This is a genomic window from Streptomyces odontomachi (genome assembly GCF_024435355.1).
Classification (GTDB): domain Bacteria; phylum Actinomycetota; class Actinomycetes; order Streptomycetales; family Streptomycetaceae; genus Streptomyces; species Streptomyces odontomachi.
Genome location: NZ_JAMJWG010000023.1, coordinates 56,168 through 110,718 on the forward strand (window position 1 = coordinate 56,168; position 54,551 = coordinate 110,718).

60 protein-coding genes and 1 pseudogene (1 of these 61 cut by a window edge) are annotated in these 54,551 nt (G+C 71.8%); 38 read left to right on the top strand and 23 right to left on the bottom strand.

Features of this window, described 5'->3' with window-relative positions:
- The 8 genes from NQO67_RS34890 to NQO67_RS34920 all read left to right on the top strand — a co-directional run.
- Positions 1-456, top strand: the 3' portion of a protein-coding gene (locus NQO67_RS34890; RefSeq protein WP_255954540.1) for an alpha/beta hydrolase. It extends 525 nt beyond the left edge of the window; the window shows 456 of its 981 coding nt (coding positions 526-981); its start codon lies beyond the left edge, outside the window; the stop codon is at positions 454-456.
- A 308-nt stretch (positions 457-764) separates the two neighbouring features.
- A complete protein-coding gene (locus tag NQO67_RS34895) occupies positions 765-1,019 on the top strand; it encodes a MoaD/ThiS family protein (RefSeq protein ID WP_255954442.1) in 255 nt (84 codons plus the stop codon).
- A 9-nt stretch (positions 1,020-1,028) separates the two neighbouring features.
- Entirely contained in the window at positions 1,029-1,952 is a 924-nt protein-coding gene (locus NQO67_RS34900) for a hypothetical protein (RefSeq protein ID WP_308295725.1), read from the top strand.
- A 169-nt stretch (positions 1,953-2,121) separates the two neighbouring features.
- Positions 2,122-2,886, top strand: a complete 765-nt coding sequence (locus tag NQO67_RS34905; protein WP_255954443.1) for an LmeA family phospholipid-binding protein — start codon at positions 2,122-2,124, stop codon at positions 2,884-2,886.
- A 295-nt stretch (positions 2,887-3,181) separates the two neighbouring features.
- Positions 3,182-3,289, top strand: a complete 108-nt coding sequence (locus NQO67_RS44675) for a putative leader peptide (protein ID WP_374119236.1) — start codon at positions 3,182-3,184, stop codon at positions 3,287-3,289.
- Between the two features lie 375 nt (positions 3,290-3,664).
- The gene (locus tag NQO67_RS34910) at positions 3,665-4,510 is read left to right on the top strand and encodes a sulfurtransferase (RefSeq protein ID WP_255954444.1); all 846 of its coding nucleotides are present in this window, start codon (positions 3,665-3,667) and stop codon (positions 4,508-4,510) included.
- Positions 4,511-4,588: 78 nt separating this feature from the next.
- Positions 4,589-4,876, top strand: a complete 288-nt coding sequence (locus tag NQO67_RS34915) for a DUF1416 domain-containing protein (protein WP_255954445.1) — start codon at positions 4,589-4,591, stop codon at positions 4,874-4,876.
- A 185-nt stretch (positions 4,877-5,061) separates the two neighbouring features.
- Complete coding sequence (locus NQO67_RS34920) at positions 5,062-5,364, top strand: DUF3099 domain-containing protein (protein WP_255954446.1); 303 nt, start codon at positions 5,062-5,064, stop codon at positions 5,362-5,364.
- Between the two features lie 34 nt (positions 5,365-5,398).
- On the opposite strand, the gene NQO67_RS34925 is transcribed toward NQO67_RS34920, so the two are convergent.
- Positions 5,399-5,761, bottom strand: a complete 363-nt coding sequence (locus NQO67_RS34925; RefSeq protein ID WP_255954447.1) for a DsrE family protein — start codon at positions 5,759-5,761, stop codon at positions 5,399-5,401.
- Between the two features lie 319 nt (positions 5,762-6,080).
- Between NQO67_RS34925 and NQO67_RS34930 the strand changes: the two genes are divergently transcribed.
- From NQO67_RS34930 to ygfZ, 3 genes are all read left to right on the top strand, one after another.
- Positions 6,081-6,653 (top strand): heme-binding beta-barrel domain-containing protein, encoded by a 573-nt coding sequence (locus NQO67_RS34930; RefSeq protein ID WP_255954448.1) that lies wholly within the window; start codon positions 6,081-6,083, stop codon positions 6,651-6,653.
- Between the two features lie 116 nt (positions 6,654-6,769).
- The gene (locus NQO67_RS34935; RefSeq protein WP_255954449.1) at positions 6,770-7,237 is read left to right on the top strand and encodes a Fur family transcriptional regulator; all 468 of its coding nucleotides are present in this window, start codon (positions 6,770-6,772) and stop codon (positions 7,235-7,237) included.
- 76 nt (positions 7,238-7,313) lie between these two features.
- Positions 7,314-8,279 (top strand): CAF17-like 4Fe-4S cluster assembly/insertion protein YgfZ, encoded by a 966-nt coding sequence (gene ygfZ / locus NQO67_RS34940; RefSeq protein ID WP_255954450.1) that lies wholly within the window; start codon positions 7,314-7,316, stop codon positions 8,277-8,279.
- 39 nt (positions 8,280-8,318) lie between these two features.
- Here ygfZ and dtd read toward each other — a convergent pair whose 3' ends face one another.
- On the bottom strand, positions 8,319-8,759 hold the full coding sequence (gene dtd, locus NQO67_RS34945) for a D-aminoacyl-tRNA deacylase (protein WP_255954451.1): 441 nt from the start codon (positions 8,757-8,759) through the stop codon (positions 8,319-8,321).
- Positions 8,760-9,098: 339 nt separating this feature from the next.
- Here dtd and NQO67_RS34950 point away from each other — a divergent pair, with 339 nt between their 5' ends.
- From NQO67_RS34950 to NQO67_RS34960, 3 genes are all read left to right on the top strand, one after another.
- A complete protein-coding gene (locus NQO67_RS34950) occupies positions 9,099-9,707 on the top strand; it encodes an RsiG family protein (RefSeq protein WP_255954452.1) in 609 nt (202 codons plus the stop codon).
- Positions 9,708-9,794: 87 nt separating this feature from the next.
- The gene (locus NQO67_RS34955) at positions 9,795-10,811 is read left to right on the top strand and encodes an asparaginase (protein ID WP_255954453.1); all 1,017 of its coding nucleotides are present in this window, start codon (positions 9,795-9,797) and stop codon (positions 10,809-10,811) included.
- Between the two features lie 94 nt (positions 10,812-10,905).
- Positions 10,906-12,216: a GNAT family N-acetyltransferase gene (locus NQO67_RS34960; RefSeq protein WP_255954454.1), complete on the top strand. Its 1,311-nt coding sequence runs from the start codon at positions 10,906-10,908 to the stop codon at positions 12,214-12,216.
- Positions 12,217-12,282: 66 nt separating this feature from the next.
- On the opposite strand, the gene NQO67_RS34965 is transcribed toward NQO67_RS34960, so the two are convergent.
- The gene (locus tag NQO67_RS34965; RefSeq protein WP_255954455.1) at positions 12,283-12,498 is read right to left on the bottom strand and encodes a hypothetical protein; all 216 of its coding nucleotides are present in this window, start codon (positions 12,496-12,498) and stop codon (positions 12,283-12,285) included.
- A gap of 186 nt (positions 12,499-12,684) precedes the next feature.
- A complete protein-coding gene (locus tag NQO67_RS34970; RefSeq protein WP_255954456.1) occupies positions 12,685-12,873 on the bottom strand; it encodes a hypothetical protein in 189 nt (62 codons plus the stop codon).
- A gap of 153 nt (positions 12,874-13,026) precedes the next feature.
- Here NQO67_RS34970 and NQO67_RS34975 point away from each other — a divergent pair, with 153 nt between their 5' ends.
- From NQO67_RS34975 to NQO67_RS34985, 3 genes are all read left to right on the top strand, one after another.
- A complete protein-coding gene (locus NQO67_RS34975; protein WP_255954457.1) occupies positions 13,027-13,878 on the top strand; it encodes a winged helix-turn-helix domain-containing protein in 852 nt (283 codons plus the stop codon).
- Positions 13,879-14,132: 254 nt separating this feature from the next.
- Positions 14,133-14,843 (top strand): HAD family hydrolase, encoded by a 711-nt coding sequence (locus NQO67_RS34980; protein ID WP_255954541.1) that lies wholly within the window; start codon positions 14,133-14,135, stop codon positions 14,841-14,843.
- 177 nt (positions 14,844-15,020) lie between these two features.
- Positions 15,021-16,457: a phosphotransferase family protein gene (locus NQO67_RS34985; RefSeq protein ID WP_255954458.1), complete on the top strand. Its 1,437-nt coding sequence runs from the start codon at positions 15,021-15,023 to the stop codon at positions 16,455-16,457.
- 82 nt (positions 16,458-16,539) lie between these two features.
- On the opposite strand, the gene NQO67_RS34990 is transcribed toward NQO67_RS34985, so the two are convergent.
- Both NQO67_RS34990 and NQO67_RS34995 read right to left on the bottom strand, forming a co-directional pair.
- Positions 16,540-17,430: a sigma-70 family RNA polymerase sigma factor gene (locus tag NQO67_RS34990; protein WP_255954459.1), complete on the bottom strand. Its 891-nt coding sequence runs from the start codon at positions 17,428-17,430 to the stop codon at positions 16,540-16,542.
- Between the two features lie 72 nt (positions 17,431-17,502).
- Positions 17,503-18,270: a TetR/AcrR family transcriptional regulator gene (locus NQO67_RS34995; RefSeq protein WP_255954460.1), complete on the bottom strand. Its 768-nt coding sequence runs from the start codon at positions 18,268-18,270 to the stop codon at positions 17,503-17,505.
- Positions 18,271-18,401: 131 nt separating this feature from the next.
- Between NQO67_RS34995 and NQO67_RS35000 the strand changes: the two genes are divergently transcribed.
- Positions 18,402-19,379 carry a quinone oxidoreductase family protein gene (locus NQO67_RS35000; RefSeq protein ID WP_255954461.1) on the top strand — a complete coding sequence of 326 codons (978 nt, stop codon included), beginning with the start codon at positions 18,402-18,404 and terminating at the stop codon, positions 19,377-19,379.
- A gap of 70 nt (positions 19,380-19,449) precedes the next feature.
- On the top strand, positions 19,450-20,154 hold the full coding sequence (locus NQO67_RS35005) for a nucleotidyltransferase domain-containing protein (protein WP_255954462.1): 705 nt from the start codon (positions 19,450-19,452) through the stop codon (positions 20,152-20,154).
- A gap of 46 nt (positions 20,155-20,200) precedes the next feature.
- On the opposite strand, the gene NQO67_RS35010 is transcribed toward NQO67_RS35005, so the two are convergent.
- Positions 20,201-20,848: a class I SAM-dependent methyltransferase gene (locus NQO67_RS35010; protein WP_255954542.1), complete on the bottom strand. Its 648-nt coding sequence runs from the start codon at positions 20,846-20,848 to the stop codon at positions 20,201-20,203.
- Positions 20,849-21,132: 284 nt separating this feature from the next.
- Between NQO67_RS35010 and arsM the strand changes: the two genes are divergently transcribed.
- On the top strand, positions 21,133-21,972 hold the full coding sequence (arsM, locus tag NQO67_RS35015; protein WP_255954463.1) for an arsenite methyltransferase: 840 nt from the start codon (positions 21,133-21,135) through the stop codon (positions 21,970-21,972).
- 9 nt (positions 21,973-21,981) lie between these two features.
- Here arsM and NQO67_RS35020 read toward each other — a convergent pair whose 3' ends face one another.
- Positions 21,982-22,506, bottom strand: a complete 525-nt coding sequence (locus tag NQO67_RS35020) for a GNAT family N-acetyltransferase (RefSeq protein ID WP_255954464.1) — start codon at positions 22,504-22,506, stop codon at positions 21,982-21,984.
- A gap of 71 nt (positions 22,507-22,577) precedes the next feature.
- Between NQO67_RS35020 and NQO67_RS35025 the strand changes: the two genes are divergently transcribed.
- The gene (locus tag NQO67_RS35025; RefSeq protein WP_255954465.1) at positions 22,578-23,162 is read left to right on the top strand and encodes a helix-turn-helix domain-containing protein; all 585 of its coding nucleotides are present in this window, start codon (positions 22,578-22,580) and stop codon (positions 23,160-23,162) included.
- Positions 23,163-23,176: 14 nt separating this feature from the next.
- On the opposite strand, the gene NQO67_RS35030 is transcribed toward NQO67_RS35025, so the two are convergent.
- Both NQO67_RS35030 and NQO67_RS35035 read right to left on the bottom strand, forming a co-directional pair.
- On the bottom strand, positions 23,177-24,325 hold the full coding sequence (locus tag NQO67_RS35030; RefSeq protein ID WP_255954466.1) for a serine hydrolase domain-containing protein: 1,149 nt from the start codon (positions 24,323-24,325) through the stop codon (positions 23,177-23,179).
- A 211-nt stretch (positions 24,326-24,536) separates the two neighbouring features.
- A complete protein-coding gene (locus tag NQO67_RS35035; protein WP_255954467.1) occupies positions 24,537-25,157 on the bottom strand; it encodes a TetR/AcrR family transcriptional regulator in 621 nt (206 codons plus the stop codon).
- A 377-nt stretch (positions 25,158-25,534) separates the two neighbouring features.
- On the opposite strand from NQO67_RS35035, the gene NQO67_RS35040 reads away from it, so the two are divergent.
- A complete protein-coding gene (locus NQO67_RS35040) occupies positions 25,535-27,151 on the top strand; it encodes an MDR family MFS transporter (RefSeq protein WP_255954468.1) in 1,617 nt (538 codons plus the stop codon).
- Here the strand turns inward: NQO67_RS35040 and NQO67_RS35045 are convergent.
- Both NQO67_RS35045 and NQO67_RS35050 read right to left on the bottom strand, forming a co-directional pair.
- Positions 27,125-27,589, bottom strand: a complete 465-nt coding sequence (locus NQO67_RS35045; protein ID WP_255954469.1) for a hypothetical protein — start codon at positions 27,587-27,589, stop codon at positions 27,125-27,127. The two genes, NQO67_RS35040 and NQO67_RS35045, sit on opposite strands and share 27 nt — an antisense overlap.
- Before the next feature lie 8 nt (positions 27,590-27,597).
- Positions 27,598-28,053, bottom strand: a complete 456-nt coding sequence (locus tag NQO67_RS35050) for a DUF6228 family protein (RefSeq protein WP_255954470.1) — start codon at positions 28,051-28,053, stop codon at positions 27,598-27,600.
- Positions 28,054-28,279: 226 nt separating this feature from the next.
- Here NQO67_RS35050 and NQO67_RS35055 point away from each other — a divergent pair, with 226 nt between their 5' ends.
- The 5 genes from NQO67_RS35055 to NQO67_RS35075 all read left to right on the top strand — a co-directional run bounded on the left by NQO67_RS35055 (position 28,280) and on the right by NQO67_RS35075 (position 32,661).
- On the top strand, positions 28,280-29,074 hold the full coding sequence (locus NQO67_RS35055; RefSeq protein ID WP_255954471.1) for a class I SAM-dependent methyltransferase: 795 nt from the start codon (positions 28,280-28,282) through the stop codon (positions 29,072-29,074).
- Between the two features lie 160 nt (positions 29,075-29,234).
- On the top strand, positions 29,235-30,485 hold the full coding sequence (locus tag NQO67_RS35060; protein ID WP_255954472.1) for a PP2C family protein-serine/threonine phosphatase: 1,251 nt from the start codon (positions 29,235-29,237) through the stop codon (positions 30,483-30,485).
- A gap of 90 nt (positions 30,486-30,575) precedes the next feature.
- Positions 30,576-31,028, top strand: coding sequence for a helix-turn-helix domain-containing protein (locus tag NQO67_RS35065; protein WP_255954473.1), 453 nt, complete (start codon positions 30,576-30,578; stop codon positions 31,026-31,028).
- Positions 31,029-31,237: 209 nt separating this feature from the next.
- A complete protein-coding gene (locus tag NQO67_RS35070) occupies positions 31,238-32,017 on the top strand; it encodes a hypothetical protein (protein ID WP_255954474.1) in 780 nt (259 codons plus the stop codon).
- A 314-nt stretch (positions 32,018-32,331) separates the two neighbouring features.
- Entirely contained in the window at positions 32,332-32,661 is a 330-nt protein-coding gene (locus tag NQO67_RS35075; protein WP_255954543.1) for a DUF2516 family protein, read from the top strand.
- Positions 32,662-33,065: 404 nt separating this feature from the next.
- Here the strand turns inward: NQO67_RS35075 and NQO67_RS35080 are convergent, their stop codons facing one another.
- Together NQO67_RS35080 and NQO67_RS35085 are read right to left on the bottom strand one after the other, a co-directional pair.
- Positions 33,066-34,733, bottom strand: coding sequence for a SpoIIE family protein phosphatase (locus NQO67_RS35080; RefSeq protein WP_255954475.1), 1,668 nt, complete (start codon positions 34,731-34,733; stop codon positions 33,066-33,068).
- Positions 34,734-35,161: 428 nt separating this feature from the next.
- Complete coding sequence (locus NQO67_RS35085) at positions 35,162-35,998, bottom strand: class I SAM-dependent methyltransferase (RefSeq protein ID WP_255954476.1); 837 nt, start codon at positions 35,996-35,998, stop codon at positions 35,162-35,164.
- Between the two features lie 441 nt (positions 35,999-36,439).
- Here NQO67_RS35085 and mshA point away from each other — a divergent pair, with 441 nt between their 5' ends.
- The 6 genes from mshA to NQO67_RS35115 all read left to right on the top strand — a co-directional run bounded on the left by mshA (position 36,440) and on the right by NQO67_RS35115 (position 43,180).
- Positions 36,440-37,792 (top strand): D-inositol-3-phosphate glycosyltransferase, encoded by a 1,353-nt coding sequence (gene mshA / locus NQO67_RS35090; protein WP_255954477.1) that lies wholly within the window; start codon positions 36,440-36,442, stop codon positions 37,790-37,792.
- A gap of 56 nt (positions 37,793-37,848) precedes the next feature.
- Entirely contained in the window at positions 37,849-38,358 is a 510-nt protein-coding gene (locus NQO67_RS35095) for a type III secretion system chaperone family protein (RefSeq protein ID WP_374119239.1), read from the top strand.
- A gap of 264 nt (positions 38,359-38,622) precedes the next feature.
- A complete protein-coding gene (locus NQO67_RS35100) occupies positions 38,623-40,413 on the top strand; it encodes a glycosyl hydrolase family 28-related protein (protein ID WP_255954479.1) in 1,791 nt (596 codons plus the stop codon).
- A 273-nt stretch (positions 40,414-40,686) separates the two neighbouring features.
- The gene (locus NQO67_RS35105; RefSeq protein ID WP_255954480.1) at positions 40,687-41,490 is read left to right on the top strand and encodes an SAM-dependent methyltransferase; all 804 of its coding nucleotides are present in this window, start codon (positions 40,687-40,689) and stop codon (positions 41,488-41,490) included.
- Between the two features lie 321 nt (positions 41,491-41,811).
- Positions 41,812-42,573 (top strand): phosphoglyceromutase, encoded by a 762-nt coding sequence (locus NQO67_RS35110; protein WP_255954481.1) that lies wholly within the window; start codon positions 41,812-41,814, stop codon positions 42,571-42,573.
- A gap of 193 nt (positions 42,574-42,766) precedes the next feature.
- Positions 42,767-43,180 (top strand): Imm10 family immunity protein, encoded by a 414-nt coding sequence (locus NQO67_RS35115; RefSeq protein ID WP_255954482.1) that lies wholly within the window; start codon positions 42,767-42,769, stop codon positions 43,178-43,180.
- Positions 43,181-43,264: 84 nt separating this feature from the next.
- On the opposite strand, the gene NQO67_RS35120 is transcribed toward NQO67_RS35115, so the two are convergent.
- The 7 genes and pseudogenes from NQO67_RS35120 to NQO67_RS35150 all read right to left on the bottom strand — a co-directional run.
- Positions 43,265-43,858 carry a hypothetical protein gene (locus tag NQO67_RS35120; RefSeq protein ID WP_255954483.1) on the bottom strand — a complete coding sequence of 198 codons (594 nt, stop codon included), beginning with the start codon at positions 43,856-43,858 and terminating at the stop codon, positions 43,265-43,267.
- A 74-nt stretch (positions 43,859-43,932) separates the two neighbouring features.
- Positions 43,933-44,829, bottom strand: a complete 897-nt coding sequence (locus NQO67_RS35125) for a hypothetical protein (protein ID WP_255954484.1) — start codon at positions 44,827-44,829, stop codon at positions 43,933-43,935.
- A complete protein-coding gene (locus NQO67_RS35130) occupies positions 44,826-45,146 on the bottom strand; it encodes a PadR family transcriptional regulator (protein ID WP_255954485.1) in 321 nt (106 codons plus the stop codon). Before NQO67_RS35130 ends, NQO67_RS35125 begins: the two co-directional genes overlap by 4 nt.
- A 158-nt stretch (positions 45,147-45,304) precedes the next feature.
- Positions 45,305-45,934 carry a DUF3887 domain-containing protein gene (locus tag NQO67_RS35135; protein ID WP_255954486.1) on the bottom strand — a complete coding sequence of 210 codons (630 nt, stop codon included), beginning with the start codon at positions 45,932-45,934 and terminating at the stop codon, positions 45,305-45,307.
- 187 nt (positions 45,935-46,121) lie between these two features.
- Positions 46,122-46,454, bottom strand: a complete 333-nt coding sequence (locus NQO67_RS35140) for a VOC family protein (RefSeq protein ID WP_255954487.1) — start codon at positions 46,452-46,454, stop codon at positions 46,122-46,124.
- Positions 46,451-46,918, bottom strand: a complete 468-nt coding sequence (locus tag NQO67_RS35145) for a DinB family protein (RefSeq protein WP_255954544.1) — start codon at positions 46,916-46,918, stop codon at positions 46,451-46,453. Before NQO67_RS35145 ends, NQO67_RS35140 begins: the two co-directional genes overlap by 4 nt.
- A gap of 186 nt (positions 46,919-47,104) precedes the next feature.
- Positions 47,105-47,710, bottom strand: a pseudogene (locus NQO67_RS35150) (GNAT family N-acetyltransferase); the annotation flags it as partial.
- A gap of 160 nt (positions 47,711-47,870) precedes the next feature.
- Here NQO67_RS35150 and NQO67_RS35155 point away from each other — a divergent pair.
- The 3 genes from NQO67_RS35155 to NQO67_RS35165 all read left to right on the top strand — a co-directional run bounded on the left by NQO67_RS35155 (position 47,871) and on the right by NQO67_RS35165 (position 50,459).
- Positions 47,871-48,389, top strand: coding sequence for a MarR family winged helix-turn-helix transcriptional regulator (locus NQO67_RS35155; RefSeq protein ID WP_255954488.1), 519 nt, complete (start codon positions 47,871-47,873; stop codon positions 48,387-48,389).
- Positions 48,390-48,496: 107 nt separating this feature from the next.
- Positions 48,497-49,261, top strand: coding sequence for a class I SAM-dependent methyltransferase (locus NQO67_RS35160; RefSeq protein WP_255954489.1), 765 nt, complete (start codon positions 48,497-48,499; stop codon positions 49,259-49,261).
- Between the two features lie 721 nt (positions 49,262-49,982).
- Entirely contained in the window at positions 49,983-50,459 is a 477-nt protein-coding gene (locus NQO67_RS35165) for a nuclear transport factor 2 family protein (protein WP_255954490.1), read from the top strand.
- Between the two features lie 11 nt (positions 50,460-50,470).
- Here the strand turns inward: NQO67_RS35165 and phoU are convergent, their stop codons facing one another.
- Positions 50,471-51,172, bottom strand: a complete 702-nt coding sequence (gene phoU, locus NQO67_RS35170) for a phosphate signaling complex protein PhoU (RefSeq protein ID WP_255954491.1) — start codon at positions 51,170-51,172, stop codon at positions 50,471-50,473.
- A gap of 341 nt (positions 51,173-51,513) precedes the next feature.
- On the opposite strand from phoU, the gene phoR reads away from it, so the two are divergent.
- Both phoR and phoP read left to right on the top strand, forming a co-directional pair.
- The gene (gene phoR / locus NQO67_RS35175; RefSeq protein WP_255954492.1) at positions 51,514-52,836 is read left to right on the top strand and encodes a two-component system sensor histidine kinase PhoR; all 1,323 of its coding nucleotides are present in this window, start codon (positions 51,514-51,516) and stop codon (positions 52,834-52,836) included.
- On the top strand, positions 52,833-53,513 hold the full coding sequence (gene phoP, locus NQO67_RS35180) for a two-component system response regulator PhoP (RefSeq protein ID WP_255954493.1): 681 nt from the start codon (positions 52,833-52,835) through the stop codon (positions 53,511-53,513). The genes phoR and phoP overlap by 4 nt, the downstream gene beginning before the upstream one ends.
- Positions 53,514-53,650: 137 nt before the next feature.
- Here the strand turns inward: phoP and NQO67_RS35185 are convergent, their stop codons facing one another.
- Complete coding sequence (locus NQO67_RS35185; protein ID WP_255954494.1) at positions 53,651-54,361, bottom strand: copper chaperone PCu(A)C domain-containing protein; 711 nt, start codon at positions 54,359-54,361, stop codon at positions 53,651-53,653.
- Between the last annotated feature and the right edge of the window lie 190 nt (positions 54,362-54,551).

The window sequence follows — 54,551 nt, forward strand, 5'->3', positions numbered from 1 at the left end:
CCTGCGCCGACGGAACCCGGGGCGGTGGAGCGCGGGGGGCGCACGGTTGCGGACGTGAGCGCCGCCACGGATGCCGTTATCTCCGTGAGCGCGCCCGCACGTTGGTACTACCGCGGCACCGCCCCCATGCGCCGGCTGCACTGGCTGGTCACGCGCCCGGAGGGCCGCGTGCTCGGCCGCTATGGCTTCCGGACCCGGATCCACCACCGCGACTGGGACCCCGTGCCGCTCTCCCCGGTCGAGGCGGTCCCGCTGATCGCCCCCACCCCGCTACTGATCGTGCACGGCGACCGCGACCCGTACTTCCCGCTCGACCACCCCCGCATGCTGGCGGCCGCCTCCGCCGGCGCCGCCGACCTCTGGCTGGAGCCGGGCATGGGCCACGCGGAGCACGCGACCGACGCGGCGTTGCTGTCCCGGATCGCCGACTGGGCGACCGCTGCGCTGCCGCGCTGAGGGCCCCGGGCGATCGGTACACCGCAGGGCCGTGCTGCCCCGGGCGTCGGGTCCAGGACGGCATGATGGGCCGGCACAGGCCACATGGGGGGCACGCGACCGGCGTCGCCGTACTGCCCCGGATCGCCGACCGCCCGCCCGCCGCGCTCCCGTAGTGAGGGCGTCCCGGTGTCGCCGGTGCGCCGCAGGGGTGTGCCGCCCCGGGGGTCCCGCACGGCATGATGGGCCGGCACGGGCCCGCGGCCTGAGGGACCGGCGCAGGTTTCTCAGGCCCGTCCCAGAAGCCGCCGCGCGAGAGGAGCGCACCGATGGCGACGGGCACGATCCGTTACTGGGCCGCGGCCAAGTCCGCTGCCGGCATCGCCGAGGAGCCGTACGACGCCGTGAACCTGGCGCAGGCGCTGGATGCCGTCCGGCTGCGGCATCCCGGCGAACTCGTCAGGGTGCTGCAACGCTGCTCGTTCCTGGTCGACGGCGCCCCCGTCGGCACCCGCGGGCATGAGACGGTACGACTTGCCGAGGGCGGCACCGTCGAGGTGCTGCCGCCGTTCGCAGGAGGATGACGCACCGAGATGACCGATCAGTCGTACGGCCCCGGAGAGTTCGCGGGACCCCTGCCCACGGCGACCGGCCCGGCACCGGCAGCCGGAACGCCCCTTTCGACGTCGCCCTCCACCGCGCCCGCCGACGAGACCGCCCACGCCGCCGGATCCGCTGCGCCCGGCCGGCACCGGCCGCTCACCGCGGCGCAGCAGGCCCGTGCCGAGGGGCGCTCGCCCATCATCGAGCCAGGTCCGGTGCCCGCGGCGCTGACCGCCGTGCTGGGTCTGCTGCTGGCCGGGGCCGCGGCCGTCGACACCTACGCGCTGCTGGTGCCGCTCGTCGTGCTCCAGGCGGTGACCGCGGCGGGCTGGTTCCGGCTGAACGGCATGTGGCCGGCGCGGCAGGGCATCGCCCTGGCCTTCCTGGGCGCCCTCGTCGCGGACGGCGCGCTGCTGGCCGTCGACGACTCGCACGCCCCCGTCGCACTGCTGGCCGTCCTCGGCGTCTGGCTGCTGCTCGCGCTCGCCCTCCAGCTGCGCAGCCGGGCCCCGGCCGACGAGCGGATCACCGGTCTGATGGCCACGATCGTCTCGGCCGCCCTGGCCATCGCGGCGGCCGGCCATCTCGCGGCCGACCGGGACGCCGTCACGGCCTGCGGTATCGCCGTGGCCGCCGCGATCCTGCTCCGGGCGGTCCCGCTGCCGACCGTGCTCTCCGCGCTGCTGGCGCTCGCCGCGGCGGCGGCCGCCGGATATGCAGCGGCGCAGGTCACCGACTACGGCACGCGTGACGCGGCGCTGCTCGGCCTCTGCGCCGGCGTGTGCGCCCTGATCGGGCACCGGGTGGCCAGCTACGACTACCCGTCCCGTTTCGTGCACATGACCGCCGGCGTGGCGCTTCCTCTGACGGCCGCCGCCCCCGTCGTCTACCTCCTGGGCCGGGCCCTCGGGTGACCGCAGGGCCGAGACGCCGGAACCGGGCCACGAGAGTACGGGAGGACCGTCACACCGCCGCCACCGCTCGGCCGCGGGTGGCGCGCGTTAGGCTCCGTCAGGTCCGACCGGGAGGTGCCCGGGCGGAAGACGCGGCGGGAGACCGCCGGGGCGGGGAGAGGCTTCGAGCATGCGCGCACTGCGAATAACCCTGATCGTCGTCGTGGTCCTGGCCGGCATCTTCGTGGCGGCCGACCGCATCGCGGTCAGCTTCGCCCAGGACAAGGCCGCCGACGAGCTGCGCAGCAGCGAGAACCTCCCCGAGAAGCCGGACGTGTCGATCAACGGTTTCCCGTTCCTCACCCAGATCGCCGGCGGCGAGCTGGACGACGTGCGGGTCGGTATCGACGACTACACGGCGAGCACCGAGGGGGCGGGCGGTGACGGTGCGGCCGCGAAGGGTTCCACCACGATCCACATCACGGACCTGAACGCCCAGATGAAGGGCGTCACGTTCTCCAACAGCTTCAGCACGGCCACCGCCGACTCGGCCACCGGCAGCGCCCGTATCTCCTACGCGGAGCTGCTGAAGGCCGCCCAGGTCCAGTCCGTGGAGGTCGCCCCGGGGGTGACCGCCAAGGTCACCCGCCTCTCCGACGGTGGCAACGGCAAGATCAAGGTCACCGTGGCCGGCACCGTGCTGGGCAAGCAGCTGAAGGAGCCGATCACCGTCCTGAGCACGCTGCGCGTCGAGGGCGACGTGGTGAAGGCGCACGCGGACGCCGCGCCCAAGATCGGCGGCGTGCCGACCCCGGAGTCCAAGGTCCGGCAGATCACCGACTTCCAGCAGACGATCACCGGGCTGCCGGCCGGCATCCACATCGACCAGGTCTCGGCGGCGCCGGACGGCGTACACGTCACCGTGGCGGGTTCGCACGTGCATCTGGCCGGATAACACCGCACTGCGCTGGGTAAGACATCACCTCGTCAGGCGGTGACGAGCCGCCGGGAACCGGGTCTGTGAGAACAGCTGTCCGTACTGCGAGATCGAGTTGTCCGCAGAGCAGACCGCAGAGGACGCCCGGGGCGAGGTGAGGACGCAACCCTTGGTTGCCGGGTGAGGCGGGTGCCTGCGATGAGGTGCGTTCCGCATACACCATGTACATGCCATTTTCATCAGCCGGACAATATCGTCTCACTTGCTGAGAAACCGGTGACAGCCGCGCCCACCGATCCCTACGATCGCAGACATGCGGTGCTATGTGAGCGGCCTTCGTGCACGAGGGCAGGCGGATCTGACGAAGCGGCGGGCAGTGGACCTGTGCCGCGTTGCCGCCATGCTCTGTCGCCCGCTCTAGGCGGCCACCGCACGCGCGGCAGGCGGCACGGTGAGCCGGCGCCGCCCGCGCGCAGGCACCGTCGCACACCGCGCCGGATGCCGCAGGTGCCCGTGGGCGCGCGACCGGGTGCACACCCGCCCGCGCCCGCTCCGATCGACCGGCCATCAGGCACCAGCCGGTACCCGATGCCCGGCCCGCGCGCCCGCCGCGCCGCCGCGCACCACCCCCCGAATACGGTCCGGCACCGGACCCGCCGCCACAGCGCAGTGGCATTCCGTACCGAAACCGGCGCATCACGTATCCGATGTACGACACCGGGTGGGCCAGCAAGACCACCCGGTCGCACCCGCACAGCAGCACAGTCCCGCCGCTACTGCCCCGGAGGAGAGAAGCATGAGCCGCAGCGACGTCCTGGTAGACGCCGGCTGGGTCGAGGAGAACCTCGACAACCCGAAGGTCGTCCTCGTCGAGGTCGACGAGGACACTGCCGCGTACGACAAGAACCACATCAAGAACGCCGTGAAGATCGACTGGAAGTCGGACCTCCAGGACCCGGTCCGTCGTGACTTCATCGACCAGGCCGGCTTCGAGAAGCTGCTCTCCGAGCGGGGCATCGCCAACGACGACACGGTGATCCTCTACGGCGGCAACAACAACTGGTTCGCCTCGTACGCCTACTGGTACTTCAAGCTCTATGGCCACGACAGCGTCAAGCTGCTCGACGGCGGCCGCAAGAAGTGGGAGCTGGACTCCCGTGACCTGGTCGACGGCTCCGAGGTGCCGTCCCGCCCGGCCACCGAGTACAAGGCCAAGGCCCCGAACAACGCGATCCGCGCGTTCCGCGACGACGTGGTGAAGGCGATCGGCAGCCAGAACCTGGTCGACGTCCGTTCGCCCGACGAGTTCTCCGGCAAGCTGCTCGCGCCGGCCCACCTGCCGCAGGAGCAGTCCCAGCGCCCCGGCCACGTGCCGAGCGCCCGCAACATCCCGTGGTCCAAGAACGCCAACGACGACGGCACCTTCAAGTCGGACGACGAGCTCAAGGAGCTCTACGCCGAGGAGGAGGTGGACCTCGCCAAGGACACCATCGCCTACTGCCGCATCGGTGAGCGTTCCGCGCTGACCTGGTTCGTGCTGCACGAGCTGCTCGGCGTGACGAACGTCAAGAACTACGACGGTTCCTGGACCGAGTACGGCTCCCTGGTGGGCGTGCCGATCGAGCTCGGCGCCGGCAAGTGACCGGACCGGTCAACCCGAACCGTGTCCACAGGACACGGACACCACCACACCACCACCCTCGACCCTAAGGATTGACGTATGTGTGGAGCCAAGGTCGGCGGCCCCGACGCCTCGACGATCAAGCCCGGTGAGACCACCATCCAGGGCCAGGTGACCCGGAACGGCGAGCCCGTCACCGGTTACGTGCGCCTGCTGGACTCGACCGGCGAGTTCACCGCCGAGGTGCCCACCTCGGCCACCGGCCAGTTCCGCTTCTACGCGGCCGAGGGCACGTGGACCGTCCGCGCACTGGTGCCGGGCGCCACCGCGGACCGCACGGTCGTCGCCCAGACGGGCGGCCTCGCCGAGGTCGCGATCGCCGTCTGACGACGCAGCGCACGAAAAACGGCCAGGGGCCGCATCCCGGAAGCGGGGTGCGGCCCCTGGCCGTGCCGTACGGCCCCGGGGGCGCGGCCCGGCCGTCCGGCCCTGTGCCCCTGGGCGCTTCGGCGTCCGGCGACAGGGCGCTTCGGCCGACTGCGCCGGACGGGTGGCTCGCCTACGCTGAAGGTATGTATGCGCGACGGCGCCACCGCTACTTCCTCATGATGGGGATCTGCATCGGCCTGTTCGTCCTGGCCTGGGGCGTGGTGCGCATCTGGTCGGTGCCCGCCGCCGTGGGCATGTGCGTCGTCGCCATGGTGATCCCGCCGTGCGCGGCGATCGTCGCGAACCGTCGAGGTCCCGAGGACCGCTGGTGGGACGACCCCACCGGAGACCCCAAGTCCGACGAGTGGTGGGACGAGCTGGACGGCAGGACGGACGGCCGGAACGGCAGGAAGGACGGCCGGAAGGACGGCCGGAAACACGAGTGACCGGGGCGCGGCGGTCAGGTCGGTAACGGTCAGGTCAGTACACGAGCGCCTGGGTGTCGTCCGCCAGTGCCTCCTGCACGAAGACCTGCGCGCCCGCGATGCGCACCCCCTTGATGACGTCCTGTTCGGTGATGCCACGCCGGGCCGCGCACTGGGTGCACAGCGTGATGCGGCCGCCCGCCTGGATCCCCTCGATCAGCTCCGGCAAGGGCGCCGCGTGCGGTAGCTCGAACTCCGCCGCCCGGCCCGGCAGCGCGAACCACGCGGACTCCCCGGTCAGCCAGAGCGAGACGTCCGCACCGCTGGCCGCCGCGACGGCCGCGACCGTGAACGCCTGCGAGCAGCGCTCGGGGGCGTCGGCCCCCGCCGTCACCTTGATCACGAGCTTCTTCGCCATGGCGGCATCGTATGCGCCCGACAGGAGAGGGCGATCGGGCGGATCCGTCCCGGCCGCCACGACGCCCGGCCCGGGGGCCCACTAAGCTGGGCCCCGGCCCCCGCGCCGCGGGCAGCGTTCGCCCCGCCCGCCCGAGGACACCGAGGAGTACCCGTGCTTGAGGCATTCTTCGAGACCCTGCTGGCCCTGATCTGCGTCGCCGTGCTGGCGTTCGCCTGGCTGGTCGTGAGCAAGCTCTACGAGGGGCAGCGCTGAGGCCCGTACGGTCACGACGCCGGACGCACCCCACACCCCAACGACAGAGACGTAGCCGAGCCCGATGATCGAAATCCCGTCCGACCTGCACAAGGACCTCGTTCCCCTGGCCTTCCTCCTCGGCGACTGGGCCGGGGCAGGCGTCTTCGACTTCCCCGGCGCCGAGAAGTGCAACTTCGGTCAGGAAGTCACGTTCACCCATGACGGGCGGGACTTCCTGGAGTACCACTCGCACGCCTGGGTGCTGGACTCCGAGGGCAACAAGGTCAGGCCGCTGGAGTCGGAGTCCGGCTTCTGGAGAGTTGACGCCGACCGCAAGATCGAGGTCGTCATGGTCCGTGACGACGGGGTCGTGGAGGTCTGGTACGGGGACCTGGCCGACCGCAAGCCGCGTATCGACCTGGCCACCGACGCCGTCGCCCGCACTGCGGCCTCCGGCCCGTACAGCGGCGGCAAGCGGCTGTACGGCTATGTGAACGGTGACCTGATGTGGGTCGGCGAGAAGCAGACCCCCGAGGTGCCGCTGCGGCCCTACATGTCGGCCCAGCTGAAGAAGGCCGTCAGCCCCGAGCAGGTCGCCGCCTGGGCCAAGGACCTCGGAGACCTCCCGGACGACGGCATCGCCTTCTTCAAGTGAGCCGTTCCAGGTGAGCCGTGCGTCCTGAGTGAGCCGTGTTGCCGACGTGAGCCGCTTTCCTTGAGTCAGTCGCGTTCTTCGAGTGAGGCGTCCGCCGGCTGCCTACACTGGGGAACGTGGTGAGCACCGACTGGAAGAGCGATCTACGGCAGCGCGGCTACCGTCTGACCCCGCAGCGGCAGCTGGTGCTCGAAGCCGTGGACACGCTGGAGCACGCCACCCCCGACGACATCCTCGTCGAGGTGCGCAAGACCGCCTCCGGGGTGAACATCTCCACCGTCTACCGCACCCTCGAGCTGCTCGAGGAGTTGGGCCTGGTCAGCCACGCCCACCTCGGGCACGGCGCGCCCACCTACCACCTCGCGGACCGCCACCACCACATGCACCTGGTCTGCCAGGACTGCGGGGACGTCATCGAGGCCGATGTCGAGCTGGCGGCCGAGTTCACCGCGAAGCTGCGGGAGACCTTCGGCTTCGACACCGACATGAAGCACTTCGCCATCTTCGGCCGCTGCGCCAAGTGCAACGCGGCGGCCGACGGCGCACCACACGGCGTCGGCGCACCGAAGACGGCACCCGAGTGACGGCCCGCACCCCGCGGAAAAGAAAGCCGGACGCGGCAACCAGGCACGTAAGCACACAGTCGTAGGCTGTGTGGATATGAAGAGCCCTCTGCTGACCCTGCCAGGCGCCGTCCCCGCCGAGGGCGTGGACGAAGGCGTCGCCGCGCACTACGGCGATCTGTTCCGCGAGCAGCGCGCCCTCGCCGACGGAACCGGTCTCGTCGACCTGTCGCACCGCGGTGTGATCACCGTGACCGGTGAGGACCGGCTGAGCTGGCTTCACCTGCTGCTCACCCAGCACGTCAGCAACCTTCCCGCAGGTCAGGCCACCGAGGCACTGATCCTCTCGCCGCACGGCCACATCGAGCACGCCCTGTACCTCGTCGACGACGGCAGCACGGTGTGGATGCATGTCGAGCCGGGCACGCAGGAAGCGCTCATCGGCTACCTGGAGTCGATGAAGTTCTTCTACCGGGTCGAGGTGGCCGACCGCACCGCCGACACCGCCGTCGTGCACCTCCCGGCCGGCTCGATCACCGAGGTGCCCGAGGCGGTCGCGGTGCGCGAGACCGCGTACGGGCGCGATCTGTTCCTGCCGCGCGCCGAGCTGACGGCCTTCGCGCAGCGCGGCGGCCCGGCGATCGGCATCCTCGCCTACGAGGCGCTGCGCGTGGAGGCACACCGGCCACGCCTCGGCTTCGAGACCGACCACCGCACCATCCCGCACGAGGTCGGCTGGATCGGCGAGGCCGTGCACCTGGACAAGGGCTGCTACCGCGGCCAGGAGACGGTCGCCCGGGTGCACAACCTGGGCAAGCCACCGCGCCGTCTGGTCTTCCTGCACCTGGACGGCAGCGAGGTGCACCTGCCGCCGCACGGCGCCGCCATCCGGCTCGCCCAGGACGGCGCGGAGGGCCGCAAGCTGGGCTTCGTCACCACCTCCGCCCGCCACCACGAGCTCGGCCCCATCGCCCTCGCGCTGGTCAAGCGGAACGTACCGCCGGAGGCGCAGCTGCTCGCTGACACCACGGCGGCGGCACAGGAGCTGGTGGTGCTGCCGTAGCGGGTGGGGCCCGGCGCCGTCGCGGCGCGGGGCGCGGTGTCAGATCTCCAGCAGCACGGTGAACGGCCCGTCGTTGGTCAGCGACACCCGCATCCGCGCGCCGAACCGTCCCGTCGCCACGGTGGCGCCCAGCGCCCGCAGCTGCGCGACCACCTCGTCCACCAGCGGTTCGGCGACGTCCGAGGGCGCCGCAGCGTTCCAGGTGGGCCGGCGGCCCTTGCGGGCGTCGCCGTAGAGCGTGAACTGGCTGATGACGAGGAGCGGTGCGGCGAGGTCCGAGCAGGACTTCTCGTCGTGCAGCATCCGGACCGACCAGAGCTTGCGGGCCAGCTGTGCGGCCTTCTCCTTGGTGTCCTCGTGGGTGACGCCCACCAGCACGCACAGGCCCTCGCCGGTGATCTCCCCGACGGTCCGCGTCTCGCCGTCGTCGTCCGTCACGACGACGCTCGCGCCGTCCACTCGCTGTACCACCGCACGCATGCGGACCATGATGCCGTGTGCCGGCCCCGACCTGGCAAGGAGGTCCCGGCGGCACCCGGCAGGGAGCTTCCGGCGGCATCCGGCAGGGAAGTTCCGGCACCGCCCGGCAGGGAGGTCGCGGGCGCTGCCTCCCGATCCGTTCGTCCGTCCGGCGCCCGTGCATCCGTGGCCCTCCGTCTGGCCCTTCGTGGTGCCCACGGACCCCCCGTCCGGGCCATCAGGGCGCCTGCTGACCCCCCATCCGGGGATGATCGCGGGCAGTCAGGCATACACCGCCCGGGTGTGGTGCAGGATGGCCACGCGGTCAGACCCGGGCGAGGCGAAGTGGAGCAATGCCGGATGTGCACACCGACGACCGGGGCCGGACGGCTCCCCGGGGCCCTGTCCACCACCGCCCCCCAGGCGTCCGGACCACGGGCCCCCGAGCTCCCGGCGCCGGACCTCCCCCGGCTGCGGCTGGCCGAGCTGCGGGTGCTGCGGCGGGACGCGCTGCGTACCGAGGCCGATCTGAGCTACGTGCGCCGCCTGGTGCAGGGCCGTATCGACATCCTGCGGGCCGAGCTGGAGCTCCGGCTCGCCGACCGCCCCTCGGATGCGCCCCCGACCTCCGATGCGCCCCCCACCGCGCCGCTGGTCGCCCGGCTCACCAGGATCCTGGCCGACCGGCCCGCGGGGCAGCGTTCCTCCGCCCGGCATGTGACGCTCGGCACTCCGCACAGCGAGGAGTACGGGCAGCTCGCGGCCGCGATGCTCGCCGAGGTCGAGCTGTCCGACCTGGACGCCCGCACCGACGACGAGCTGCGGGCCGCGATGGGCCGGCTCGTCACGTACGAGCAGCAGGTGTCCCGGCGCCGCCAGCAGCTCCAGCACATCGCGGACGGGTGCGGCGCCGAGATCGCCCGCAGGTACCGTGAGGGCGAAGCCCAAGTAGACGACCTGCTCGCCTGACGCGGCGGCACCCGGCGGCCCCGGCTCCGCACGGCCCCATCCCGGTGCTCGCGTCGCGCGCGGGTCCCGTTCGGAAGGTCACCGCCGATGTCCGCCGACCGCCCCGCCCACGCACCGGGCACTCCCTCCGCCACCGGGTCCGCCGACGGTGCCGCGCCACGTGCCGAACAGGCCGTACTCGCCGAGATCGTGCGCTCCGGGTTCGTGGAGGGGCAGCACCGCGGCAGCCTGGTGCTGCTGGCCCCCGACGGCAGCGTGGAGCTGGCCCTCGGCGAGGTGACGGCGCCGATCTTCCCGCGCTCCACCACCAAGCCGATGCAGGCCGTCGCCGTACTGCGGGCCGGTGTCGAACTCGTCGGCGAGCGACTCGCGTTGGCCGCGGGCAGCCACTCCGGCGAGGACTTCCACCGCGACCTGGTACGGCAGCTGCTGGCCGAGCACGAGCTGACCCCCGACGATCTGGCCTGCCCGCCGGACCTCCCCCTCGACCAGGTCGCACGCGAGGCGCACCTGGCCGCCGGCGGCGGCCGGGAGCGGGTCGCGATGAACTGCTCGGGCAAGCACGCGGCGATGCTCGCGGCGTGCCGGCGCGCCGGCTGGCCCACCGAGTCGTACCTGGCGCCCGAGCACCCGTTGCAGGTGCAGGTGCGCAACGTGGTCGAGGAGGTGCTGGGCGAGCCGGTGACGGTGACGGGCACGGACGGCTGCGGGGCGCCCGTGATGGGCATCGGGCTCACCGATCTGGCCCGGGTCTTCCGGCACTTCGTGCTCGCCGCCCCCGGCACCCTCGAACGCCGCGTCGCCGACGCCATGCGGGCGCACCCCGAGTACGTCGCCGGCACCCGGCGCGCCGACACCTGGGTGATGCAGGCGGTGCCGGGGGCGCTCGTCAAGAGCGGTGCGGAGGCCGTGCAGGCGGTGGGGCTCGCGGACGGCCGCGCCCTGGCCTTCAAGATCGACGACGGTGCGGCGCGCGCCCTGGGCCCGGTACTCGCGCGCGCCCTGAGCCGCGCCGGCGTGCAGGACGACGTGCTGTCCCGCATCGGCCACGAGCCGCTGATGGGCGGCGACCAGGAGGTCGGCTCGATCCGCGCGGTGTTCTGAGCCGGGACGTTCGGGACGGCAGCGGTGCGGAACGGGGCACGGGGCGCGGGAAACCGGCACGACACCCGGCCCCGCTCCCCCCTACGGTGGCCCCATGCCTGCTGCCACGCCTGAAGTACGCACGATCGACGAGTCCGAGGTGGCGGACTGGAGTCGCGCGCTGAACACCGGTTTTCTCCGCCCGCCGAAGCCCCACCCGGAGGCCGTCGCGGAACGTGCCGCGCGGTTCGACCTCACCAGGACCCGCGGGGCCTTCGACGAGGGCCGCTGCGTGGCCACGTTCCGTTCCGTCCCGCAGTTGCTCACCGCCGTCGGCGGCGCCCCCGTACGGGCCGACGCCGTCACGAACGTGACCGTCTCGCCCACCCACCGCCGCCGCGGCCTGCTCAGCCGGATGATGGCCGCCGACCTGGCCGAGGCGCGCGAGCGCGGCGACGTGGTGGCCACCCTGATCGCGTCGGAGTACCCGATCTACGGCCGGTACGGCTTCGGTCCGGCCGCCGCGCTGGCCGACTGGGAGGTCGACGTGGCGCGCGCCGGGCTCGACCCCCGCTGGCGTGGCCCCGCGTGCGGCGGCAGGATCGACCTGGTGGACGGCCCGGACGTGCTCAAGCTCGGGCCCGAGCTGCACGACAGGTTCCGCGCCCGGCAGCACGGCGCCATCGACCGCGACGAGCGCTGGTGGCGGCTGGCCACCGGCCAGGAGACCGTCCCCGGAGAGCCCTGGACCGAGCCGTTCCACGCGGTCTACCGTTCGGCCGCCGGAGAGGTGGAGGGGCTGCTCACCTACCGTGCCGACGACGTCTGGGGCGACGCGAAGCAGCCGCTGAACACGGCCACCGTGGACGACCTGATCGCCGTCACCCCGGCCGCCGAGCGCGCGCTGTGGCACTACGTCTGCTCGATCGACTGGATCACCAGGATCCGCACCGGCCACCGCGCCACGGACGACCTCCTGCCGCTGCTCCTGCCGAACCCGCGCGCCGCACGCGCCGTCACCCGTTCCGACTGGCTGTGGGTGCGGATCCTGGACGTCGTACGGGCCCTCGAAGCGCGTACCTACGCGACGGCCGGCACCCTGGTGCTGGAGATCGTCGACGCGGCCGGGCGCGCGGACGCGGCAGCGGTGGGGGTACCTCCCAGCCCCTCAGGGCACTGGGGGAGGGCCGGCGGCAGCCGGTACCGCCTGGAGGCGGGCCCGGACGGCGCGTCCTGCACCCCGACCACCGAGGCCCCCGCCCTCACCCTGGGCGCCGGCGAGCTCGCCGCGCTCTGGCTCGGCGAGGAGTCCCCGGTACGCCTCGCGGCCCTCGACCGCCTGGTCGAACACCGCCCCGGCGCCGCCACCACGGCGGACCTCCTCTTCCGCACGGCACGCCGACCCTGGTGCCCGGACCTGTTCTGACCGCCGCGGGCCGGCGGGCTGTTCCTGACGGTTGCGGGCCGGCCGCTGACCGGGCGGGGGTGTGCGTCATCCCCGCCCGGTCAGCAGCATTACGATGATCACGCTTCCGATGCAGGTCAGGGCAGAGCTGCGGGTCTTGACGCCGAGGGAGAGCAGCAGGAAGGCGATGATGCCCATCGGCCCGTACTTCCACTGGACCAGCTGCTCGAACCCGATGGCCAGGGCGGCCACGGCGATGGTGATGACGGTGGTGGTTCCTCCGGTCCCTCCCCGGTGTGTCATGACATTCCCTCCCCGGCGTGCACGGTTCGTCCGCGGGGTCGCGTGAGCGTGCACGGTCGTTCGCGTGGGTGACTGCGCCGGCGCGAAGCTGTGGCTTGTCGCGCGGTGCGGTGGCTCGTGCGCGGGTGGTTGTGGGCCGCGCGCGGGTCTGCTTGCGATCAGCGTTTGTGCGGCAGCGCCTGCGGGTCAGCGGCTCGGGGCGGCGATCACCAGGGCGAGGATGACGGCGCCCGCCGAACTGAACGCGGTCTTGCCGGTCTTGAGGCCGATGGCCAGCAACAGGAGCCCGGCGAGACCGGCCGGACCGTACGGCCACCGCAGGAACTGCTTGACGGTGACGGCGAGCACCTCGCTCGCGAGGGTGAGGACGGTCATCTGGATCCCCCCGTTCGCCAAGTTGGCAACCAACTATGCTTAAGTTGTTCCCACTTGGTCGTAAGTAGTAAACAACTTTCAAGTGACTGTGCTTAGGTGGTCGCTGGTTGTACGGTTTGGTTGTTGGTGGTAGTGATCCAGGAGGCAGGTGCCGTGGACGACCGTCACAGACGCTCCGCCGAAGAGATCGCCGACGTACTGCGCGAGCGCATCCACACCGGAACCCTCAAGGCAGGTGCCCGACTGCCGACGCAGGCGGAGCTGGCCGCCGAGTTCGACGTGGAGCGCGGCACGGTGCGCCAGGCCCTGCGGACCCTCCAGACCGAGGGACTGCTGGCGAACGTCAGCAAGGGCAGCCCCCCGCGCGTCGCGACGCCCGCGCCCGCGCGCGAGGCGCCGCAGCCGTCGATGGTGGCCCTGGCGCCCCGCCTGGACGCGGCGTTCGCGGCATCCGAGGTGCGGATAGACGCGGTCTGCCTCACCGCGGAGACCTTGATGCTGGCGATGAGCGAGCCGGTCCGGCTGATCCACCAGGGGCGGCTGCGCCCGTCCTCCGTGGACGTGCGCATCCTGCTGCCCAGCCGCGACATCTCGCTGGCCTTCCCGGCCTCCGCCGAGGGGCGCGAGGGGGACGCACGGGTGCACCACCGCTGGCTCAACCAGCGCAACGCCCAGGGCCAGGTGCTCCGTCACAACCTGCTGGCCCTGCGCACCTCGCACGACATCGACGTACGCGTCACCTTCCGCGCCCTGCCCTTCACCCCGCCCATCAAGCTCTACCTGCTCAACGGCGAGGAGGCGTTGTTCGCGTACTACACGGTCACCCGGCGCGCCGAGGAGTACGAGGCGGACCGGTTGGACATGTACGACGCCTTGGGTGGCCGCTCGCTGTTGTTCTCCTTCGAGAAGGGGGCCGGCCAGCGTGAGGCGGCGTTCGTGGCCGAGTCGCAGAACTGGTTCGACGCGCTCTGGGAAACCATCGCCAGGGACCTGACACTCTCCTAGTGAGCTCTGATACGAAACGGACTGAACCGGCGTCAGAACAGACCGGATTGGTAGCAGGTGAGACCGAATCCCCGATGGAACGTGACCGTGATCGCGACCGGTTGGTGAAGGGACCGTCCAGATCGGGACGGGACGGCCCGGTGGCAGGACGGGACGGCCCGGCGCCCGGTCCCGGCGGTCCGGTGGGCGAGTCGCCGCCGGGCGGTCCGGACCAGCCGGACAAGGGCGAGCCTGCCGTCGAGCGGACGCACGGGCTGGACGACCTGGTCGCCGCCGCCCGACTCGTCCTGTTCGACTTCGACGGGCCGATCTGCCGGCTCTTCGCCCACCACAAGGCCGAGCGGGTCGCCACCGAGCTGGTGGAGTGGGTGGCCGAGTGCGGTCTGCGGGACCTGCTCTCACCGCGGGAGCGCGAGAGCCTCGACCCGCACAAGGTGTTGCAGGCCGTGGACCGCAGACGACCCGGCAGCGATCTCGTCACCGAGCTGGAGGAGCGCCTGACGAAGGAGGAGCTGCGTGCCGCGGCCTCCGCCTGGCCCACCGCGTTCGCCGACCCGCTGATCCGCACCTGGCACGCCGTGGGCGTCCGGCTCGCCATCACCACCAACAACTCCCCGCAGGTGGCACGCGCCTACCTCGTCGGCCGCGGTCTCGCGGGCTGCTTCGAACCGCACATCTACGGTCGCACCGACGACCTGGCGCTGCTCAAACCCGACCCGCACTGCCTGCGCCGCGCACTGAACGCGACGGGCACCGCCCCCGCCGCCGGGCTCATGATCGGCGACAACAGCTCGGACTTCGCCGCCGCCCGCCGGGCAGGCGTGGCCTTCCTCGGCTACGCGTCGAACGAGCACAAGGCGAAGCTGCTGCGCGACGCGGGGGTGGACCACATCGTCACCTCGTTGGACCAGGTCCTCGAGGTGGTGATCCGCACCCGTGGCCGGCTGTCGAGTGCGGATTCCTAGACCCGATCGGGTCGGAGGAAGGGACGGGGTCGCCGCCGTGTGCCCGTACGGGCCAGTGGGGTGTGGCGTACGAGGCCCCTGAGGGGTGAGGGACGTACGTGGTGACTAAGGTGTGCTGCACTTCGACGCGAGTGCCCGAGTTCTCAGGAGTGGCTGTTGCGTGGATCTCCCGCTCGGGTGACCGCTGCCCCGTGGGCCGGCCCGGCCGCCGACGCGTCGGGTACGTCGCCGGACGACACGTCGACCGAGGAGTCCCGGAAACCGTCGGACGACGCCTGGACGTGGTCGCCCGACGCCCCGCTGCCGGACCCCGGCGCCCTGGAGCCGGACCCCGGCATCCCGGCGTCGGACCCCGGCTCCTGGACCACGGCCGCTGCCGCTCCCGCCCCCACGGCGCTCCTCACGCCCGCGTCCGCGCCCTCCCGCGTGCCCGTTCGCGCGGACCTGCCCGCCTGCGTCCTCAGGCCCGCCCCCGTACCCGTACCCGTACGGGCGCCTTACTGGACCCCGGACGAACGCGTCCCCGAACGCCCCGACTTCCCCCGCAGCGCCGTGCGGGAGGCGCTGGCCGCGGAGCGCGTGGCGCCCCCGGGATGCGTCATCCGGGGCACCACGCACCGGAACTCGATCGTGTACGTGCCGAGCCGTGGCGTGCGGGTCGTGGTGCGGCGCCTGGTGCCGGACAGGGCGCGCCTGGAGCGCTGTTTCCTCAGCGAGCACGCCGTACTCGCCGCCATCGAGCGCTCCGGAGTACCGGTGCGCGCCCCCCGGGTGCTGGCGCTGGGCACGGATCACGCCGGTGGAGTCGCCGCTTCCAGGGTCCTCGGGACCTCGGGGGAGGACGAGGACGCCTTCGCGATCCACTCCTACGAGGGTCTGTCGGGTCTGTCCTGCGAGGGCCCGTCGACGGCCGGTACCGGACCGCGGCACCCGGTGCAGGGGCTGCTGCCCAGGGAGGCGGACGACGTCGTCGCCCAGCTCGAGGCGCTGACCCGGGTCGACCACCGCCTGCTCGACCCGGCCGCTGAGCGCGTCGACTTCTATGCCTGGCTGTGCGAGGAACTGGCGGCCCTGGTGGGCCGGCTGCCCGCCACGTCATGGCGTCTCGCCCGGGAGTTCGGGCTGCCGGACGGGCCACGGCTGCGCGAGATCCTCGGGCGTCACCGGGTGCGGCAGCGTGACGTGGCCCTGCTGCACGGCGACCTCAACCCCTGGAACCTGGTCCGCGGCGCGGGCCCCGACGCCGGACTCGTGCTGATCGACTGGGAGATGGCGATGGTCGGCGACCCGCTCTACGACCTCGCCCGCCATCTGCACCTGACCCCCACGCTTCCCGACATCCGCACCCGCATGCTCACCGCCTGGCACCGCCGGCTGCCGGAGCGCTTCACCCGCGGTTGGGAGGCGGACCTGCGTCTCTACCGCGCCATCGAGGTCGTGCGCTCCGCCTACGTCGACCTCCACCGGCTGGTCACGCACGCGGGCCTGGACGCGCCGAACGTGCGGCGCGCGGTCGACGCGTACGCGATGACGCTGCACGCGGCCACCGCGTTCCTGGGGCTCCGGCAGCGGGAACCGGCCACGGAGTTCCTGACGGCGGCGAGCCGTTCGTGAGGTCGTGAGCCGTAAGCCGTAAGGCCGTTGTGAGGTCGGGAGGCGTTCCTGATGGCCGCGCGTCGTGCCCGAGGGCTCCGGATCATCCCCTGATCCCCAGCCGGGCCAGCCGTTCCGGATCGGCGATGAGATGGATTCCGGTGATCTTTCCTGCGCTGCCGACCGTCAGGCTCATCACCGATATCGGGGCGTCGTCGACCACCGCGAGCAGCCCCGGAGCGCCGTTGACCAGGACGGACCGGGCGTGGACCGCCAGTCGGCGGTAGCTGAAGGCATTGCCGGCCACGTCCGCCGCGCCCCGCACCAGTTGCGAACCGGCCGCGCCGGTGTCCACGCGCAGCGTGACCTCGGGGTCGAGCAGGGCGAGCAGCGCGTCGAAGTCGCCGTCCCGTGCGGCGGTGAGGAAGGCGTCGACGGCGTCGTGGCGGCGTGCCGGGTCGGTGTCGGGCACGGGTGCGGCCTGTTCGATACGGCGCCGGGCGCGGCTGGCGAGCTGCCGGGTGGCGGTCGGGGTGCGGCCTGCGATGGGCGCGATGGCGTCGAACGGGACGGCGAAGAGGTCGTGCAGCACGTAGGCGAGGCGTTCCGCCGGGCCGAGCGTGTCCAGCACGACGAGCAGGGCGAGTCCGACCGAGTCGGCGGTCAGTGCCTGGAACTCCGGGTCGCCCTCGTCGTCCGGCACCGTGACGACCGGGTCGGGCAGCCGAACATCCAGCGGCTCCTCCCGGCGCGACTGGCGCGCCCGCAGCATGTCCAGGCAGATCCGGCCGACCACGGTGGTGAGCCAGCCGGTCAGGTTCCGGATGTCGTCGGCGCCGCTGCGGCCGAGCCGGATCCACGCCTCCTGGACGGCGTCGTCGGCCTCGCTCAACGATCCGAGCATGCGGTAGGCCACCGCCCGCAGGTGCACCCGGTTCGCCTCGAATCGCGCAGCCAGGGCCTCGCGCCCGGCACCGTCCCCGTTGTCGCCCATGGCGGCATTGTTCCGTGCGGGGTTCGGTGCCGGTGTGCCGAGGTGGGGCACGCACCTGCGGGTGGCGGCGGGTCATCCGGAAGGCGGCGTCTCCTCAGGAGTCTCCGGCGCGTCCAGCATCGCGCCCGCGGTCGTCCTGAGCGCCCTCGCGACCCGCGCGCCCTCGCCACGCTCGAGCGCGGCGTGGATGTGCGTGCTGTACAGGGGGCTGAGCAGCAGGTGGGCGAGGAGTTCGGCGTCCGCGTCGGGGCGTTCCGCCGTGATGAGCGCGCTGATGTGGGCGTGCCAGAAGTCGTAGACCGGGTGGTCATGGGGGTGGCCATGCCGGTCCGGGGCGTCCGAGGTGTCGTCCGGCTCCTGCGCTGCCCGGCCCCGCGGAACCGCGCACACCTGCTCGGGTTCCTGCCCCTGATCCGCTTCCTCGGCCGCCGTGCCGGTTCTGTCCTGCCTCCCGGTCTTTCTGGCCGGTGGCCGGTGGGCCGTCGACGCGGCATGGCCGAGCGCGGCGACCAGGCCCTTGTTGCGGCTCACCACGTCGACGATGCCGTCCAGGAAGGCGTACAGGCGCTCGCGCGGCGGGGCGCCCGGGCCGAGCGGCGGCGGTCCCGACTCGACCGAGGTGTGCAACGCGACCGCGCGCTCCTCCATCAGGGCGCGCATCAGGCCCATGCGGCTGCCGAACCGGTGGAACAGCGTGCCCTTGCCGACGCCGGCCGCAGCGGCGACCCGTTCCATCGAGATCTCCTCCGGCCGGTGCCGGGTCAGCAGATCCTCGGTCGCGAGCAGGATGGCGCGCCGGTTGCGTGCCGCGTCGGCGCGTTCACGACGGCCCTGGGTCATGACGTACGTCCGTTCTCTCGGCAGAGCAGGGTCGCTGCATGGACAACTGGACCGACGGTCCAGTACGCTCCCGGGACAGTAACTGGACCAGCGGTCCACTTAATGCCCGAGCGTCCGTGGAGGACACCATCATGCGACGAGTGCGGTATCACGCCTATGGCGGCCCGGAGGTCCTGACGGTCGAGGAGGCGGAGGTTCCGTCCCCAGGCCCTGGGCAGGTGCTGCTGCGTACCGAGGTGATCGGGGCCAACTTCGTGGACACCCTGATCCGGAGCGGTCGCCCCGAAGGCTCGCCCTACCACCGTCCGCTCCCCGGCACCCTCACCGGCGATGTGCTGGGCACCGTCGAGTCGGTCGGCGAGGGTGCCGACCCCGCACTGGCCGGTCGGCGGGTCGCCGCGCTGGTCGCCGTGGACGCCTTCGCGGACTACGCGGTCGCCGACGCCGACTGGCTGTCCCCGGTGCCGGACGGGCTGGACGCCGCCGCGGCCACCAGCCTGCCGTTGATCGGACCCGTGGCGCTGGGGGCGCTGCGGATGGGGCGGCCGGAACCCGGCGCGACGGTGCTGGTGCACGCCGCGGCGGGGGCGATCGGGCACCTCGCGGTGCAGCTGGCGAAGCTCCGCGGTGCCGGGAAGGTCATCGCCACCGCCGGCTCGCCTGCCAAGCTCGACTTCGCTCGCGCGCACGGCGCGGACGTCGCCGTCGACTACACCGATCCCGACTGGCCCGCGCAGGTGCGCAAGGCCGCCCCGGACGGCGTGGACATCGTGCTGGACGGGGTCGGCGGCGACACGACCCGGCAGAGCCTGGACCTGCTTGCCCCGTTCGGTCGGGCGGTCGTGTTCGGCTCCGCGAAGGGGGAGATGTTCGACGTCCCCATCTGGGGCGTTCTCGGCCTGCGGTCCGTGGCCGGCTTCGGACTGCTGGCCTTCCGCACCGCCCGCCCCGACCTGGCCCGCCAGGACGTGCAGGACGTCACCGAGTATGCCGTCTCCGGCCGGCTGCGCACCGCCGTGCACGCCCGCGTCCCGCTCGCCGAGGCCGCCACGGCGCACCGCATGTTCGAGGACCGTACGCAGGCGGGGCGCATCCTGCTGGTGCCCTGAGCATCCCGCCCGCCGGCGTGGCGGCCGAGGCAGAATCGATCCGTGGCGATGGCGGAGCGGGGAGGTCGGCGTGGCACGTGACGAGGGCGGGACCGGTGCGGGATCGGGGCCGGGCGCGGCCGCGGCTGAGCGGGGCGCGCTGGCGGTGGCGGTGTGTGCCGCGTTGGAGGCGAGCGTCGCGGGGTCGCACGCCGCGTTGCTCGGGTCGCTGGCCCGGGGCGTGGCCGACGCGTACAGCGACATCGACGTCTTGTGGGTGGTGCCCGACGCGGGGTTCGGGGCGGCCGTCACGCCGGATCGGGTCCGCGCGGTGCTCGGCCGCCTCCGACCGGTGGACGATCTGCGGATCGATCCGGACCACCGTCACTCGGACCGCCGTCGCCTGCTGTTCGTACGGTTCGCGGGGGTGCCGTTGTTCTGGCGCCTCGACCTGTCCGTACGGGCCGCTTCGGTCGCGCACGATGCGACGTACGACGACGGCAACCCGGACGCGCGGGCCGGCGAGGACGAGTGGTCGCGCCCGGCCAGCGCGCTGGCCAACGCGACCGGCGCCGTCAAGGCGGTGGCCCGGCGCCGCCTCGACGACGCCCGGGGCCTGCTCGACCGCGGCTTCGCCCGGATCGGCGAACCCGACCGCGCCACCGGCGACTGGCACGCGGACATCTCCCGCCTGGCCCGCGCGGCGGCCGAGCGGGACCCGTCGCTGGCGGCACTCGCCGACCAGGTGGTGGCGCTGGCCGCCGTGGAACTCGCACCACGCGGGCAGGTGGATTAGCGGGGCCACCCCGCCTCGTCGCCTGTCAGCCGTCAGCCGTCAGCCGTCAGCCGTCAGTTGCGGGTCGGTGGGCCAGCAGGTACGCCTGGGGCCCCTGGCTCGTCCGCTCTCCCTCGTGGGGCTCGCGCACCAGCCGCGCGTCGACGGCCAGGCCCGCGTCGCCCAGCAGTTCGGCCACCCGGTCGGGGGAGAGCCAGTGGACGTCCAGCGACAGATCGTGACCGTAGGCGTGGTCCAGGTGCCGGAGCAGGTCACCCGCCTTGAAGGCGATCAGCAGCTGGCCGCCGGGTGCCAGCACCCGGTGGAACTCCTGGAAGACCTTCGGCAGGAGCGCCGGCGGGGTGTGGACGGTCGAGTACCAGGCGACGACCCCGGCAAGCGTTCCGTCCGCCATGTCGAGCGCGGTCATCGAGCCCTGTTCGAAGCGTAGTTCCGGATACGTCCGGCGGGCCTCGGCGACCATCCCGTCCGACAGGTCGACGCCGAACGCGTCCACCCCGAGGCCGTGCAGATACGCCGTCACCCGCCCCGGCCCGCACCCCAGGTCGCCGACCGGGCCGCCGCCCCCGGCCCGCACCAGCTCGGCGAACGCCCCCAGCATGGCCCGGTCCAGCGGCTTGGCGTCGAGCTCGTCGCGCAGCAGCCGGGCGTAGTCGGTGGCGACGGTGTCGTAGGACGTGCGCGTCGTCCGCAGGTAGGCACGGCTTCGGAGTCGTCGGTCGTGTGCAGCAGGTCGGTCATGGGCGGCACGGTATCCAGGGGGACTGACACGGGCCGCCGCCGATCACCTCGTAGCCGCCCTCCGCTGAATTTCTGATCGGCCTCTGATTCGATAATCGTCTATCTTGACGTTCATCGATACAGGTGCCAGCCTTGCCCGTGTGGCGCGATATAGACAACCGTCGATAAAGGCGGTGGGCGCTGGCATGCTGCACAGCCGGGGCGGCCGGGGACGGTCAGGGTGCAAAGGAGTGGCCGATGAACGACAGCAGGCATCAGCAGCCGGATGACCGGCCCGAGGTACCGCTCGCGGACCGGCCCGACGACCTGAGGGAGGCCGTCCGCAGGCGTTACGCGGCGGCTGCCGTCCGGGTGACCGGCGGAGACGCCGGATGCTGTGGTCCGCAGTGCGATCCGGGGTCCGTCGAGGTGGACGCGGACTACGGGGCGGCCCTGTACGCGGCCGACGAGCGTGACGCGCTGCCCGCCGAGGCCGTCGCCGCCTCGCTCGGCTGCGGCAACCCGGTCGCCGTCGCCGGGCTGAGTGCCGGCGAGCGGGTCCTGGACCTGGGTTCGGGCGGCGGCATCGACGTACTGCTCTCGGCTCGCCGCGTGGGCCCTTCCGGGATGGCGTACGGCCTGGACATGACCGACGAGATGCTGGCGCTCGCGCGGGCCAACGCCGAGCGGGCGGGCGTCGCCAACGCGGAGTTCCTGAAGGGGACGATCGAGGCGGTGCCCCTGCCCGCCGAGGCGGTCGACGTCGTCATCTCCAACTGCGTGATCAACCTCTCCACCGACAAGCCGGCGGTGTTCGCCGAGGCCTTCCGCGTGCTGGCCCCCGGCGGCCGGCTCGGTGTCTACGACGTGGTCGCCGACGACGAGCTCACGCCACGCCAGCGTGCCGAGCGCGGCGACCACGTGGGCTGCATCGCCGGGGCGCTGTCCTTCGCCGAGTACCACCAGGGCCTGGCCGCCGCCGGGTTCACCGACATCGAGATCACGCCGACCCACGAGGTCGCCGACGGCATGCACTCGGCCGTCGTGCGCGCGACCAAGGTGGCCAAGGCGACCAAGGCGACCAGCGCGGGCCGGTGATCGGCCGGCTCAGGCCGCCTTCGACGCAGGCAGTGCCCGTTGCATCAGGAGGGTGTCGATCCAGCGGCCGTGCTTGTGGCCGACGGCGGTCAGCAGGCCCACGTCGGTGAAGCCGAACCGCCGGTGCAGCGCGGCCGATGCGTCGCTGCCGCTGTCCGCGATCACCGCGATCATGCGGCGCTTGCCGGCCTCGGCGGTCGCGGTGATCAGCTGGCCGAGCAGGGCCGAGCCCAGCCCCCGCCCGGTGGCGTCCGGGGCGACGTAGACGGTGTCCTCCACCGTGCCGAGGTAGGCCGGCCTGGGTCGCCAGGGTGCGGCGTACGCGAATCCGGTGACCGTGCCGGACTCGTCGGCGACCAGGAAGGGCAGGCCGAGGGCGGTGAGGTCGTCGAGCCGCTGCTCCCAGCCGGCGACCGGGCGTGGCGTCTCGTCGAAGGTGGTCACGGTGTGGCGCACGTAGTGCGCGTAGATGTCGGCCACGGCCTTGAGGTCGGCGTGCACCGCCGGCCGGATGGTGGCCTCGGAGCGAGCCATCGCAGGCGTCTTCCCCTTTCGCTCGCTGTTCGGCTATTCCGCTATAGAGAAATCTATTCTATTATAGCGGAATGCTGGATCTCGTGCGGCTGGGTGGCCGTATCCAGGGGCTGCGGCGCGACCGGGGCCTGACCCTTCAGGGGCTCGCCGACGCGGCCGATGTGAGCGTGAGCATGCTGTCCTCGGTCGAACGCGGCCAGAAGGCGCCGACGGTCGTCGTCCTGGCCCGTATCGCCGACGGACTACGCGTACCGCTCGCCGACCTCGTGGCCCAGCCCGAGGACGACCGGATCGTGGTGCGCAGGGCGGCCGACCAGGAGACCGTCGACGAACCCGGGGGCTGGCGGCGGACCATCCTCACGCCGGTGATACCCGGCGTGAACTTCGAATGGATCCGCACCACCCTGCCGCCCCGTTGCAACGCCGGCCGCTACCCCGCGTACGCCCCGGGCTCCCACGAGTTCGTCGTCGTGGAGTCCGGAACGCTACGGCTGGCGCTGGCGGCCCGGACGGTGACCCTGGAGGCGGGGGACTCGGCGTACTTCGCCGCCGACGTGTCCCACGGCTACGCCAACCCCCTGGACGTGCCGTGCGTCTACTACGTCGCCGCGCTCATCATGCGCCCCCGGGCGGCGCGATCGCCCGCGCAGCCCTGAACACCCCGGCGCGCTCACCGCTCGCCCAGGCACTCCCGTACCGCGGCGACGAGCCGGTTGGCGCGGGCGTCGCCGTGGCCGATCATGCGGTTGGCGGTGTAGGCGAAGCCGACGCCGAACTCGTCGTCACCGAAGGCGAACTGGCCGCCGGCGCCGTCGTTGCCGAAGCTCCGCGGGCCGAGCGTGGGACGGAACCGTGGCGCGTCCAGCAGGAAGCCCGACCCCCACCGGGCGCCCAGGTCGGGGAAGCCCGACCAGGAGGCCCCGCCGGACAGCTCCCGCACCGCGTCCGTGACGGTGTCCGGTGCGAGCAGGCGTGGCGCGCCGTCGACCCCGGTGGCCGCCGCCGCGTACAGGGTCGCCAGGCCGCGTGCCGAGGAGACCGCCCCGGCGCCCGGGATCTCGGCGCACAGCAGCGCCGGGTCGTTCCAGCCGCGCGGCTCGTCGACGCCGGGGAAGACGAACGCGCCGTTCATCGTCACCAGGCGCGCCACCAGCGATGCGGGGTCCGGCGCCGGCGGTCGCCCGGCGGTCTCGACGAGCCGGGCGAGCCGCCCGGTCTCGCTCTGGGGCAGTCCGATCCAGGTGCTCAGCCCCAGCTCGTCCGCGACCGCCTTGCGGAAGTAGCTGCCCGGGGTGAGCCCGGTGATGCGCCGGATCACCTCGCCGAGCAGGAAGCCGAAGACGTGCCCGTGGTACTCGAACGCCGTGCCCGGCTCCCACAGGGGTGGCTGTTCCTCGATGGCGTGCACCACCGGGGTCCACTCGGTGATCTCCGTAAAGCTCAGGACGCGGTCCAGCACCGGGAGTCCGGCCCGGTGCCCGAGCACCATGCGCGGCGTGATCGCCGCCTTGCCGTCGCGCGCGAACTCCGGCCAGTACCGGGCCACCGGCGCGTCGAGATCCAGCCGCCCCTCCTGGGCGAGCAGGTGCACGCAGATGCTGATGACACCCTTGGCGCAGGAGAAGACCGGTACGACGGTGTCCTCCCGCCACGGCCGCTCGCTGCGCTCGTCGGCGATCCCGCCCCACAGGTCCACGACCTTGCGTCCGCCGGCGTAGACGGTGACGGCGGCGCCGAGTTCGTCGAAGTCCTCGAAGTTCCGTGCGAAGACGTCCGCGACCGCCCCGAACCGTTCGTCGGCCCATCCGCTGTGCCTCACTGTCCTGCCCCGTCCCGTCGCCCGTTCGGTCCTCGGTCGCTGGCCGGCCGGACGGCCGCCGACCGGACACGGTAGGCCGCTCGTGCGGCACTTACCAGCGGATTTCCCCGGTCCGGAGCGGGCGGGGCGGCCGGCTGACATGTGCCGTGCGCCGGCGGGTGCGGCGCCGGCAGGGGCGTCGGGCGGGGTGCCGGCAGGGGCGTCGGCGTCGTCAGGGCCCTCGCCGGTCGGAGGCGGCCGGAGCGGCCTCGGCGGGCGTCGTGTCGAGCGGCGGGATGAGCTGGTGCGCGATGTCCCGGGCGACGGTGGCGATCTCTTCGTCGGACGCTTTCAGACCCCGTGCCGCGAGGAGCACGAGGTTGACGCTGAGCAGTGCGGCGCGCAGCCGCAGCTCGTCCTCCACCGAGGCGTCGGGGCCGGTCAGGATCGCGAAGAGTTCGGTCAGCCGCTCGTACGCGCTCTCCCTGCCGGGGTGCAGGTCGCGCACGACACGCTGGTTGGCCAGCGCGAACCGCATGGTGGACAGGCCGTCGACGGTGAACAGGTCGACCATGCGGTCCACGGCGCGGGTGTGCAGGTCAGGGCCGCCGGGCTGCTCACGGGCCCAGGCGACCATGGCGTCGAGGGCGTCCAGGTGCTCGGTGAAGAGCGAGCGGACGATGTCCTCCTTGCTGCTGAAGTGGTAGTAGAGGGCCGCTTTGGTGATGTCGAGGCGTTGGGCGATCTCCCGTAGGGAGGTCGCCTCGTAACCCTGCTCGGTGAACAGCTCGATGGCCACCGTGCGGATCTCGGCCTTCGTGTCGCTGCCCCGTCGCTGCCCTGCCCCTGCCATCGCCATTCGTTCCTTTCGCGTGGGGGCGTCCTGGCTCTCGAAGTGCCCGGCTCGACCGTCGTCGGGCGGCCCTCGCTTGCTAACTTACCGGACGGCAAGTAATCTACCAACCGGCCGGTAAGTGAGATGGTGATGTGCGCGCGGATTACCCGCGACCGGTCCACCTCGTTCGTGTTACTCGGGTTCCCACGCGAGGTCCGCGCCGCTCACCCGGCTGGCCTGCTTGTCCGGCTGGGGGTCCGGGGTTCATCCGCGGGAAAATGCAGTATCCGTACGAGTCGTCGTACGAGTCGTACCTACGAGTCGTTCGTTCGAGGCTTTGCGTGCCCGAACACTCCCGTTCCTCTTCGCTACATTTCGCTGAAAGGCACTGAGCCGTGACGCAGAGAGCACCGGCCCCGGCCGACGCCGAGATAGCGCCGCCGCGCTTCACCCACCGAGAGATCATGGTGACGATGAGCGGCCTGGTCATCGCCATGCTGCTGGCCATGCTGGACAACATGATCGTGGCGCCGGCGCTGCCCACGATCGTGGGCGATCTCGGCGGCCTCGACCACCTCGCCTGGGTGACCACCGGGTACATCCTCGCCACCACCGCCGCCACCCCGATCTGGGGCAAGCTCGGTGACCTGCTCGGCCGTCGGATCACCTTCCTCTCCTCCATCGCGCTCTTCCTGATCGGCTCCGCACTGTGCGGCATGTCGCAGAACATGGGCGAGCTGGTCGGGTTCCGGGCGCTCCAGGGCCTGGGCGCCGGCGGTCTGATGGTGGGCGTCATGGCGGTCCTGGCCGATCTCGTGCCGCCGCGGGACCGCAGCAAGTACCAGGGCGTGATGATGGCCGTCATGCCGGCCGCCATGATCGGCGGCCCGCTGGCCGGCGGCTTCATCACCGACAACCTGAGTTGGCGCTGGGCCTTCTACGTCAACCTGCCGCTGGGCGTCGTCGCCCTGCTGGTCTGCTGGTTCGTCCTGGCCAAGCTGCCCCGCAACACCTCCGGACGGGTGCGCATCGACTGGACCGGGTCCGCACTGCTGACCGTCTGGATCACCGCCCTGGTCCTGATCACCAGCTGGGGCGGCACCGAGTACGCCTGGGGCTCCGCAGTGATCATCGGCCTCGCCGTGGTCACCGTGCTGGCCTTCGCCGCGTTCGTCCTGGTCGAACGCCGCGCCGTCGAGCCGATCATGCCGCTGTCCGTCTTCGCCAACCGCAACTTCAGCCTCGCGGGCGCCCTCAGCTTCGTCGTGGGCTTCGCCATGTTCGGCGGAGTGACGTTCCTGCCGAACTTCCAGCAGTTCGTCCAGGGCTCCTCCGCCACCAACAGCGGCCTGCTGCTCATGCCGATGATGATCGCCGCCATGGTGGTCTCCCTCGGCGCCGGCGCCCTGATCACCCGCACCGGCCGCTACCGCGCCCTGCCGATCGCGGGCAGCATCCTGATGACGATCGGGCTCGCCCTGTTCGCCACCATGGACACCGGCACCTCGCGCACCACCACCTCGGTCTACATGGTGGTCCTCGGCGCCGGCATGGGCTGCCTGATGCAGACCACCATGCTCATCGCCCAGAACAGCGCGCCGCTGCGCGACATGGGCGCCGCCACCGGCGCCGCCACCTTCATGCGCAGCATGGGCGGCTCCCTCGGGGTCTCCGTGCTCGGCGCCATCTTCACCAACACCCTCACGGACTCCTTCGCCTCGGCCGGCACCTCCGCCGGTGCGGCGAAGGCCGGCGGCACGGTGGCGCAGATGACGCCCGAGGCGTTGCACCGCCTGCCTGCGGACATGCAGCACGCCTTTGCCCAGGCCGTCAGCGACGGCATCGTCGCCGCCTTCGGCTGGGGCGCGGGTGCGGCCGTCATCGGCATCGCGATCGCCCTGTTCATCCGCCACGTCCCGCTGCGCGGCGTGACCGCCGGGCCGGGCACGGACAAGGCAGCGGGGCCCGTGGACAAGGTCCCGGCGTCAGACTCGGTCACCCCTGCCGGGTAGCGCACGCCAGAGCCGCCTGAGGGACTCGAGTTCGGTCCGGGGGAAGTGCTCGCCCCACTTGCCCCGGTAGCCGCTCTCGCCGTAGGTACGAGCCACCTCGTCGAAGCAGCGGACCACCGCGCGGGCCAGGGCGTCGACGGGGAGCCGGCTCGACCAGATCTCGGCTCCCCGGGCGTCGTGGAGGCCGCCGTGGCGCAGTTCCAGCAGGCGGATCGAGACGGTGTCGGCCTGGCGGTGGAAGATCCACCGGTAGGCGGTCGGCTCCGCCTCGAACTGCGCCCGGGTCTGAGTCTCGCCCGCGACGAGCCGGGCCACCGCGGTCAGGAGCTCCTCCGGAGCCGCGGTGATGTAGGACGCGGTGACCTCGGCCTCCGCCTGACGGTCCGCCACGGTGCAGTCGGCCCAGCCGGAACCGCTGAGCGTCCAGGTCATGCGCATGCCCGCCGTCACCGCTGCGCCCCCGCGAGGAAGTGCCGGACATCGCCGGCGAGGCGGGCCAGCTGCTCTCCGGCGTCCAGCCAGGTGGTCACCGAAGCGGCCCATCCGCCGGCGGCCGCGGGCCACGGGCGCAGCGCCCAGGGCAGCCCGACGTGGCCGCCCGAGTGGAACACGGCCGACACCCTCAGGTCCCCGTCGTCGGTCCGCCGGCTCCGTTCGCCGTCCCAGCCGCGAAAGTCCGCGGCCGGTCGCTCCAGGAACGGGGCGAGATCGCCGTGGCGGACCCAGGCCACCACCTCGTCGACGCCGGCCGTCAGACCGGGCGCCCATGCGTCGACGGCGTGGTGCACGGAGTCCGCGTCGAAGCGGAACCGGTCGTGGAACCGCACGCCCACGGACGGGTTGCGCTGGCAGCGGACGGTCACGCCGGGCCGGTCGTCGTGGCCTCCGTCTGGCGAAGTCATGGGGGAAGGCTAGGCAGGGTCCGACGCGACGTCACCCGGATTCGGCGTCACCCGGATTCGGCGTCACCCGGATTCGGCGTCACCCGGATTCGGCGTCACCCGGATTCGGCGTCATCCGGATTCGGCGTCATCCGCAGAGGACCGGAACATTCGTCCAAGCCTCCGAGGCGTACGGCCGGCGACAGTGGGCTCACGACCCTTCAGCTCCTCGGACACGGAGGTACCAATGAGCAGTGCCGACCTGCGCAGACGCCGCGGGGACTACGGATTCGACGGGGACTTCCGCCTGGTGCCCGCCGGCGGGGTGGCGACGATCTTCGGCGTGATCTGGGCGGCCCTGGCGGCGTTCACCGGTTTCGAGATCGCCGCCGGCAGACCCGTGTGGGCCGTCATCGCCGGCCTGATCACGGTATGGCTGTCGCTGGCGATCGTCTCGTACGTCTTCACGACCCGGGTGGGCAAGTTCGAGGTGTGGGCGCGGCTCCTCGGCGAGTTCGGGCTGCGCGGTGACGAGGACCTGCTCGACCTGGGATGCGGGCGCGGCGCGGTGCTGCTGGCCGCGGCGGAGCTGCTCCCCGAAGGCCGTGCGGTCGGGGTCGACCTGTGGCGGGCCGACCAGTCGGGCAACGCACCCGAGGCGACGCTCCGCAACGCCGAGCGGGAAGGCGTCGCCGCGCGGGTGGAGCTGCACAGCGGCGACATGACGAGCCTGCCGTTCGACGACCGGAGCTTCGACGTCGTCGTCAGCAGTATTGCGATCCACAACATCCCGACCGCCGCAGGACGCCAGGCGGCGATAGACGAAGCGGTACGCGTCCTGCGTCCCGGCGGGCGCATCCTCATCGCCGACCTCGCGCGCACCGACGCCTACCTCGCCCGCCTGCGGTTCCACGGCCTGACCGGAACGGGCCGCCGCAACCTCGGCTGGCGGTTCTGGTGGGGCGGCCCCTGGGCGCCCACCCATGTGGTCACGGCCCGCGCGAAGCAGGTCGTACCCGCCGGCGGGGAGCCGACACCGTAGGCGGGACGTACCCGGTGCCCCCGGCGAGCCGACCGCCGGCCGCTCACGGTCCGACGCATAGTTGAAGCCCAGGATCGATCACCAAGGGCCGAACACCCGAACGCCGAGGGACGCACCCCCTGGGGACAGGAGACCGCATGCGAGGGACAGGAGACCGCATGTGAGCGCACCGCGCATCGACTACCGGGCGCTGTTCGCCGCAACGCCCAGCCCCTACCTGGTGCTCAATCCCGACCTGGTCGTCATCGAGGCCAACGACGCGTATCTGCGGGCCACGGGGCGGACCCGGGAGGAGCTGATCGGCCGGTACCTCTTCGACGTCCATCCGGACAATCCGGCGGACCCGGAGGCCGACGGGGTGGCCAATCTGACCGCCTCCCTGGAACGGGTGCTGCGCTCGAGGGAACCGGACACGATGGCGATGCAGAAGTACGACGTCCCGGTGTCCGACCGCCCAGGGGAGTTCGAGGAGAAGTGGTGGTCACCCATCAACACGCCGGTCCTCGGCCCTGACGGACGGGTGAGCTGGATCATCCACCGGGTGGAGGACATGACCGAGTTCATGCTGACCCGCCCCGCCGGCCCGCCCTCGGAGGAGGGCGGGGAACCGGAGCCGGTGGAAGCCGAACTGTACGCACGGGCGCACGAACTCCAGCACCTCAACGAGGAGCTGCGCGAGGCCCACGCCCGGGAACGCCACACCGCCCTGACGTTGCAGACGGCCATGCTGCACTCCCCGGACCTGGCCGCGCACCGCGACATCGCCGTGCGCTACATGCCCGCCGCCAGGTCACTCAACGTGTGCGGCGACTGGTACGACGTGGTGGACCTGACCGAGGACAGGTTCAGCGTCGCGGTCGGCGACGTGGTGGGCCACGGACTGGAGGCCGCTGCCGTCATGGGCATGCTCCGCAGCGCCCTGTCCGCGGCCGTGCGCGCCATCCACGGACCCGGCGCGGCGATGAACGTGCTCAGCGGGTACGCCGCCGCCTTCGAGGGCGCGCTGGCGACGACCGCGGTCAAAGCCGTCATCGACACCCGCAGCCACCACATCACCTACACCAGCGCCGGCCACCCGCCGCCCGTCCTGTCGCGCGCCGACGGCACCATCGTCCTGCTCGACGAGGCCACCGACCCGCCGTTGGGCGTCCCCACCGACGACCGGGCCGGCCGGGCCCAGCGACCGGAGGCCACGGTGGCCTACCAGCCGGGCGACACCCTGGTCCTCTACACCGACGGGCTCATCGAACGCCGTGGCGAGGACATCGACGCCGGCCTGCACCGCCTCAGCGACGCCCTCACCCGCCTCACCCGGTTGAGCCCCGACCGCGTGGCCGACACCCTGCTCACCCGCATGGGCGTGGCCAACGGTGGACCTGACGACATCGCCTTGATCGTCGTCCGCCTGTAGTCCGTCCGGGCATCGGCGCCAACGTGGCGTAGCGCACTTTTGCAAGCGGGGTGCTTGCAAAAGTTAGCGGACGGGGGGCATCATCAAGTCATGGCATCGCTCAACGTCGGAAACCTCGGTGAGTACCTGCGCGAGCAGCGGCGCACGGCGCAGCTGTCGTTGCGGCAGCTCGCCGATGCCGCCGGGGTGTCCAACCCGTATCTGAGCCAGATCGAGCGCGGCCTGCGCAAACCGAGTGCGGAGGTGTTGCAGCAGGTCGCCAAGGCGCTTCGGATCTCCGCCGAGACGCTGTACGTCCGGGCCGGAATCCTGGACGAGAAGGAGCGGGACGAGCTGGAGACGCGCGCCGTCATCCTGGCCGACCCGTCCCTCACCGAGCGTCAGAAGCAGGTGATGCTGCAGATCTACGAGTCCTTCCGCCGTGAGAACGGCGCCGGAAACGGACGAGGAACCGGAAACGGGAATGGAAGCGGCTCGATCGGTGAGGAGAGTTCGGTGGAACACGGCGCGGGCGATGCCGTGCCGAAACGTGATGATGAGTAACAGTAGTAACTGTACGTAGCGGTCGGGGCGTGCCCGCGTGCCGTGCGGCGTATCGCGCAGGTTGTGCGCGGTGCTTCACGCACTCGGTGGGCACACTGCCCGTCGCGCCTTGTGCGCCGTGCTTCGCTCGTCGCGCCGGGTGCCTCGTGCGCCGTGCGGCTCGCCGCATGCGCCGACCTCGAACCGAGTGTTCCGGGAGGACCACCCTCATGGCCATCGCTGACGACCTGCGTAAGACGTTCACCGACCCGACCCCGCTTTACTTTGCCGCCGGCACCGCTGACCTGGCCTTCCAACAGGCCAAGAAGGTGCCGGAGCTGGTGGAGCAGATCCGCGCCGAGGCGCCGGCACGGATCGAGGCCGTGCGCCGCACCGACCCGAAGCAGGTGCAGGACCGCGCCACCGCACGCGCCAAGGACGTCTCCGAGAGCGTCCAGAACGTGGTGAGCGGAGTGCTGGGATCGCTCGACACCGACATCAAGAGGCTGGGCGAGTCCGCGCAGGGCTTCGCGCTGCGCGGCGTCGGCGTCGCCGTCGAGTACGCCGTGAAGGCGCGCGAGACGTACGAGCGGGTCGCCGAGCACGGCGAGCAGACCGTCCGCACCTGGCGCGGCGAGGCCAGCGAGAACGCTGCGTCGACCCCGGCCGTCGCTCCGGTGGAGCGCCCGAAGCCGGTCGTGGTGCGCGACGAGCCGTCCGGCACCGCCGGCACGAAGCCGACCGGCAGCGCCGGCACGAAGTCGACCGGCAGCGGCCGCAGTGCCACGACGAGCCGCACGACCCGCACGACCCGCACGGGCCAGACCTCGACGTCCTCGGCGTCCTCCGCCACGTCCCCGGCGTCCTCCGCCACGTCCACGTCGTCGCCTTCTTCGACGACGTCGGCGTCGACCGCGTCCTCCGAGGCCGCGAAGAAGCCGGCCGCCAAGAAGACCACGGCGCGGCGGAACGGCACCAGCAGCCGGAAGACCACCCCTCGCGACAAGTGAACGAGTGACCCGATCACCCCGCGACCAGGGGATTCGTCGCCCTGCGGCCGAACATCCGGTCGCAGCCGACCGCGGCCCGGCCGGCCGGCACATGACCTGGCCGGCCGCGGGCCGGTGGCGGCCCGCACAGCAGGGGCGGGAACGACCGGCGTGCGCGGTCCGTTGTCCGGGTACGGTGGCCGGTACTGCATTTTCCCGGGGGACGACCCCCGGGCCCCCAGCCGGATAAGCAGGCCAGCCGGGGTGACTGGCGCGGACATCGCGCGGGAAAGTTGACTAATGATGAGTAGACACGGGTGGTGGGCGTAGTGCTGATGCAGGGATTCGCAGGAGTCATGTGGCTGCTGAACGTTGCCCTGATCCTCTTCACCGGCTTCGCGCTCTTCGACGCCGCGATCCGGCGCGAGGACGCCTACCGCGCCGTCAACAAGCAGACCAAGCCGTTCTGGCTGATCGTCCTCGGCCTGGCCTTCGTGGTGAGCGTGATCTTCCCGATCCTGGCGTTCCTGCCGATCATCGGCCTGATCGCGACGATCGTGTACATGGTCGACGTACGCCCCGCGATCCGCGGCATCACCGGCGGCGGCCCGCGCCGCCGCGGCTCCAGCAGCGACGGCCCTTACGGCCCGTTCAACGGTCGTTGAAGGCACGGTCGCTGAGGCACGGTCGCTGAAGGCGACAGCCGGCGACGGCTGAAGGCGACAGCCACCCGTGGAAGACGCGCCGGCCTGAGTCGACGGGACCGCCCGTGTGCGTGAGCGCCCGATCGCGTGAGACCCGTGGGCTGCGTGAGACCCGTGGGCCGTGGGCCCTAGGTCCTGTCGTCAAACTCCCGTCGTTGCCCGAAGGGCGGCCCGGCGGCGTCAGGTGCGTGCTCTGGGGGTCCCCCCTGCTCGAAGAGCTTGGGGGAGCGCCGGGCGCGAGTCCGCGTACGGATGGGGGCACCTCCCACGCCGTTCAGGCAGTGGGGGAGTACGTGGGCTTGTGCCCGGTGCGGCGAGAGTGCGTGCATGGCGTCGCCGGGCAGACGGGAGTTTGACGACAGGGCCTAGCGGGCCAGCAGCAGGACGGCCACGTCGTCCGTCAGGTCGCCGCCGTTGAGGTCGCGGGCCTCGTTCAGCGCGGCGCCGAGGAGTGCGTCACCGCTCAGGCCCAGCGCGATCTTGCGGCGGACCATGTCCACCATGCCTTCCTGACCGAGCCGCTGGGTGCCCTGGCCGACGCGGCCCTCTATCAGGCCGTCCGTGTAGAGCATCAGGCTCCAGGAGGGCCCGAGCTCCACCTCCTGGCGTGGCCAGCGGGCGTGCGGCAGCATGCCGAGCGCCGGGCCGTTCTCCTCGTACGGCAGCAGTTCGGCGGGGCCGTCGTGCGGGGCGAGCAGCGGTGCCGGGTGGCCGGCCAGGCAGAACCCGGCATGCCGGCCGTCCGGCGCGATGTCGACCGTGCAGAGCGTGGCGAAGATCTCGTCGTCGGCCCGCTCGTGCTCCAGGACCTGCTGGAGCGTGGACAGCAGCGCGTCACCGGACAGGCCCGCCAGGGTCAGGGCGCGCCAGGCGATGCGCAGTTCGACACCGAGCGCGGCCTCGTCGGGGCCATGCCCGCAGACGTCACCGATCATGGCGTGCACCGTGCCGTCGGGTGTGCGCACGGTGTCGTAGAAGTCACCGCCGAGCAGGGCGCGGGACCGGCCGGGACGGTACCGGGCGGCGAACTGCAACGCGGAGCCGTCCAGTAGCGGGGTGGGCAGCAGACCACGTTCCAGCCGGGCGTTCTCCTGGGCGCGCATCCGGGACTCGGTGAGCTGGCGCTGCGCGGCGTCGGCGCGCTTGCGCTCGACCGCATAGCGGATCGCTCGGCTGAGCAGCCGGCCGTCCAGCTCCTCGCGTACCAGGTAGTCCTGCGCGCCGACGCGCACCGCCTCCGCGCCGCGCTCCAGGTCACTGGAGCCGGTGAGCGCGAGCACGGCGTGCCGCGGCGCCAGGCGCAGGACGTCCTCCAGGATGGTCAGCTCTTCGGCGTGCTTCGTCAGGTCCGCCGAGTCCACGGCCTCGTGCGGGCCGGTGACCGTACGGTCACGTGCCGTGCCGCGCACCGCGCCTGCCGGGGCGGTGTCCCTGTCCCGGGCCTGCGTGGCGCCGCGCCGGCCGGCCGGGCGCAGCGCGAGGTCGAGCAGGATGCAGTGCACGTCGTCGGTGAGCAGCCGCTCCGCCTCGGTGAGGTTGCGGGCGGTGCGGACCTTGATGGGGTTGCCCGAGGCATCGAGCAGCTCCGGCACGTTCAGCGAACGCGCCGGGTCGTCCTCGATGACCAGGAGGGTGAGGTTGGTGCTGCCGGATGCGCCGGCGCGTCCTGGCCGGTCGGCCGGTCCGTCGATGTCGTCGCAGCCGTCGTCACCGTCGTGGTGATCGGCGTCATGGTGGCTGCCGGCGTCGGCGTCGTGCGTGGGGTGGCCGTCGGGCCGGTCGCTGCCGGTGCGCGGCACGACGCCGGTGTCCGACGCGGCACCGTGCGACGCATCGGCCGGGGATGCGTCGGCCGGTGTGGTGAGCGGGTCAGCGGTGGGCGCGTCGGTTGCCGTGCTCGCGCCGGACGATGCGAGTGCGCCGGCGGCGACGGGCCCCGCTGTGGACTCGGGTACCCCCGGAACCGGCGGAGTGTGAGCCTGACCACTCTCCGCGGCCGGGACATTCCTCTGCCGCGGTACGGGTACGGGCATCGGCTTGGTTCCTTCCCTCCCCCCGAGGGCATGGTGGAGCGACGAGCGACGATCCACCCAGAACGGGACCTTAGCGGGTGCCACGCTGGCAAGGGAATGCCACCAGGTAAACGACCAGCGTCATATGCCCCGTTCTCTGCCGCACTTGGACGGAAATCGACTGCACTGGAGATGACGAAAGTCACGCCTCCGTGGTTGCTTCCGGGCACGAACGATGCCGTGGGTCACGTGGCCTGACTCACGCGCGCCGGAGGCGTGCGCCCCTGGCGCGCCTGACTCATTTCACGCCGCATGGCACCGCGCGGTGCTGAACGGTGTTGGACGGCGCCACGCCGCCGCACGGTGCTGCCCGGCGCCGCAAGACGCGTGTCGGCGGCGCTTCCCGCCGCGTGACCGGCGGCGCTTCCCACGGTGCCGCCAGTCGCCTTTCAGTCGTGCGGTGCCAACGCCGCCCAGGTCACCGTTATTTCTCCCTGCCGCCAGCGTGCCGGGCCGTCCACCACCGGCCAGCGGTCCGTCAGGGCCCGTACCGCCGTCATCCAGCGCTGCCGGGCCCCGTAGGCCGCGTAGGGCGCGGCGGTTGCCCAGGCGCGGTCGAAGTCGCGCAGGAAGGCGTGGACCGGCTCGCCGGGGACGTTGCGGTGGATCAGCGCCTTCGGCAGGCGCTCGGCGAGGTCGGACGGGCGGTCCAGGGAGGCGAGACGGGTGGCGAACGTCACCGTGCGGGGGCCCTCCGGGCCCAGGGCGACCCACACGTGGCGCCGCCCGATCTCGTCGCAGGTGCCCTCGACGAGCAGGCCGCCCCGTGTGCCGCGGGCCGGGTCGGCCGGCGCCAGCCGGGCGCGGAGCCGCTGCCAGGCGGCGGCGACCTCACCCTCGTCGTACTGCCGCAGCACGTTCGCGGCCCGTATCAGCACGGCACCCGGCTCTGCCGGCGGCGCACCCGACTCCGCGTCCGCACCGACCGGTTCGCCCAGCGGGATCTCGAAGCCGCCGTGGTGGAAGGTGAGTCCCTCGCGGGCGTACGGCTGGGCCGCGGCCACCCGCTCCGGGTCGATCTCGATGCCGACGACCCGGGTGCGCGGCGCGGCGCGACGCAGCCGGTGCAGGAGTTCCACGGCGGTCCACGGTGCGGCGCCGTAGCCGAGGTCGACGGCCACCGGGGCGGGGGAGCGGCGCAGTTCGGCGCCGTGGACGGCGGCGATCCAGCGGTCCATGCGGCGCAGCCGGTTCGGATGGGTGGTGCCACGGGTCGCCGTCCCCACGACGGGACCACCCCGGCCCTTGGGGTTCGCCCGCTGCCTCAAAGCCTCCTCCGCTGCTCGAAGGACATGGGCGGGGGCACCTCGCACGCCCGTCCAGGGCAGTGGGGGACGACCCCCAGAGGTGCCCTCAGGAGGCGGGACGGCATGCGGGAAACCATGGAGACGAGGGTAGGCGGAAGCGCGCGGGGGGTCGGGCGACGAGACGGGGCGAGGGTGGGGCGAGCGGTGACGTGTGCGGCAGGGGAGGGGGGACGCGGGGGGACCCGAACGCCTGAGGAACGCCTGAGGAACGCATTACGGTAATGATTTGGCAAAGAGGAAATGGAAGCCGTAATTCCTATGTTCCACCCAACGGTGGAGGAAGCCGCTTCCTCCGTGAGTCATGTCCGCGCAGCCCACCGCCGGCCTGCACAGCCGCGGCCCCGCAAGGAGGACCCACAGGTGAGTCACCACGTGACCACGTTCGGGCGGCGTGTCTCCGCCGCCCCCACCCGACTGCGGCTACCCGGCACCATCCGCAGGCCACGGCGTGTAGCGATGCTCAGCGTGCACACCTCCCCCCTGCACCAACCGGGCACCGGCGACGCCGGCGGTATGAACGTCTACATCGTGGAGCTGGCCCGCCAGCTGGCCGCGAAGGGCATCGAGGTGGAGGTCTTCACCCGCGCCACCTCCGGTGACCTGCCCCCCGTCGTGCAGCTCGCGCCCGGCGTGCTCGTCCGGCACGTGGACGCCGGCCCGTACGAGGGCCTGGCGAAGGAGGAGCTGCCTGCGCAGCTGTGCGCCTTCACGCACGGCGTGATGCAGGCCTGGGCGGACCACCGCCCCGGCCACTACGACCTGGTCCACTCGCACTACTGGCTCTCCGGGCACGTCGGCTGGCTCGCCGCAGAGCGCTGGGGCGTGCCCCTGGTGCACACCATGCACACCATGGCCAAGGTCAAGAACGCCGCGCTGGCCGCCGGCGACACCCCCGAGCCGGCCGCCCGCGTGATCGGCGAGACCCAGATCGTGCGCGCCGCAGACCGGCTCGTCGCCAACACCTCCGATGAGGCCGACGAACTGGTCCACCACTACGAGGCCGACCCCGACGCCGTCGCCGTCGTGCACCCGGGCGTGAACCTGGACGTCTTCCACGAGGCGGACGGCCGCGCCGCCGCCCGCGCCCGGCTCGGGCTGCCGCAGGACGCCCTGATCCCGCTCTTCGCCGGCCGTATCCAGCCCCTCAAGGGCCCCGACGTGCTGCTGCACGCGGTGGGCGAGCTGCTGGAGGAGTGTCCGGGGCTGCGCTCGCGCATCGTCGTGCCCGTCGTGGGCGGGCCCAGCGGCTCCGGGCTCGCGGAGCCGGAGCGGCTCCAGAAGCTGGCCGCGCGGCTCGGCATCACGGACGTGGTGCAGTTCCGGCCGCCGGTGCGGCAGGACCAGCTCGCCGACTGGTTCCGGGCCGCCTCGCTCCTGGTGATGCCCTCCTACAGCGAATCGTTTGGCCTGGTTGCCATAGAGGCCCAGGCGACCGGCACTCCGGTGCTGGCGGCCGCGGTCGGCGGCCTGCCGGTGGCGGTGCGCCACGGCGTCACGGGGTTCCTCGTCCAGGGCCACGAACCCGCCGCTTACGCGCGCGTGCTGCGTGATCTCGCCACCGACCCGACCCTGACCGACCGCATGGGCGCGGCCGCCGCCCGGCACGCCCAGGACTTCGGCTGGGACGCGGCGGCCACGGCCACCGGCGAGGTGTACGAGGCGGCCCTGCACGACCACCGGCGCCGGCGCCGCGTACGCGACCGAGCCAGCTGACCTCTTCGGCGCGGGCGCCCGCCGGCCGTCTCCCGTACGCTCGCCCCATGGGTGACATGCGACGGGACGACGCACGGACGAGGGCCCTGGCCTGCATCGAGGCCGCGCTGCGAAGCGCCGGGCTGGACTGGGAGAGCCCGGAACACGGGGACTACGTCGTCCAGTTGCCCGGCACCCGGAAGCTGTCCACGACGGTCTCGCTGCGCGTCGGCCAGCACGCGCTGTCCCTGAACGCCTTCGTGATCCGCCACCCCGACGCGAACCAGGAAGGCGTCCACCGCTGGCTCCTGGAGCGCAATCTCAAGCTCTACGGGGTGAGTTACGCCGTCGACCGCCTGGGTGACGTCTATCTGGTCGGCAAGCTGCCACTGGCCGGGATCACCGAGGACGAGGTGGACCGGCTCCTCGGATCGGTGCTGGAAGCGGCGGACGGAAGCTTCAACACGCTCCTGGAACTGGGGTTCGCGGACGCCATCCGCAAGGAGTACGCCTGGCGGGTGTCACGCGGCGAGTCGACCCGCAACCTGGCGGCGTTCACGCATCTGACCGATCGTTCGACTTCCTGACGCGCTGCCGCCTTCCCGGGGTCTCCTTCCCCGGGCGTCCTTCCTCGGGCGTCCTTCCCCGGGTCCCGCTCCCCGGACCTCACTTTCCGATGCCAACCGTTGTTGTACCCCTTTTCGTACTCCGTGCGTCGTGGCATGCTCACGGTCGCACGTGGACTTGAACTGCGTTCACATACTCGGACGTCTATTTGGGGCGGCTGCGGACCGGTTCGTGGCCGGTCGACGTGCGGAGGCTTTCGGGCGGCGCACGCGGGAGGCGGGCTCATGGGGGACGTCGGAAACAGCGGGGGCAGCGGGGACATGGGGAACGCCGGGGGGACCAGCAGGCGCGGCGTCCTGGGCGGCGCCGTCGCGGTGGCCGCCGCCGTCTCCACCGCCGGCACCGGTAGGGCTCACGCGGCCCCCGCCGCCGGCACCGCGGGCAGCTCCGCGGCACCCGAGGCCTTCGGGGGCGCCGGGTCCGCGGGCCCGGCCGTGCGGGTCACGGCAGCGCGCACCCTGCCCACCCTCTGGCGGGAGTTCACCGCCACGCCCTTCACCCACCCCCAGGTCCCGTACATCGGCCGCGCCGGCTACCGCGCGGGTCAGCGGCGTTTCGCCCGCCCCCGTGTGGTGGCGAACGTGCTGGACCACGGCGCCCGACCGGACGGCTCGGCAGACGCCGCGCCCGCCATCAACGCGGCCCTTGCCGCGGCCGGGGCCGCCGGCGGCGGGACGGTCCTGGTGCCGCCGGGCCGGTACCGCATCGACGGCCTGATCCACATCGGGGACTCGGGCGTCGTGCTCAGGGGCGCCGGCAGCGACCGCACCACCCTGTACGCCACGAAGAGCCTCACCGACCTCATCGGCCCGTACGGATCCCGCTACGGCGGCGACAAGTCCAGCTGGTCCTGGGCGGGCGGCCTGATCTGGCTCTGCCCCGCCGACCGCTTCGGCTCCCTCACCACCGCCATCACGGCCAAGGACTGGCCGTTCGAGGGCTGGACCGGCAACAAGCGCGACGCGTGGCAGACCCTGACGACGGTCCTCCCGGCCCGTCAGGGCGACCGCACGCTGACGGTCGCCGACGCCACCGCGCTGCGCCCGGGCCACCTGGTCCTGCTACGGCTCGCAGACGACGCCGACCACACCCTCCTTATGCACATGGCGGGCGGCGGCCCGGGCCCCGAGGCGTACTACTGGGCCGACAAGACCAAGCTGACCAGCTACGTTCCGTACGAGTGGCCGGTGCGGATCACCGCCGTACGGGGCAGGCGGATCACCCTGGAACGCCCGCTGCCACTGGACGTACGCGCCGCATGGGACCCGCGGATCACCACCCATGTGCCGGAGCTGACCGGCGCGGGCGTCGAGGGCCTCACCCTGGAGTGCCCGGAGCTGCCGCAGGCCCCGCACCTGCTCGACAAGGGCTACAACGGCGTCGTCTTCCAGTGCACCTACGACTGCTGGGCCGACGACGTGGCGGTGCAGAACGTGGACAACGGCTTCGGTCTCGTCGCCGCCTCCGCGTGCACCCTGCGCCGCACCCGCGTGGGCGGTCGCGGCGAACACCACCCGTACTTCTGCCGCGAGGGCTCGCACGACAACCTCATCGAGGACTTCACCATCGAGCAGCGCACCGTCCCCGCGCCCGAGGGCACCCAGCTGCACGGCATCAACGTCGAGGGCCTGTCCAGCCACAACGTGTGGTCGGGCGGCGACATGCAGATGGGCACCTTCGACAGCCACCGCGGCCTGCCGTTCGCCAATGTGCGCACCGACATCACCGTCGACAACAACGGTCGGCACGGCGGCGACGCCAGCGCCGGGCCGCTGTTCGGCGCCCGCTTCACGCACTGGAACGTTCGAGTCACCAACGGACGGGCCGGTCTGGTCAAGATCGACGGACTCGCGCCGTACAGCGCCACCGTGGCGATCAGCGAGGTCAGCGAGTTCGACCAGATCGACGTGCCCGACTTCACCGGCGACCTGCACAGCCGCCTGGAGCTGTACGGCCGGCCCGACGGCGTCTGGCCACGCAACCTGTACGACGCCCAACGCGATCTCGAGCACTGAGTGGCCGCCGTGGCGCCTGGCGCCTGGCGCATGGCGCGTGGCGGGGACGAGCGGCAAGGGCGTACGCCTGGGGCGTAGGGGTGTGAACTTGGCGCGTTTACAGCGCACTTGTTGTGGCAGGCTGACACGCAGATGGTCGTGCGCCGACGTAGTACGACGATCAAGCCAACGACGACCATCCGATCCACCCGGAACCGGCCCGGAAGACCCCTGCGCGCCCGAGTGCACGCCGGGGGCCCACGGGTGCGGACCTCGGCCCAGCCCGGAGTACCCATGACGGCAGGAATGCCCAAGCCCCAGGTCGACACCAGCAAGCCCCACCCGGCCCGGGTCTACGACTTCATGCTGGGCGGCAAGGACCACTACCGGGTCGACGTCGAGGTGGGCGAGCAGCTGCCTCCCATCGCCGTCCGCGGCGCCCAGCTGAACCGCGACTTCATGCACCGCGCGGTCCGCTGGGTGGCGGGCCAGGGCATCGACCAGTTCCTCGACATCGGCGCGGGCATCCCGACGGAGCCGAACCTGCACCAGGTCGCCCAGGAGATCCAGCCGCACGCCAAGGTCGCGTACACGGACAACGACCCGATCGTGCTGCGGCATGCGGAGGCCCTGCTGGTGGGCACGGGGCAGGGCGCCACCGACTACATCCAGGCAGACGTTCGCGAGCCGGGCCAGATCCTCCAGTACGCCGCCGAGGTCCTGGACTTCGAGCGCCCCATCGCCCTCTCCCTGCTGGCCGTCATGCACTTCGTGACGGACGAGGAGGATCCGTACGGCATCACCCGGGCCCTCGTCGACGCCCTGCCCCCCGGCAGTTACCTGATCTTCTCGCACGCCACCTGGGACATGCTCCCCGAGGTACGCGAGTCGGTCGAGGGCGCCTACAACGGCGGCGGCATCAAGAACCGCGTCCGTACCCACCCCGAGATCGAACGCTTCTTCACCGGCCTGGACCTGGTCCCACCCGGCCTGGTGAACGCCACCGAGTGGTACCGGGACACCCCGGCACCCACTCGCGAGGCCACCACCATGTACGCGGGCGTGGCGCGGGTACACGGTGCACGGAGGCGCCGGTAAGGACGACCGGGTGGTGGCGACCGGACGGCAGTGCCAGGACACGCATGGGGACACGCATCAGGACACAGACGACGAGGTGACGGGTGCGGGCGGCGGCCATGCACACGGCACGGGTCCGCACCTACATACGGCACGGGTCCGCAACCGCCGGCCGCCAGGTGACGGGGCGCGACACGCCGGGGCCCGCCGCACCGGAGCGTGCCGCCGGGCCGGAGGCGCCCCCGCGGGCCCGCCCGCGGCATCCCCGCAGGCCACGGCACCGACCGTCCAGCCCGTGGCCGTCGGCCGTCCGACGTGCGGGGTTCGATTAGGCTCGGAGATATGGCCGACGCACCGTACAAGCTGATTCTGCTCCGCCATGGCGAGAGCGAGTGGAACGCGAAGAACCTGTTCACCGGCTGGGTGGACGTCAACCTCAACGACAAGGGCGAAAAGGAGGCGGTCCGCGGCGGCGAGTTGCTGCGGGACGCGGGTCTGCTGCCCGACATCGTGCACACCTCGGTCCTCAAGCGCGCCATCCGCACCGCGCAGCTCGCCCTGGAGGCCGCCGACCGCCACTGGATCCCGGTCCAGCGCCACTGGCGCCTGAACGAGCGGCACTACGGTGCGCTACAGGGCAAGGACAAGGCGCAGACGCTCGCGGAGTTCGGCGAGGTGCAGTTCATGCTCTGGCGCCGCTCGTACGACACCCCGCCGCCGGTGCTGGCGGACGGCGCCGAGTACTCGCAGCACGACGACCCGCGCTACGCGATGATCCCGCCGGAGCTGCGGCCGCGCACCGAGTGCCTGAAGGACGTCGTCGAGCGCATGCTGCCGTACTGGTACGACGCGATCGTGCCGGACCTGCTCACCGGGCGCACGGTCCTGGTCGCGGCACACGGCAACAGCCTGCGCGCCCTGGTCAAGCACCTCGACGGCGTCTCCGACACCGACATCGCCGGCCTCAACATCCCCACCGGCATCCCCCTCGCCTACGACCTCGACGCCGACTTCCACCCCCTCAACCCAGGCGGCACCTACATGGACCCGGAGGCGGCCGCGGCGGCCATCGAGGCGGTCAAGAACCAGGGCAAGAAGAGGTAAGCCATATCGATCAAGCCCCTGCCTGCGGGTCTCCCGTGAGCAGGGGCTTGATGGTGCGCGGGGCCTTCTCGGAGCCTTTTCTGAACCGTCCCTGGCCGTCCCTGAGCCGCCCCCAGGACGTCACAGGCGTGCACCGCGCTTCAGTCTCGCGGGCTCCATCGGGAGTGTCGGTCACCGGTGCTAGAACAGCCGCATGACCTACAGGTTCACGGCTCGACTTGCTTGCGGGCTCGACGAGCGGGACGAGGACGACTGTGTGATGGCGGGGGTGGCCGAGTCGGACGACGAGGAGGCGTTCTCGCTGTTGTTCATGTGTGGCGTCGACGAGCCCGATGCGCAGGACGTACGTCTGGGCATGGACACACACTGCCTCGTCACACCCGACCAGGGCACTGCTTATGGCTGTGTCCGGGAAGTGCGCCTGGATGGTGATGTGCTGCGGGTGACGTTGGACCCCTCGTCGCTGGACGCTCTCGGCTTGACCGATCCGGTAGTCGAGGCGTTGCTCCGGGCGCCTGCGGCGGACGTGGCACGCATGCGTGAGGTACTCCCGCGCATCCTGGCGTACGGGCGCTCAGCCGCCCGCCCGAGAGTGCTCAGGCTTTAGCCGAGGACAGCGCTGAAGGAAAGCTGTCGCCGAGGACAGTGCTGAAGGAAAGACGTACGCCCGCACCGACTCCGAAGTCTTGCCCTAGCCTCCCGAGCCGTGTCCTTCCTGGGCCTCGTCGAAGCCTTCGTCCCGGTTCCAGTGGAGGGTGACGTCGCGCTCGAAGGTGACCTGTTGTCCGTCCTTGGAGATGGCAGCCCGCTCCCAACCGTCGAAGTCCTTCGTGATGTTGGTGTCCCACTTCGTCAGGCCGTCGGTGCCGACGGCCGCGATGGACTCGGTCGGGGGCTCGCCGTCGTAGCAGTAGGTGCCGAAGTCCGCGATCGCCGCGACCGTTTCGCCTTTGGCCCGTAGCTCGATGCCCTGGCAGGCGTCGGTCTTCGTGCGGTAGATCAACGCCGGCTTGCTCCAGGCCCTGGCCTGAGGGCTGTAGTGCTGCTCGACAAGCCCCTTGCCTCGTCGGTAGTGCATGGCCACCCGGCGGCCGTCGTCGAGTTTCACCACGGCGTCGTACGGGCTGGGGCCGCCGCTCCAGGGTATGTCGCTCTTCTCCAGGGGGGAGGCGTTTGAGCGTGCGTCCTTCGCCGGCGGGTGGTCCTGACCGCATGCTGACACTGCCATCGTCAGCAGCAGGGCCGTCGAGCCCCAGGACAGCGCCTGCGCGGCGCACTTGTGCATGCCATGCCTCCCGTCACTTCACGCCGGCGTAGGACTCCTGGGTGATTCGGAGCCGCGCACTCGCACGCGCACTCTCACTCTCGTTCCGCTAGCTGACCCAGGTCCGGATCCAGGTCCAGGTCCAGGTCCAGGTCCACGGGATCCTTCCTGCGGAGCGCAGCCTTGGCGCCGCGAACGGAGCTGACCAGGGCCGTTGTCGACGCGGCAACGGTGATGGTGAGCATGGGTACCGTCAAGGCCTGACCGGCGTCGCTGTCGTTCACGCTCAATGCGGCGACGACCGCGACGCAGGCGATGCCCGTCGTCGTCACGGCCAACGCCATGACGACTCCGGACATGGCCAGCAGCCGCAGGACCCTGGCAGACGGTTGGCATCGGGTGACGACGACGGCGGGTGTCACCGCCATGGCTGTGAGGAACGCCGCCGGCCCCAACAACCCCAGAACCTCGACCCAGTACAGGGGCGGCGGACCGATCGAAGCGAACGCTACGAGCAGCTTCCCCACGATGTACGCGAGCAGCGTCGGGACGAGAACCACCAGGGGGTGCCAGGCGGCCCAGTTGCCCGTTCTGGAGGTCTCCGAGAGGAGCGCGATGGCGCCGATCAGCGCGATGAGCCCGCCGCCGTACATGGCGTACTCCGCAACGTCGAGCAGCCGGCGCACCAGCTCCGGAGCCGGCCAGAGGGCATCGGACAGTATCAGGCGCAGCATCGGCAGGGCGTACAGCGCGGCGCACCAGGTGACCCAGGTGGTGGCGACGCTCGCCTGCATGCGGCGGCGGCGTCCTTCGGTGGACTCGTCGGGTATCACCGGGTGGAGCCACGCCCGCAGCGCGCCGATGAGGAGGTCCGCGACGACGCCCGGACCAGCGCCGGTGTCCTCGACCAGCGCTTCGAGTTCCAGGCCGTAGCGCTCCCGGAACGAGGGAGGGTACGCCCGTAACGCCAACCGGGCTGCCATTTCGATCATGCGCCGGCCACCCTCAGCCGGGTCAGCCCGGTGCGGGCGAAGCGGGCCATCGCCCGGAGTCTGTCGTCGAGCACTGTCTGGCCTTCCGCGGTGAGGCGGTAGGGCCGCCTGCGTTCGTCCCCGTCCAGCGGGGCGACCAGGCCGCGTTCCTCCAACCGCGCGATGGCGGCATACAGCGTGCCTGGTCCCAGCTTGATGGACGTCTGCTCGTCGACGTCCTTGATGATGGCGTAGCCGTGCTTGGGGCCGTCGGCCAGGCTGGCCAGGATCAGCAGCGCGGGTTCGGCCCATCCGACGCGGTCCCGTTGACGCGGCACCCGTCCTCCCTCCCTCAACCTGAACTATTACGTTATACGGTATAGCGTTGTACGGGGTAGTGGTTCAGGTGTGCCAGGTCGGCCATGCCTGGGCGGGAGGCTTCGCGTGGAGGGGTCCGAGTGTCGGGCCTGCGGGTTCGGCACGGGGTGCGGGTTCGTCACGGGGTGTCGGGTGGCACGATGACGAGTCCGGCGACCTTCTCGTCCGCGTCGAACGCGACCCGGGCCTTCATGTCGCCGGCCTCGTAGCGCAGCGGGATGTCGACGACCGTGTGGTCGCCGATGCGCCGGACGAACGGCTCCTCATCGCCGAAGCTCTCGAACGCGCCGACCAGTCCGGCGACCGTGGCGAGGCCGCTGCCCCACACCTCGTCGGTGAACGCCTCCAGTACCTGGGCGTTGAAGGACTCCCGTGCCTCGTCCATACGGCCGTCGAGCACGGCTTTGGTGATCTCGACGGCGCGTTCCGCGGCTTCGGTCATGTGAACGGTCTTGTCCATGGGCTCTCCAGTGCGGGGATCGATGGGCTTGCCGAACCGCTGGAAGGCGGCCTGGCGGGTGACCCCGAGCACGTTGCCGATCTCCTGCCAGGTGTGACCGGCGTCCCGGGACTGCTGCACGCACAGCTTGAGCAACTGTTCGGCCGTGCTGCTCACGCTCTGGGAGCGTCGGACGAGGTCAAGGTAGGCAGGCGAGGTCAACGGGCTGGACGCCGAGGTCGCCAGGGTCGAGGCCGCTTCGGCCAGTTGGGCACTGATGGCGGCGAGGGTCGGCGGGGGATCTGTCATATGTAAAGGTTGCCTTTACGGCCGATCGATGTCAAGGATTCCTTTACATGTCGTCGTCTGCGTCGTCTGCGTCGTCTGCGTCGTCTGCGTCGTCCGAGCCGTCCGAGCCGTGCGGGCGGGCCGCTGCCCGGTCCCGCCCGCGCCCTCACGGCACCCGGCTCACGGCACCCGGCTCACGGCACGCCGATCACGACACGCACATGCAGAACTCGTTCCCCTCCGGATCACGCCAGACCTGCCAGAGGTCCTCTCGCATCTCGCCCACCGGCCGCGCGCCCAGTTCGGTGGCGCGCGTGACCGCCTCGGCGAAGTCGTCGGCGACCAGGTCGATGTGGACGCGGTTCTTCGCCCTCTTGGTCTCCTGGACCCGCTGAATGGCGAGGGTCGGCCCGAGGCTGATCCAGTCGGCTTCGCGTCGGGTGATGTCCAGGTCGAGCAGCCGGCTCCAGAACTCGGCCAGCAGGTCGAGGTCGTTGGCGTCGATCACGATGCCGTTGATGCGCATGAGGCTCGGTGTCACAGTCCCACCGCTCCGTCGATGCGCTCGCGGATCAGGTCGGCGTGGCCGTTGTGCCGGGCGTACTCCTCGATCATGTGGATGAGTACCCAGCGCAGCGACACCTTTCCGCGCCATGCGTCGGTGCCCGCGACATCGAGGTCCGGGGCCTCGGCGACGAGACGCTCGGCGAACGCCACCTCCTCGCGCCAGGCTTCCCATGCCGCCGCCACGACGGCGGGGTCCGGCACCGCGCCGTCGAAGGCTTCGTCGAGGTTCTCCGGCGAGGAGTGGAGCGGGGGCGCGTCCTGCCCGGCCAGCACGCATCGGAACCATCGGCGCTCCACGTCGGCCAGGTGTCGGACCAGGCCGAGCAGGGACAGCGTGGAGGGCGGGACCGTACGCCGGGAGAGCGTGGCGGCGTCCTCAACGCCGGCGCACTTCAGTTCCAGGGTGGTGCGCTGGGCCTTCAGGGAATCGGTGAGCATGGTTCGTTCGTCGCCCGTCGTGGGGCCACTGAAGCGACTCTCGGATTCGGGGGCGTCGAACAGCTCGGCCCTCCTCTTCGGGAGCGGCGCCCGCGTGGGCACGCCGGAGGCGATAGGGGAGGGGGGTCGTTCCCGGCCACTCGACCGCTCGAGCCGCTTCAACCCCTCCAGCCGCTCCAGCCGCTCCAGCCGCTCCTCAAGCTTCGCCCGGCACTGCGGCCAGTCTTGCTGCACGACGGAGTACATCGCGGAGTCGCGGAGCAGGCCGTCCTCGCCCGGTGCCCAGGACCGTGACCAGTTTCGCAGGACGCCTTCGAAGCGGGCGCCGACCGATTCGATCGCGGCGCGGGATCTGCTGTTGCGGGCGTCCGTCTTCAGGTCGACGCGCGCCACGTCCCAGTTCTCGAACGCGTGCTTGAACAGTAAGTACTTGGCCTCGGTGTTCACGCCCGTGCCCTGAGCCGACGCCGCGAGCCAGGTGAACCCGATCTCGACCGCGAAGCGCCGGTCGTCCCCGGGCCACATCCGCGGGTCCCAATACGCGGTGGCCCCGACGACCCGGCCCGTCCGCAGCGACACCTGTGCGTAGGGCGCGAGTTTGCCGGCCGCCGCGCGAGCGAGTTGCGCGTCGACGTACGCCCCGACCTCGGGGGCGGTGGGCACCCAGGTGTAGGAGTAGGAGTCCCGGTTCTCCTCCGCGGCCGCGGCCAGGCCCGACGTGTGGTGCCGGCCGAGCGGTTCCAGCCGCACCAGGGCGCCCTCCAGCATCGGCCCCTCCCATCGATTTCCCATCGGTTGCTCCTCGGGTCCGTAGACGTGGGAAGTTGTGTCCCGGGACCGCCCCGGCGAGTTCGTGCGCGGCCGGCCCGGGAGGGTGGTGACGCGCACGACTCCGTGGCGGTACCACGGGCTCTTTTTATTGCTTGTGCAAGCAGATAAGGTGGTCAGCAGTATGGCTGCTACGCAGGGATTCCGCGAGGGGCAACGCCCCGCCGACGACGCACAGGACGACCGCTGGTGCATGGCGGTGCGCCTGCTGGGCAACGTGGAGAAGCGGTTGGACGAGGCCCTGCAACACGGGCACGGCCTGCCGCTGTCGGAGTACCGCGCGCTGTGCGCGCTGAGTCGACCCGACAGCGGACCCGCACTGCGTATGGGCGAGTTGGCCGACCGGATCGGGTTGCAGCACAGCACCGTGACGCGTCTCGTCGGTCGGCTCGAGGCCCGGGGGCTTGCGGAACGGGCGTCCACGGCCGGTGACGGTCGGGCGGTCGCCGCGAGCGTCACCGCGGTCGGCCGCGAGCGCTACGCGGAGGCGACGCCCACGTATCGGGCGGCGCTCGGGGAGGCCCTGGACGCCGCCCTGACCAACGTGTACCTCGCCGATCTCGCCGCCTGGGTCCTCACGGGCGAGTCCGCGGTGAGCCCTGCTTCCGACGCTCCCGACGCCGACCCGCCCGCCGACGGGTGAGCGGCGTCACCGGCACCGGTCGTCCTGGCCTCCGCTCCGGCCCCCGCAGCACCGAATCGCCGACGGACACATGCCACGTGCCGACCGACCTCGCGAAGGGATCCCGCATGAACACGGCTGCCAGACACTACGAGGACCTGCTCGCCGAGCACTACACCTGGATGCTCGGCGGGGACATCGCATCGCTGGTGGCGGCACAGGCCGAACTCCTCGACGGGTTGGGCCTGAGGGTCAGCGCGGACGACGGGGCGACCGCCGTCGACCTCGGCTGCGGTCCAGGACCGCAGAGCCTGGCCCTCGCCCGCCTGGGCTACACGTCGGTGACGGCGGTCGACGGCAGTGCCGTGCTTCTCGACGAACTCGTGGCGCACGCCGAGCAGTACGACGTCGCGCAGGCCGTCCGGCCCGTCCACCGGGACATCCGCGGTGTGCTGCCGCACTGCGCCGAGCCGGAGTCGGCGGCGGCCATCGTGTGCATGGGCGACACCCTGCCGCATCTGCCCGACCGGGTCGACGTGCAGGAACTGATCGCGGACTGTGCCACGGCGCTTCGCCCGGGCGGGAGTTTCGTCGCCACCTACCGCGACCTGACCGGGGAACTCCGCGGCACGGACCGTTTCCTGCCCGTCCGCAGCTCAGCCGACCGGATCCTCACCTGCTTCCTCGACTACCTCGACGAGGACACCGTCCTGGTCCACGATCTGCTGCACACCCGCCGTGCCGACACCTGGGACCTGAAGACCAGCAGTTATCCCAAACTCCGGCTGGCCCCGGAGTGGTTGGCCGACCAGTGCCGCGCCGCCGGCCTTGCCGTCCGACATGACGGAATCGGCCCCCGGGGCATGCGGATCCTGCACGCGGGCAAGCCCTGACCGCGCTCGCCACCCCGGGTCCGGATCCGGGACCCGGTGGGCTGCCGGTAGGGAACCGACGACACGCGGGGCCCGTCCGGTATGGCCGGGCCCCGCATGTCGTACGGCGGGTGCGTCGCGGTGGCCGCGGTGCGGCGGTCACCGCGACGCGGTGAGACGGTCACCGCGGTGGGGTGTTCAGCCGCAGTTGCCGCCGCACTGACAGGGCGATCCGGACTGGCAGCCGCAGCCACAGCCGGAGCCGCAGCCGCAGGCGCCGAGCAGTGGCAGGCGGTGCGCGGCTTCGGGCGCACGGTCTGCGATGGGTACGTCGGTGGTCGAGGGCGTCGGGGAATCTGTCATGGATCCTCCTCGAAGGCGCGGATGCCGCGAAGGCACGGATGCCTCAGAACCGGGACGTCCTGGGGCAGGGATGCCTGTGGGTGCATTGCATGCCCGCTTCCTTGGGCGCATCAAGGGCGCACGGGGGCTCGGCACCCGTTCCCGCAGGCGGACGGGTCCCGTCCGTACACCGCACCGTGCAGGGTGGCCAACCCGAGCGCACACACGACGACACACCCCCCGGCACGCGCCATGGGCGCACCACTCGGTGCGCACGCCCGAGCGCGCGCCGCCTTGCCCACTGCGTCACCGCACGCGTCGGCCCCGTGCTCCTGGGCTCGACTGCCGACGCGCGTAATTTGGCTGGTCCGAGCTCCTACGCGGCTGGTAGGAAACGGACATGACTACGCACGATCTCGACGCCATGGAGCGTCTCCTCGCGGAACGTGCCTGTGAGCGTGTCATCTTGGAGTTCATACGCCGGCTCGACCTGGGCGATCCGAGCACGGTCTGCGATCTCTTCACCCCGGACGGCGTCTGGGAGTGGCCGTACGACAAGCGGCGGATCGAAGGAAGGGAAGCCCTGCGCGCCTACTTCGGTTCTCGGCCGGCCGACCGCCTGTCCCGGCGGATGTGCACGAACATCCTGGTCACGGTCGACTCACCGAACACCGCCGCGGCAACCACCTACTTCGCCACCTACCGGGTCGACGGCCACACCGAGGGCGCGCCGATTCCACCCCGGCTACCGGCGAACATCGGCCACTACGAGGACACCTTCCGCAAGATCGACGGCACCTGGCAGATGGCGTCGCGGACCCTCGTCCTGCCCTTCGGCGGACCGACGGAACGAGTGGACGCCCCGAGCCGGCCCTGAGGGCCCCTCGACTAGGACTCCGCAGCCGTCACCCCCGCCTGGATCTCCGGCCGGACATCCGCCTGGAGCTCGTCGGCGTGCTCCCCGGTCACCAGGTACACCACCCGCTTGGCCACCGACACGGCGTGGTCGGCGAAGCGTTCGTAGTAGCGGCCCAGCAGGGTGACGTCGACGGCCGTTTCGATGCCGTGCTTCCAGCGGTCGTCCATCAGGTGCTGGAAGAGCGTGCGGTGCAGCAGGTCCATCGCGTCGTCGTCCTGCTCCAGCTGAAGGGCCAGGTCGACGTCCTTCGTGACGATGACCTCCGCGGCCTTCGCCATCAGCCGCTGCGCAAGCTGCCCCATCTCCAGGATCGTCGCGTGCAGGTCGTGTGGCACGGCGCGCTCGGGGAAGCGCAGCCGGGTCAGCTTGGCGACGTGCTGGGCCAGGTCGCCGGAGCGCTCCAGGTCGGCGCTCATCCGCAGCGACGTGACCACGATGCGCAGATCGGTGGCGACGGGCTGCTGGCGTGCCAGCAACGCGATCGCGCGGGCCTCCAGGTCGTGCTGGAGGTCGTCGACCTTGTCGTCCGCTCCGATCACGCTCTCCGCCAGCTTGAGATCGGCATCGAGGATGGCCGTCGTGGCGCGCCCGATCGCCGACCCCACCAGGCGCGCCATGTCGACCAGGGCATCGCCGATCGAGTCCAGTTCCTCGTGGTACGCGTCCCGCATGTGGCTCGCCTCTCTTGACTCGGTGTAACAGGATCCGGCCGCGCCGTCGCGACAAGCATGCGGCTGTGCGCCACATCACGCTGTGGCGCCGCACACACCCGCGGCGGCGCGGTGCGGCGGAAGGGGGCGTGTGCCCAGGGCCACCTGATGTGGCCGGGCACCGTTCCCCGGACCGATGGGGCCCGCGTGGGCCCACGCTTTCACGGTCGGCCGCATACCCGACGGTTTACGGCATCCCAAATGAATCGCCCACGACCTCAAGGTGAACTCTGGGCGACGACTGCCCGAGGGGGGTCCACGACGACTGGGGGGACCAGGAGCCGCCCGCATAATCTGGACACATGGACGTGAACGCGGCGGTCGCCGCAGCGACTGCGATCGCCGGACTGTGCACCGGCGTCTTCGCCACGCTCGCGTTCCGATGGAGCGAGCGTGACCAGAAAAGGCCTACGCGTACCTCCCTGCACACCGACCCGGTCCTGCCGCCGGGCGTGGACACGGTGCTCTCCGTGCTGCGGTCCTCCGCCGTCGTGCTGGACGAGTCCGACGGCGTGGTCAAGGCCAGCTCGGCCGCGTACGCCCTCGGCCTGGTGCGCGGCGGCAAGCTCGCCGTCGAACCGATGATGAAGATGGCCAGGGAGACCCGCAGGGACGGCGAGATACGGCAGGTCGAGCTGGATCTGCCGCGCCGTGGCACCGGCCGCGGCGAGGCCTTGGCGGTCTCCGCCCGGGTCGCCCCGCTCGGCTCGCGGCTGGTGCTGCTGCTGGTGGAGGACCTCACCGAGGCCCGCCGCATAGAGGCGGTGCGCCGCGACTTCGTGGCGAACGTCAGCCATGAGCTGAAGACCCCCGTCGGCGCGCTCTCGCTGCTCTCCGAGGCGGTCATGGACGCCGCCGACGACCCCGAGGCGGTGGAACGCTTCGCCGGCCGCATGCAACTGGAGGCGACCCGGCTCACCAGCCTCGTCCAGGAACTGATCGACCTCTCCCGGGTGCAGAACGACGACCCGCTGGAGGACGCAGAGCCGGTGCGCGTCGCGGAACTGGCCGCCGAGGCCATCGACCGCTGCCGTCACCAGGCCGGCACCAAGCAGATCACCATCGCCGCCCGGGGGACCGACGGGCTGCACGTCTGGGGCAACCGCGGCCAGCTCGCCGCCGCCCTCGGCAACCTCGTGGAGAACGCCGTCAACTACAGCGCCGCCCGTACCCGGGTCGGCATCGCCGCCCGGCGCGTGCCCGCGCGCGGTGGTCCCGGCGGCGGGGCCGCCCAGGCCGTCATCGAGATCGCCGTCACCGACCAGGGCATCGGGATCTCCGAGCGGGACAAGGAGCGCATCTTCGAGCGCTTCTACCGCGTGGACCCGGCCCGGTCGCGCGCCACCGGAGGAACCGGTCTCGGCCTCGCCATCGTCAAGCATGTGGCCGCCTCGCACGGCGGGGAGGTCACCGTATGGAGCTCGGAAGGCCAGGGCTCCACGTTCACGCTGCGGTTGCCGGAGGCGGGCGTCGCCCGTGATCGGGCGTCCCGCAGGCCCGGCCTCGACGGTTCCGAAGACGGCAACGACGCCGTACCCGGGACGCGGAGCGGGCAGTCCACCGAGTCGCCGCAGAGCGTCTCGACCTCGTATGAACCCTTTCCTGCCCGGGAGGTCCTTCCGTGACCCGAGTGCTCGTCGTCGAGGACGAGGAATCCTTCAGTGACGCCCTCTCCTACATGTTGCGCAAAGAGGGCTTCGAAGTAGCCATTTCCACCACAGGGCCCGACGGACTGGACGAGTTCGAGCGCAACGGCGCGGACCTCGTCCTGCTCGACCTGATGCTGCCCGGGCTGCCCGGCACCGAGGTCTGCCGTCAGCTGCGCAGTCGCTCCAACGTGCCGGTGATCATGGTCACCGCCAAGGACAGCGAGATCGACAAGGTGGTGGGCCTGGAGATAGGCGCCGACGACTACGTCACCAAGCCGTTCTCCTCCCGCGAGCTGGTCGCCCGGATCCGTGCGGTGCTGCGGCGCCGCGGTGAGCCCGAGGAGGTCACCCCCGCGGCCCTGGAGGCCGGCCCGGTCCGCATGGACGTCGACCGGCACGTGGTCACGGTCTCCGGATCCAAGGTCGACCTGCCGCTCAAGGAGTTCGACCTGCTGGAGATGCTGCTGCGCAACGCGGGCCGGGTGCTCACCCGCATGCAGCTCATCGACCGCGTCTGGGGCGCCGACTACGTCGGCGACACCAAGACCCTCGACGTCCACGTCAAGCGACTGCGCGCCAAGATCGAGCCGGACCCCGGGGCGCCCCGGTACCTGGTCACGGTGCGCGGGCTCGGGTACAAGTTCGAGCCGTGACGTGACGGCCCAGCCGGCCTGCGGCGGGCTGAGAGGGCTCAGCCGGCGCAGACAGACCCGCCCGGCCGGCTGCCGCGTACGCGACAGCCGGCCGGGCGGAGCTGTACGGCTCTGCGGGTCAGCGGCCGGTCTGCGGATCAGCGGCCGGCCGTGGCCGTCTCGCTGGACGACGGGGCGCCCGAGCCTGCCGTGCCCGAGCCGGTAGCGCCCGAGCCGGCAGCGCCGGAGGCGGAGCCCGACGGCGACCCGGACGGCGCGCCGGACGCGGTGGCGCCGCCGGTCGGTGTCGCGCTGCCGGTCGGGCTTCCGCTCGGCGTCGTGCTCGGGGTGGGGACGTTGCTGGGCCCGTACTTGCTGAAGTAGTTGCGCGCCGGTACCACGAAGCTCTTCACCTGCACGTCACCGGTCTTGCTGAAGGTGAACGTGAGCGGTTGGACGTTCCCGTCCGTGACCGCCTGCCGGCCGCTGGTCAGCACCGCGGAGGCGTTCCCCTTGCCGCCGAGCAGCACGGAGCCGCCGGCCGGGATCGTCAGGGGGCCCCTGCCCTTGGCGGGCTTGAGCTGGGCGGTGGCGCCGGTGCCCGAGAGCCTGATGGTCTGGAGGGTCTGGTCGGTGCGGCCGTTGTTGAACAGGGTCGCCGAGATGACGGCAGGGCCCTTCGCGTCCCGCTGCGGCTGGGTGATCACCGAGACGTTCTGGATCTTGATGACGCCCACGGCGGTGGCGGCGTTGTCCGGCTTGACTTCCAGCGTCTGGGCGTTGCTGCCGACGCCGCACCCGGCGACGGTGAGGATCGGGAGCGCGAGGACGGTGGCGGCGAGAGCGCCGCGTCGAAGGCTGCTGCTCACGGCGGCGGCAACTCCTTGAACTGGGCGTACAGAGGAGGGCGACTGAAAAGTCACCCCAGGGGGTCTCAGCGGGCCTAGGTTACCGAGCCGCCTCTGCGGGGCCGCACCCGACCCGCCTCTACGCCCTTCGGTCCCCGTTCGGGGCGCCCGAGCCCGGTGTGCATCGCGCGACCCGGGCGCGCCACGCCCG

Coding starts and splice junctions, on each gene's coding strand:
- NQO67_RS35075 (WP_255954543.1), top strand. CDS start 32,332: ATGCAGGGATTCGCAGGAGTCATGTGGCTGCTGAACGTTGCCCTGATC.
- NQO67_RS34930 (WP_255954448.1), top strand. CDS start 6,081: ATGATCGAAATCCCGTCCGACCTGCACAAGGACCTCGTTCCCCTGGCC.
- NQO67_RS35155 (WP_255954488.1), top strand. CDS start 47,871: ATGGCTGCTACGCAGGGATTCCGCGAGGGGCAACGCCCCGCCGACGAC.
- NQO67_RS35105 (WP_255954480.1), top strand. CDS start 40,687: ATGACGGCAGGAATGCCCAAGCCCCAGGTCGACACCAGCAAGCCCCAC.
- NQO67_RS35080 (WP_255954475.1), bottom strand. CDS start 34,733: ATGCCCGTACCCGTACCGCGGCAGAGGAATGTCCCGGCCGCGGAGAGT.
- NQO67_RS35110 (WP_255954481.1), top strand. CDS start 41,812: ATGGCCGACGCACCGTACAAGCTGATTCTGCTCCGCCATGGCGAGAGC.
- NQO67_RS35095 (WP_374119239.1), top strand. CDS start 37,849: ATGCGACGGGACGACGCACGGACGAGGGCCCTGGCCTGCATCGAGGCC.
- NQO67_RS35145 (WP_255954544.1), bottom strand. CDS start 46,918: ATGCTCACCGATTCCCTGAAGGCCCAGCGCACCACCCTGGAACTGAAG.
- NQO67_RS35120 (WP_255954483.1), bottom strand. CDS start 43,858: ATGCACAAGTGCGCCGCGCAGGCGCTGTCCTGGGGCTCGACGGCCCTG.
- NQO67_RS35055 (WP_255954471.1), top strand. CDS start 28,280: ATGAGCAGTGCCGACCTGCGCAGACGCCGCGGGGACTACGGATTCGAC.
- NQO67_RS34955 (WP_255954453.1), top strand. CDS start 9,795: ATGTCCGCCGACCGCCCCGCCCACGCACCGGGCACTCCCTCCGCCACC.
- NQO67_RS34995 (WP_255954460.1), bottom strand. CDS start 18,270: ATGACCCAGGGCCGTCGTGAACGCGCCGACGCGGCACGCAACCGGCGC.
- NQO67_RS34970 (WP_255954456.1), bottom strand. CDS start 12,873: ATGACCGTCCTCACCCTCGCGAGCGAGGTGCTCGCCGTCACCGTCAAG.
- NQO67_RS34925 (WP_255954447.1), bottom strand. CDS start 5,761: ATGGCGAAGAAGCTCGTGATCAAGGTGACGGCGGGGGCCGACGCCCCC.
- NQO67_RS35125 (WP_255954484.1), bottom strand. CDS start 44,829: ATGATCGAAATGGCAGCCCGGTTGGCGTTACGGGCGTACCCTCCCTCG.
- NQO67_RS35050 (WP_255954470.1), bottom strand. CDS start 28,053: ATGACTTCGCCAGACGGAGGCCACGACGACCGGCCCGGCGTGACCGTC.
- NQO67_RS34905 (WP_255954443.1), top strand. CDS start 2,122: ATGCGCGCACTGCGAATAACCCTGATCGTCGTCGTGGTCCTGGCCGGC.
- NQO67_RS35160 (WP_255954489.1), top strand. CDS start 48,497: ATGAACACGGCTGCCAGACACTACGAGGACCTGCTCGCCGAGCACTAC.
- dtd (WP_255954451.1), bottom strand. CDS start 8,759: ATGCGTGCGGTGGTACAGCGAGTGGACGGCGCGAGCGTCGTCGTGACG.
- NQO67_RS35115 (WP_255954482.1), top strand. CDS start 42,767: ATGACCTACAGGTTCACGGCTCGACTTGCTTGCGGGCTCGACGAGCGG.
- NQO67_RS34960 (WP_255954454.1), top strand. CDS start 10,906: ATGCCTGCTGCCACGCCTGAAGTACGCACGATCGACGAGTCCGAGGTG.
- NQO67_RS34990 (WP_255954459.1), bottom strand. CDS start 17,430: ATGGGCGACAACGGGGACGGTGCCGGGCGCGAGGCCCTGGCTGCGCGA.
- NQO67_RS35035 (WP_255954467.1), bottom strand. CDS start 25,157: ATGGCAGGGGCAGGGCAGCGACGGGGCAGCGACACGAAGGCCGAGATC.
- phoR (WP_255954492.1), top strand. CDS start 51,514: ATGGACGTGAACGCGGCGGTCGCCGCAGCGACTGCGATCGCCGGACTG.
- NQO67_RS34900 (WP_308295725.1), top strand. CDS start 1,029: ATGACCGATCAGTCGTACGGCCCCGGAGAGTTCGCGGGACCCCTGCCC.
- NQO67_RS35165 (WP_255954490.1), top strand. CDS start 49,983: ATGACTACGCACGATCTCGACGCCATGGAGCGTCTCCTCGCGGAACGT.
- NQO67_RS44675 (WP_374119236.1), top strand. CDS start 3,182: ATGCGGTGCTATGTGAGCGGCCTTCGTGCACGAGGGCAGGCGGATCTG.
- NQO67_RS35135 (WP_255954486.1), bottom strand. CDS start 45,934: ATGACAGATCCCCCGCCGACCCTCGCCGCCATCAGTGCCCAACTGGCC.
- NQO67_RS35045 (WP_255954469.1), bottom strand. CDS start 27,589: ATGCGCATGACCTGGACGCTCAGCGGTTCCGGCTGGGCCGACTGCACC.
- arsM (WP_255954463.1), top strand. CDS start 21,133: ATGAACGACAGCAGGCATCAGCAGCCGGATGACCGGCCCGAGGTACCG.
- NQO67_RS34965 (WP_255954455.1), bottom strand. CDS start 12,498: ATGACACACCGGGGAGGGACCGGAGGAACCACCACCGTCATCACCATC.
- NQO67_RS35070 (WP_255954474.1), top strand. CDS start 31,238: ATGGCCATCGCTGACGACCTGCGTAAGACGTTCACCGACCCGACCCCG.
- NQO67_RS35065 (WP_255954473.1), top strand. CDS start 30,576: ATGGCATCGCTCAACGTCGGAAACCTCGGTGAGTACCTGCGCGAGCAG.
- NQO67_RS34915 (WP_255954445.1), top strand. CDS start 4,589: ATGTGTGGAGCCAAGGTCGGCGGCCCCGACGCCTCGACGATCAAGCCC.
- NQO67_RS35020 (WP_255954464.1), bottom strand. CDS start 22,506: ATGGCTCGCTCCGAGGCCACCATCCGGCCGGCGGTGCACGCCGACCTC.
- NQO67_RS35000 (WP_255954461.1), top strand. CDS start 18,402: ATGCGACGAGTGCGGTATCACGCCTATGGCGGCCCGGAGGTCCTGACG.
- NQO67_RS34920 (WP_255954446.1), top strand. CDS start 5,062: ATGTATGCGCGACGGCGCCACCGCTACTTCCTCATGATGGGGATCTGC.
- NQO67_RS35100 (WP_255954479.1), top strand. CDS start 38,623: ATGGGGGACGTCGGAAACAGCGGGGGCAGCGGGGACATGGGGAACGCC.
- NQO67_RS34910 (WP_255954444.1), top strand. CDS start 3,665: ATGAGCCGCAGCGACGTCCTGGTAGACGCCGGCTGGGTCGAGGAGAAC.
- NQO67_RS34895 (WP_255954442.1), top strand. CDS start 765: ATGGCGACGGGCACGATCCGTTACTGGGCCGCGGCCAAGTCCGCTGCC.
- ygfZ (WP_255954450.1), top strand. CDS start 7,314: ATGAAGAGCCCTCTGCTGACCCTGCCAGGCGCCGTCCCCGCCGAGGGC.
- NQO67_RS34950 (WP_255954452.1), top strand. CDS start 9,099: ATGTGCACACCGACGACCGGGGCCGGACGGCTCCCCGGGGCCCTGTCC.
- NQO67_RS35025 (WP_255954465.1), top strand. CDS start 22,578: ATGCTGGATCTCGTGCGGCTGGGTGGCCGTATCCAGGGGCTGCGGCGC.
- phoU (WP_255954491.1), bottom strand. CDS start 51,172: ATGCGGGACGCGTACCACGAGGAACTGGACTCGATCGGCGATGCCCTG.